The sequence below is a fragment of the Corynebacterium sp. 13CS0277 genome (assembly GCF_002994655.1).
GTDB lineage: Bacteria > Actinomycetota > Actinomycetes > Mycobacteriales > Mycobacteriaceae > Corynebacterium.
This window is the reverse complement of sequence record NZ_PPDL01000026.1, coordinates 1-40,800: the sequence shown is the minus strand read 5'-3', so window position 1 is coordinate 40,800 and position 40,800 is coordinate 1. Positions and strand designations below refer to the sequence as shown.

The following is a 40,800-nucleotide window of genomic DNA, read 5'->3' as shown; positions in this document are numbered from 1 at the left end:
CAACGATGACGACGACGATGACGACTGGTGGGACATCAGCTTCGATGACTCGGTGCTGCCACCGAAGGACTAACCCCACCCGGGGGCATGCCCCGCGACGGCGCCTGCCACACCCACCCCACCTGTGGCCGGTGCCGCCCGGGCGTGCTGGCTGGAGTGCTCGCGGCGGTGGCGGCGGCGTGGCGTGGAAGCCGCCTCGATCCGCGCAGCATGCTCATGACGCCGGCGGGCAAACAGGGCATCGCTACCCGATACGGCTACATCGCGATGGCGACCGTCGCCAGTGCATTCGTCCCGTTCGTTGTCGGCGCGGTCGTGCTCCTGCTGCCGCTTCTGGGGCAGAACTCCCTGCAGTGGCAGTTCATTGTCCCGCCGCTCATCGCGGTCGCGGGCTTTGTGTGCGGTTCCACAGCTGTGGGGCTCGTTGTCTCGGTCGTCGCTCGGAGCGTCCCGCTCATTGCGCGCATCGTCATTTCCGGCGGCATCAGTGTGCTGTGTGGTGTGTATAGCGGAACCTTTGGTTTCTTATGGCCGCTGGGGGTGTGGCGCTATTCAGACTCCGTCGAGTCCCCGCAAAAGCTGTGGGCGGCCGGTCTGTCATTGCTGCTGGGAGTTATCGCTGTGCTTGGTGCTGTGGCGCTCCTCAGCCGCAGCGCAGACCCCTTTTCGTCAGTCGCAGCGTTGAGCGCACTGCCTGTCGGTGCCGCTGTGTGTGGTGTGGCGATTGGTCTCGCAACCTCATCCTTGCCCGTGGAGGAGCCGCAGCTTCTGTGTAACACCACGAATGATCCCAACATCAGCGTGTGTGTGAACAGCGCGCAGCAACCGGCGCTGCAGCACAGCATCGACAGCGCGAATCAGGCGCTGGCGGTGGTGGGCAGTCTGATCCCCGAAGAGAAGGTGGTCTACACACCCATCTTCGGCCAGTTCGGGGAGTCTCAGCGAGAGATCAATTTCCAGCCCTGGCAGCACAACACTGCTCTGGGCAACAACCTCATCGAATCGGTCGTCAGCACGGCCGCCTGCAACGGTGATGAGCGTCCGGACGCTGCATACCTGAATGCCAGCCTCAATGCGCATCTTCTTGCTGCCGCAGGACTGAATCAACGTGTAGGTACGGCTCGTGATGCGTCGGGGCGCAGTCTCAGCGGTGGCGACGCCGAGGGCGGTTCCCTCTATGGGCACAGCGGGGATCCCTTCGCCGACACCCCAATCGACGTCATCACTGCAGCGATTGCCGCCCACAGGGTCGAGATCGCTGAGTGCACTGGCCAGTGGGAGTGGTTTGGGGTGACGCCGCAATGATGCGCGCGTTCATTCCTGCCCCGTGGCGCACCATTGTGCCGCTGCTTGTCAGCGGCGCCCTTATCGTGGCAGTCGTTGGTGGTTTCTCTTTCGGGCTTCCCGGCAGGCAGGGCGAGGTGTACTTCAGCTTCGCTGAGTGGTGGATGTATGCCGCCACCATCGCCGCAGTCGGAGCCTGTGTGCCGCGCGTGCGCAGCGTGGATCTGGGGTGCCGGAGGGCCCGGTTAGCGACCACCATGCAGGGCCTTGTGACTGCTGTGCTTGCCCTGGGGTGCGCGACCGTGGGTGCGCTGGTGATCAATGCTCGCCGTGCGGCACGCGCTGCCAGCTATATCGACAGCGTGATCCCGCCGGGCAGCGAATACATCATTGTCGGCACGCTCACGGCAGCGGGACTCGCTTTTCTTCTGGTGAGCATGTGGGGTGCGGGCCTGGGCAGTGTGCTGAGCGTGCTGGCTCTCGCGGCACTGGCTGTGGCGCACCTGGTGGTCCCGGAAGATTTTCCCCTCCCTCTTCCGAGTCAGCCTTATCAGGGCGTGTGGTGGCAGCCCGGGAGCCTCATCGCATCGCTCGTGATCTTCTTCGTTGGGTTCGCGGTCTGGGCGAAGCTGGGTGGGGCGCGGCTGATGCGCCACGCAGAGAGCTAAAAGTCACCGATGGATGCTGTGTGATGCGGTGACTTAAGGCCCGTTACCGTGAAGCCCACGCGCCGACCCCGGGGATTGTCGGTGGTTACACGGAGTGGCCTTTCGGTTCACCGTGGTGGAACGACCACGTGAATCTCCGGTGTTCCGGCGGACGGACTTCAAGCCCCCGACGGCACCTGCCACCCCCACCCCACCTGTGGCAGGTGCCGCCGCAGTGGGTTAGTAGTCGTAGCCTTCGGGCACGGACGCCCCCAGCATGTAGAAGCCGACCGCGAACACGACGGCCAACACCACGCTGAGGATCATGAAGATCATGGTGGTGCGGTTGTATTGGGCAACACCGCGGGTGTCGCCGATCGTGTGGGCCTGGATGGCGCGCGACGCAAAGTACACGGCCAGTAGCCCGGTCGGGGGGAACATGAGCGCGGTGATCGCGCTGAGGAAGAGGTGGGAACGCATAGTCACTCCGCCTTCGAAACCAACAACGAATGTGGTGCCCACTGTACCTGCCGCCCGGGGCCGGCGGGGTGGTTTCTAGAACCAGGTCGTGGGGCGCACCGAGTTCGCCATGTCCACCAGGGAGTAGCGGTGGCGGGCGAAGGGGGCGCTGCGGGCAAGGGTGCGCAGTGCACCTGCGAGTGCCCGGCGCAGTCCCCGCTGGGTGAAGGGGGCGTCGAAGAGTTCGGCGCGGCTGGCCGCGGACGTGAGGTTGTTGGCGCGCAGCCAGTTGACTCCGGCGGCTAGGACCGCGATTTTGATCTGCATGAGCCGCGGCTCGTTGGTGGGGATTTCTTCGAGGCGGCGGGCTGCCCGCCGGATGCGGGATTCGGACAGTTCCTTCGGGTCGCCGCTGACGAGGTGGAGGATGGTGGTGAGTTTCGCCATGCGGTGGTGGCGGGAGGCCTGCGGTACTCGGTCGAGGGCGTCGATGGCGAGCTCGACGTGTTCTTCGGCGAGAAGTTGGCGGGCCAGGCCGAAGGCACTGGACACGGTGGTGGGGTTGGTGGCCCACACCAGGGCGTAGAGCCGCATGCTGTGGAAGCGGAGGGAGGAGGGTTTGGTGGTGATGTGGGACCAGGTGGCGTCGAGTTCGTCGAGGAGTTCCTCGGGGACTTCTTGGAGGGTTTTGCCGATGCCGCCGAGTGCGGCGGGCACTTCGGGTGCGAGGAGGCTGGTGGTGTCCATGCCGGCTTGCTGAAGGAGAAGCTCATCGGTGGCGGCCAGCGCGAGTTTCGGGGCGGATTCGCCGGGGAGGATCGCGAGGACTTGGGAGAAGTGCTGTTGGGCGTCGGTGTAGTCGTCGAGGAGGAGGGCGGTGACGCCGGAGTACCACTGGTGGCGCCAGTCGTCGCCGAGGCGTGCGCTGAGGCCGGCGAGCCAGGTGCGGGCTTCGTCGACGTAGCCGAGGTCGAGGAGTGCGCGGACGACGGCGAGGGGGATTTCTGCGGATTCTTGGTATTCCTCGTTCGCCATGGCGGCGCGGAGGCTTTCGAGCGCTTCTTGAGGTTCGGCGTAGGAGGAGCCGGACAGCAGCGGGGCGCCGACGTCATCCTGGTCGATGAGCGGCACGGGCAGGGCGGAGAACACCTCGTTGGCGGTGATGGCGACGTGGCGTTCGATGCCGTCGATGAGTTGGTCGGTGCGGAACACGACGTGCTTGGTGCCGAAGGTGGTTCGCTGCGGGGAGAACAGGGAGTGCTGGGCGGGGAATTGTTTCCCGTCGCGGATGGCGAGGAATTCCCGCAGCACCCCGTACAGCTGGGTTTGCATTTCTTTGACGCTGGCGAAGCGCTTCCGCGGGTCCGGGTCGGTGGCGCGCAGCAGGAGCCGGTAGAACGCGAGGTTGCGGCGCAGCAGGGGGCGTTCCGCGGGGGAGGGGATGCCGGGGGCGAATTCCCCGTCGATGACCTCCAGGTCGAGGGTGAGGGCGGCGAGGGTGCGGCCGATGGTGAAAATATCGGAGGCCACCGAGGGGCCTTCGGTGGCGACCTCCGGGGCTTGGAAGCCTTTCGTGCCGTAGATGTAGCCGAAGGCCCCGACACCACTGACGGCCCCCAGGTCGATGAGTTTCACCTGGTCTTCGGTGATGATGATGTTGTCGGGTTTGAAGTCGTTGTACACCACCCCGCGGGAGTGCAGGTACTCCAGTGCCGGCAGGATTTCCAGCATGTAGCCGATGGCGATATCGATGTCGAAGACCCCGGTGTCGAGGTGCCGTTGGCGGGCCAGGAGGCTGGGGCCGCCGACGTACTCCATGACGATGAACCCGCCGTCGACGCGGGGGTCGTCGATGAAGTTGAAGATTTTCACGATGCCGGGGTGGGTGATATCGGCGAGGAATTCCCGCTCCGCCTCCGCGCCGGCCCGGTCGTGGGATTGGGCGTCGCCCATCATGCCTTTGAGGACGACCCACCGGCCGGACACGTGCCGGTCGGTGGCGAGGTACACCCAGCCCATGCCGCCGTGGGCGAGCACGCCCTGGACCTCGTACTGGCCGGCGACGACATCCCCCGGCGCGAGCTGTGGGGCCGCCACCCCGCGGGCGACCTCCTCGGCGGGGTCGATGAGCGACGCCGTCGGGTCGTCGAGGGGCACGAACGGCAGCTCCACCATGCCGTCGGCGACGAGGCGATCTTCCCGCTGCGTGCCGCGGCGCTGCCGGAACTTCTCCAGGGCCTCCTGCCGGGACTTCGCGCCCGGGTCGGAGAGATTGCCGAGGAGGGCGTCGAGTTCCGCGAGGTCCATCTCCGGCTCGTCATCATCGGCGAAGGGGTCGAACGGCACCTCCACCGCGGATGTCGGCAGATACGGCTCGGGTGCGGTGTGGTCGTTCACTGCTTCTCCTCGTAGACGGGTGCGGGCGGGCCCTGGGTGGGCAGGAAGGGGCCCAGCCAGGCGTTGTACAGGCGCCACCAGGTGCCGTCGCGGGTGATGCGCGCCAGCGTGGAATTAATCTGCCGGATCACCCCATCGGAGTCGTGGAGCGGCACAATGACACCGTAGTTCTCCGCGGTGAGTTTCTCACCGACGGTGGTGGCGTAGGGGTCCTGGGCGGCAATGCCGGCGAGGATGGCATCGTCGGCGAGGATCCCATCAACCTGGTGCTGCTGCAGGGCGACGAGGCAGTCCGCCCAGTTACTCACTTTGAGGATGCTGCTGGCGGGGAGCACTTCGCGGGCATTGTTGAGGGCGGTGGACTGGTGCGCCACGCACACCGTTTTATCCCGCATGTGCTCGGCGGTGGTGATCCCCGACTGGCTGAGCACCATGAGCTGCTTCGCACTCGACAGGTAGGGCGCGGAGAACGCCATCCGTTCCTGCCGTTCGGCGGTGATCGACATGCTACGCAGCACCATGTCGACGCGCCCCTGGTCGAGGGCCTGCTGGTAGTCGCCGGCGTCGACGAAGCGGAACTCCACCTTGGTGGGGTCGCCGAAAATATCGCGGGCGATTTCGCGGGCGATATCCACTTCGAAGCCCTGGAGTTCGCCAGTGACGGGGTCGCGGAACGACAGCAGGTTTTGGGACTGGTTGACGCCGACGAGGACGAAGCCGCGCTGCACGATGCGCGGCACCCGCTCCTTCGGGGTGCGCCCATCGGGCGGCAGCGTGCCGTGCGGGGGCGTGGGGGTGCCGGTGCCGGGCCAGACGGTGCCCGCCTGCTCGAGGACGGCGCCGGGCGGCAGCGGCCACCAGGGTGCTTGTGCGCTCGGCGGGCCGGGCGCGGGCTCCGGGGTGCTGCAGCCGACGAGGAGGCCCGCGGCCAGGAGGCAGGCGAGGTGGAATCCGTGGGGTGTGGTGCGCATCAGAGGTACTCCTGCAGGCGGGGGCGGATGCCCAGCCACAGGGCCAGCACCGCCATGATCGACAGCAACACCACCACCATCGGCACGGTGCGGGCCGCCACCACCCCATCCCGCAGGTAGGCCCGCAGGGAGGCGCGGGCATCGCTGATGAGGGCGGCAATATTGTCGTCCAGTTCATTAAACGCGGCCGCCGAGGTGCCCGTATCCCCGGCACCGGTAGCGGTCTGCACGGCCTCCTGGTAGCGGCCCACCGCCAGCAGCGTGGTGAGCGTGTCGTGGGCCGTCGCCCACGACTCCATGGCCTCCCGGGCGCCGGCCACATGGGTGGCGGCCTGGCTGGTGGCCCCCAGGGAGGAGTTCTCCACATCCTCCAACGCCCGCTCGAGGGCAGCCATCGTCTCCGTGAAGCTGGCCTCCGAGTCCTGCACATCCTGCCGGGACACCAACGCCAAGGTCTCATTGGTGTGGGTCTGCTCCGCCCGAATGCGGGCATTCGTCAACGAATTCAGCGGCGCGGCCGCCTCCTCAAAACCCTCCGTGCCGGAGCGCCACGTGACGAAGTTCGCCGACGCCACCCACACCAAGGCGACCACCATGCAGGCGGTGGCGACGACGAAACCCTTGTTGAAGCGGCGGCGCGTTTTCCGCGCCAGCCACCACTGCGCCAAACCCAACATCAATAGTGCGGCCACCAGCCCGGAGATGGGGAACCACTGCGGCGTCGACAGGCGCGCCTGCTGCGACATGACCTCCCCCGTGGTGAGCACAAACAGCTCCGAGGCGGCCGGCAGGATCTCCTCCCGCATGAGGGCGGAGGCCTCCGACAGGTAGGCAGCACCCACCGGGTTGCCCGCCCGATTATTCGCCCGGGCGGTCTCCACGAGACCCACGTACACGCTGAGCTGCTGCTCCACGCGGGTCACCAGTTCCACGGTGCGGGTATCCGACCGCGCCTGCGGGGCCGTCGACATCTGCGCCGCCGTCTCCACGAGGGATTCCCCCGCCCGCGCGATCGCCTCCGTGTAGCGGGCCCGGGTCGCCGCATCCTCCACCCCGGCCTGCACGAACCCCGTCGCCGCCGCCGTGTTCGCGATACTCAGCGACGTGTACACGTTGTGCGCCGAATAACTCATCGGCTCCGCGTTCGTGATGAGCACGTCGAGCTGATTCTGCCTCGACACCGACGACTGTCCCATCGACAGCCCGGCGGCAAGAATGCCGACCGTGATCACCACCGTCACCAGGGTCATCACCCCAGGCGAGGTGGAGAAGAAACTGGCGGCGCGCCGGGCGCGCGCAAAGGAGGCGAACGCGGAGTGTTTCCGCCGCCTCGTGCCCTGGGAGACGGTGTCGACCCACTGGTCGGCAGGTGCGTGGTCGTCCATCCCCCAAGAATAACGCGGTGGTGCAGGCAGGAAAGGTATGCAACACTATTGTCATGATTGAAGTCCACGGACTGACGAAGAAGTACGGCCCGGTCACCGCCGTCGACGACCTCACCTTTGAGGTCAAACCCGGCGTCGTCACCGGGTTCCTCGGCCCCAACGGTGCCGGCAAGTCGACGACGATGCGAATGATTGTGGGCCTGGATAAGCCCACCAGCGGCGAAGCCCTCATCAACGGCACCCCCTATGCGGCGTTGAAGGATCCGCTGCGGCACGTCGGTGCCCTGCTGGATGCGAAGGCGGTGCACCCCAACCGCAGCGCCTACAACCACCTGCTGTGGATGGCGCAGACGCACGGCATCCCGAAGTCGCGGGTCAGTGAGGTGCTCACCATGGTGGGCTTGAACGATGTGGCCCGGAAGAAGGTGGGCGGCTTTTCCCTCGGCATGGGGCAGCGCCTCGGCTTGGCGGCCGCGATGCTCGGCGACCCGGAGGTGCTCCTCCTCGACGAGCCGGTCAACGGCCTCGACCCGGAGGGTATCCGCTGGGTGCGCACCTTCCTGCAGGCGCTCGCCCGGGAGGGCCGCACCGTGCTGGTGTCCTCCCACCTGCTGAGCGAGATGGCGCTCATGGCCGACGACCTGGTGGTCATTGGCCGCGGCAAGCTCATCGCCGCCACCAGCGTGGACGAGTTCACCCACCAGGCGGCGGGCACCGTCACCCGTGTCCGGACCGAAAACCTGGAGGAGCTTGAGTCCGCCCTGGCGAGCGAGGAGTTGTCCTTCACGCGCATCCAGGATGAGCGGGGCCGCGACGCGATCGATGTCGCGGACGTTGATACGGACTTCGTTGGCAAGCTGGCCTACTCCTATGGGGTGCTGGTCACCGAACTGTCCGCCCACGAAACCTCCCTGGAGGACGCCTTCATGGCGCTCACCAGCGATGCGGTCCAGTACCGCGCCCCCGAAGGAGAGGCATAAATGTTCTTCCGACTCATGCTGTCCGAGTGGACGAAGCTGCGCTCCACGAAGTCCTTCTGGTGGATTTCCGCCATCATGGTGGGCCTGTGCGCCCTCATCAACGCCCTCACCGTCATCGGCACCGTGCAGCTCGCCGGCGACACGGGGAACTTCAAACTCAGTGCCTTGGATGCGGTCAACGCGGTGAGCTCCGTCGGGTTCATCGTGCTCATCATCGGCATGCTCATGTCGGTGACGTCCGAGTACCGGCACGACCTGGCCCTGTCGACGTTCCTCGCCACGCCCCGCCGCGTGTGGGTGCTCGTCGCGAAGGCCGTCAACTACGCCATCATTGGTGCGATCCTCACGGAGATCACCCTGTTTGTGTCGATCGTGACGATGAAGCTGTGCGCCGGCGACTACGCCGACTCCGTCACCATTGCGGGTGATGATGCTGTGCAGCGCATCCTGTGGGTGCTGCCGCTGCTGGCGGCTCTGCTCGCACCGTTCTGTGTGGGTGTGGGCGCCCTCATCCGGCAGACCGCGGGCGCGTCGAGCCTGATGATCCTGTGGTTCGCCGTCATGGAGAACCTGGTGATGTTCATCCCGAAGATTGGGGTGAAGGTGGCGCAGTGGCTGCCGTTTATGAACTTCACCGCGTTCATGAATGGCCGCCCGTATAACACGCACTTCGAGTCGGCGACCGCCGGCCTGTGGATTTTTGTGGTGTGGTCGGCGGCCCTGTTCGTGCTGGGCTGCGTGGTGGTCCGCACCCGCGACGTCTAACACGTCACCCGCCCCGCACCCCGCCACAGTGGGTGTGGGGATAAAGAAGAGGAAGAAGAGCTGGGCACCCGGCTCTTCTTCCTTTTTTGTGTGTTTGTGTGCGCCTACTGCAGCGCGGAGGTCAGCCGCATGACGTTGTCGATGTAGCGGCGCCGGAGGGGGCGGGTGTTCCACTCCTCCAGGGTGAGTTCCCGGGAGGCGGCCATGTATTCGCGCCCCAGGGCGCCCAGCTGGTCGGTGAGGACGCCGCGGGCGGTGAAGAGGCTGGACTCGTAGTTGAGGCCGAAGGAGCGCATGTCGAGGTTGCTGGAGCCGACGATGGCGATGGGGTCGTCGCCGTCGGGGTCGGCGACGAGGAACTTGGTGTGGAGGATGTCGGGGGCGGGGTAGAGGTGGATGTGCACCCCGGCTTCCAGCAGCGCGGTGTAGTAGGAGGATTGGGCGTGGCCGACCATGAACTGGTCGGCTTTCTCGTTGACGAGGAGGTCGACGCGGACGTCCCGGTAGCAGGCGGAGGTGACGGCTTCGAGGAGGGATTCGTCGGGGATGAAGTAGGGGGAGCAGATGATGAGGTGCTTCTTGGCGTGGTGCACGGCGGCGTTGAACATCCGCAGGTTGGGTTCGGCTTTGAAGCCGGGCCCGGAGGGCACCAGTTGGAACACGTTGACTTTTTGGGGGTTGTCTTCGCCCCGTTCGGGCAGCTGCGGGTTTTCCAGGTCGCGGAATTCGGTGATGATTTCGTCGGATTCCTGGTACCAGTCGATCGCGAAGACGGTGTTCATGGAGGTGACGACGGGGCCGGTGATTTCCACCATGACGTCCACCCAGTGGCGGCCACAGGCGAGGTTCTTCTTCGACAGGTAGGAGGAGTCGATGAGGTTCTGGGATCCGATGAAGCCGACTTCGCCGTCGATGATGACCATTTTGCGGTGGTTGCGCAGGTCGGGGCGGCGGAAACGCCAGCGCCACGGCGCCAGGGGGAGCATGAGCCGCCAGTCGACGCCGATGGCGTTGAGTTTTTTGCCGAGGTGAATGTAGCCGGGGTACTTCCAGGAGCCGACCTGGTCGACGAGGAGCCGGACGGTCACGCCCCGCTGGCGGGCGCGGGCGAGGGCCTCGAAGACGATGTCGGTGGTGTCGTCCCAGGCGACGATGTAGATCTCCACGTGGACGAAGTCGCGGGCGGAGTCGATGGCGCGGGCGAGCTGCCGGAAGGAGTCCTCGTAGTGGGGGTAGAAGCCCACGAGGGTGCCGGTGAAGGCGGGGAAGCCGGTGAGTTTGCGGTTCATCCGCGCAATGGACAGCAGCTCGGGGGACAGGGTGGCGCCGTGGGGGCAGTCGGGCTGGTTGGCCTGCGCGCCGGAGATGAGGTCGTAGGCTTCCTTCTGGATGCGGTGGCGTCGGCGGTTGATGTACGTCGACCCCATGAGCAGGTAGAGGGGGAACCCGATGACGGGGATCAGCAAAATCGCCAGCAGCCACGCCATGGAGGAGGAGGGGCGGCGGCCTTCGGGCACGAAGCCGATGGCCAGCGCTTTGATGGTGTAGTCGACGGTGAGGCCGATGATTTTCAGGTCCGTGTTGTGCAGCAGCGCCACCAGTGCGTCGATCATCGCAGGTCCTCGTCGCTGGTGGTGGGGTAGCCGTAGGAGACGATGACGGGCAGGTGGTCGGAGGCGCCCTTGCCGGCGCGTTCGCCGATGTCGATGGTGACGGACTGGACGGTGGATGCGAGCCGGGGGCTGGCGAGCTGGAAGTCGATGCGCATCCCTTCCCTCTTGGGGAAGCGGCCGGCGGTGTAGTCGAAGTAGGTGAACTCGCCGGGGGTGTGGGGGCGGGTGACCTCTATGAGGCCGGCATCGAGGAGCGCGTCGAAGGCGGCGCGTTCGGGGAAGGTGACGTGGGTTTTGCCGCGGAAGAATGCCATGGACCACACGTCCTCGTCGCGGGGGGCGATGTTGAAGTCGCCGACGAGCAGCAGCGGCACCTCTGGGGTGGTGCGGTGGTGGTCGGCGACGGCGTGGGCGAGCACGTCCAACCAGCGGAGTTTGTAGTCGTAGTGCCGGTCGGTGATCTCCCGCCCGTTGGGCACGTACAGGCTCATGATGCGCACCCCGTTGCAGGTGGCGGCCACGCAGCGGGGTTCGATGTCCTGGGGTGCTGTGGGGTCTTTGTGGAAGCCGGGCTGCCCGGGGAAGTGGTCGGCAACATCAGCCAACCCCACCCGGGACAGCAGTGCCACCCCGTTCCATTGGCCGGTGCCGACGTGTGCCACCTCGTAGCCGAGGGCCTGGAACTGCTCGGCGGGGAACGTCGCATCCGAGGCTTTCGTTTCCTGCAGGGCGAGCACGTCGAGGTCGTGGCGTTCCAGCAGGCCCACGACTCGGTCCACGCGGGCGCGGACCGAGTTCACGTTGAAGGTGGCAATTTTCATGCCTTACACCTTAAACGCGTAGCGGTGCCTGTGGTGTTCGACGAATCCGAGCCGGTTGTAGAGGGCCCGGCCGGCGGTGTTGGATTCCACGACCTGGAGGTAGGCCTGCCCCGCCCCGTGGGCGGCACCCCAGTCTTGGACGAGGGCGCCGACCTGGGTGCCGAGGCCGCGGCGCCGCCATTCGGGCGCGACTTCGACGGCGGAGTAGCCGAGCCACTGGCGCCCGTCGGGGGATTCGGTGAGGGTGGCGCGGGTGATGGCGACGGTGTCGCCGTGGTGGGTGAGGCGGGCGAAGCCCATGCGGCCGTCGATCTGGTCCCGCAGCAAGTTCAGTGCCTGGCGGGGCAGGGTGGTGCCGCGGAAGTGGTACATCGCCAGCCAGTCCTCGTCCGGCTGGTCGTCGACGGTGAACGCGAATCCCTCCGGCAGGGGTGGGGTGCTGTCCGTGGCGTGCCCGTCGAGGTCGGCGGTGAGGACGAGGATGTCGGGCCCTGTGCGCCAGCCGGGTTGGGCGACGATGCGTTCCGCGGCGCGCCCGATGCGGTCGGGCAGCAGCAGCCGGGTGGGCAGTTGGTGGGCGGCGTAGAACTCCTCGATCTCGGCGATGGGGACGGGGTCGAACAGGGCGCTGGGGCCGAGGGGCGCGGCCGAGTTGGAGCGTTCCGTCACCCCGTCGCCGGCCCGGAGCAGCCAGGACCCCACCCAGGTGTGCTCGATGCCGGGGAAGGAGGCGGCGGTGGCGCATTCGATGGCGCGGATGTCGCTATTGCGGACGGTGCGGGGCGGCAGGACCCGGCAGACGACGATGAGGTTGTCCGGGATGACGATGGGGTCGGCGGTGGACACCATGCCGCCCACCGACTGCGGCCGCACGGTCAGTGGGGCAAGGGCGACGACGTGGCCGATGACGTCGGTGAGGTGCCCGGGCGTGTCGGGGAGCCGGCGGCGGACGATGACCCGGTCGCCGATCGCAGGGGTGGTGGGGCGGGGCATTAGTCGGCGAAAGGATCGGGGTCGACGCCGGGCATCCAGGTGTGGCCGGCCTCCACCCAGCCGTTGCGTTTGATTTCTTTCTTCGCCATGCGCTTCCACCGCCCGAGGAGGGTGTCGGTATAGACGAACCCGTCGAGGTGCCCAGTTTCGTGCTGGAGGCAGCGGGCGAAGAAGCCGTAGCCTTCGACCTCGATGGGGTTGCCGTCGACGTCGACGCCGGTGACTTTGGCCCAGTCGGCGCGGCCGGTGGGGAAGGAGTAGCCGGGGACCGACAGGCAGCCTTCGTCCTCGGAGCCGTCGTCGGCGGGCATCGTTTCCGGGATGGTGGAGGTCTCCAGCACGGGGTTGATGACAACGCCGCGGCGGTTCGGCCCGCCCTGGGCGGCGATCTCGGCCTCGCTCTTGATCTGCCCGTCCGGGCCTTCGACGTCGGGGCAGTCGTAGACGAAGACGCGCAAGCCCGCCCCGATCTGGTTGGCGGCGAGGCCGACGCCGTGGGCGGCGTCCATGGTGTCGTACATGTCGGTGACGAGCTGGCGGAGGTCGTCGTCGAAGCTGGTGACGGGGGCGGTGGGCTGGTGCAATACCGGGTCGCCGTGGACTACAACGGGGCGGATGGTCATGGACGCTAATCTTAGGCCATGAGCACCACCCCCTTATCGCCGGCGGAGATCGCGATCCTCGAGTTCGCGGCCCGCGCGCCCCGCCATGTGGGTGCCCGGGATGAGGCGATTGTGCGGGAGTTGGGGATGAAGCCGACGCGGTATTACCAGAAGCTCAACGCCCTGCTGGATACTCCGGCGGCGTGGGAGCACAGCCCGCAGCTGGTGGCGCGACTCGACAGAATGAGAAAAGCCCAGCTCGGCTGTGACTAGAGTGGCGCGTGTGTCGTGTGGGGCGGTATGCTCTGACGCGTGACTGAACCCAACGACGCCCGCACCACGACGCCCGCAGCCGACGCCGCCCCGCCGGCCGTCCCCCTGCGCGGGCTCGCCATGATCCTCCTTGCCGTCGCCGTCCTCCTCATCGCCTGGGGCGTGTGGTCGCTCACCCGCAGTGACGACACCCCCCAAGCCGCGGCGACCAGCCAGGCACAGCCCGCCGCGCAGCCCGCCGCCGGCCAGCAGCAGCCCGCCCCCGCGGCTCCGGCCGCGGGCGACGCGGACGCGCCCCAGGACGCCGCGGCACCGGCGCCCGCGCCCGCGCGCGGCGCAGCCGCCCCGGCGCAGGACAACCAGGCCCCCGCCGCCGGCGTGCCCACCAACGCGCCCGTCGTTGTGCTCAACAACTCCACTTACCAGGGTCTGGCGGCGGACGTCGCTGACCGTATCCGCGGCACCTTCGCCGTCGCCGAGGTCGGCAACTACGCCGACGGCACCTTCCCGCACAGTGTGGTGCTCTACACCCCGGGCAACGCGGTGGAGGAAGCGACCGCCAAGACCCTGGCCCGCAGCCTCAACATCACCGCCGAGCCCCGCCCCGCCGATCTCGGCGAGGTGCCCGCCGGCGTGCTGCTCATCCTCACCCAGGACATGGCCCGCTAAGCCGCCGCCTCCTTCGCGCCTCGCTGCCCCACCGCCCATCAGGGTCGTGGGGCAGACGTGTGTCATGCGCGTGGGCTGCACAGCTGCTGATCCCCTAACTGCGCAGGGGGAACCGCGCGGGGCGTGGCCGTACAGGTGGCGGCCCGCCGGCGTGCGGGGGTGAGTGATACTTGGGCCACACCACTGGGGTGTTTTAAAGTTCAGCCTGACATCATTTGTGTCGGAGAGAAAAGGTCAATCCCGTGCCGCAGATGTTCACTGGTTCGCCCCGCCCCACCCTCGGCGTGGAGTGGGAACTCGCCCTTGTCGACCCTGCCACAGGCGACCTTGTGCCCCGCGCCGAGGAACTCATCGACACCGTTGCCGCCCAGGGGCTGCCGGTGCGGCTGGAAAAAGAGTTCCTCGCCAACACCATCGAGATCGTCACCGGCGTCTGCGACACTGCCGGCGACGCGGTGCGCGATATCCGCACCGCCCACCGGGCGCTCGAGGAGGAGGCGGCCCGCATGGGGGTCGCGCTGTGGACCTCCGGGTCGCACCCCACGACCGACTTCCGCACCCAGCCTTTATCCACGAAGCCGCACTACGCAGAGATCCTGGAGCGCACCCAGTACTGGGGCAAGCAGATGCTCATCTGGGGCCTGCACGTCCACGTCGGGGTGCGGGACAAGGAGCGCGTGTGGCCGATCATTGATGGGCTGATGACGCTCATGCCGGTGATGCTGGCGTACTCGGCGTCCAGCCCCGCCTGGATGGGCGACGACACGGGCTACGCCTCGAATCGTTCGATGCTGTACCAGCAGCTCCCCACCGCCGGCATTCCCTATGCCTTCGACTCCTGGGCGGACTACGAGTCCTTCATGCGCGACCAGGAGGCCTCCGGGGTGGTGTCCCACACCGGCAGCATGCACTTCGATATTCGCCCCGCCTGCGAGCACGGCACCATCGAGGTGCGGGTCTGTGACGCGCCCACCACCCTGTGGGAGCTCTCAGCCCTCGTGGCGTTCATGCACTGCGCCGTCGTCTACTTCGACCGCCTGCTCGACGCGGGGCGGCGCCCCCCGCAGCTGCCGTACTGGCATCACGTGGAGAACAAGTGGCGGGCAGCCCGCTACGGCGACGAGGCGCTCATCATCACCGACGCCGACACGAACGAAGCCCTCGTGGGTGACGTCCTCGAGGAGTGGGTGGGGCGCCTGGAGCCTGTGGCCCAGGATCTGGGCTGCGTGGAGGAACTGAACCTCATGCGGCGCCTGCGCGAGACCCGCCCCGGGTTCGCCCGCCAGCGGGACCTGCACGCCGCCACCGGCGACTGGGCGGCCGTCGTCCACGCCACGGTCGCTCAGCTGCGCGCCGAGATCGACGGCACCGAGCGCTAAACCCCCGTCACAGACGCGAAACACCCCGCGCCCCACCCGGCACAGTCTGTGCTCGGATGGGGCGCGGGGTGTTCTGTGTGGCCGCGCGTCTGGCTTAGCCGTGCAGGCGCTGCCCGGCGCTCGACAGGGCGGCAGCGGCCGACAGGTCGCGGGTCGGGCCGAAGCCCATCGCCCAGGCGGTGGTGCCGTTGTGCTCCGTGAAGATGAAGGTGACGGTCGCCTGGAACAGGTCGAACTGGTGGAAGGAGAGGATCTCGACGCGGCGGCCAGCGTTCGCCAGCAGGTGGGTGCAAGCGCTGACGGGGCCGGTGGCGACGATCTGCTCGTGGGAGCCGTTGATGTCCGCCTCGAAGCGGAACTTGCCCATCTTCAGGCGGGTGGACTCCAGGTGGCGGATTCCGACGGTCGCGGTGGGGGAGTAGGTGGCGGTAAAGGTGCGCCAATCCATGCCGCGGGCTTCCTCCCGCAGGCCCGGCGGCAACTGCAGGCCGAAGCGGGCGCGGAAAGGATCGTCCGCAAACAGGCGGGGCTCTTCGCGGTGCGGGGTGGTGATCGCCGGGCGGTGCGCATCCCGGTGGTACTCGACGAAGCTGGTGGTCGGCTGGAAGGTGCGGGTGCCGAAGGTGGTGGTGCGCAGAGTGGTCGACATGACAAGTGGTCCTTGGAAAAAAGTATGAAAACGTGCAGCGGGAAATAAAGGGGGGTGACAAAGGCAGCGACGCTCATCTGTGCAGGCACTGGGGTGACATCCGTAATCCCTGGGGCAGGTCCCGCGGGGTGTCTTCCACGCGCGCCCGCCGGGTGTGGCGGAGGGGGAAGGGGCGGGACTTCGAGTGCCGGAGGCCTGGGCCGGGTGGGGCCGCGAAAAGCTGATTCTCCGGGTGCTGCTCCAGGGCGGGGGACACACTGCGTCCGAGGGTGGTGGACTCCCCCCGCGGCGGATGATGCCGAAAGAAGTGATGAGGTTGTTGGTGCTGCCCACATCGGTGACTGTGGGTGAGGACCGACTCCGTGGCGTGGTGGCTAACGACTACTCCCTGAGCGAGGGGTCAGTCCTGGGTTAAGCCTCGCTCAGGTACGTAGCCTTGAGTACTCGCGCCCCGCGGGCCAGAGCACCGGCGGTACCGAGTGCACGGAGAAAAACTGTCATGCCAAGGAACAGTAATGGCCATCACAGCGCTCGCGCAACTATGACGGCCAAAATCGTGAGAAACGGGGGTAAAACGGGTGACCCCCCGGTGTTCTACTTTGTGTAGGTGAGCAGGAACAACGCCTCGGCGACGGTGATACCCGCAATTTCATCAGGAGACACTGATTCGTCGACGGCGTGGATGGTGCACAGCGGCTCCTCCACCCCGTAGAGCGCGATCTCCGCCTCCGGCTGCATCTGCTGCAGCGTCGTGCACAGCGGAATCGACCCGCCCGTGCCCGCCGACAGGGTGGGCTTGCCGTCGAACCCGGCCGACAGGCACGCTGCCAGGTGCGCCAAACCGGGCCCGGAGGTGTCCGCCTGGAAGGGGTCGTTGACGGAGTCCACCACGATGTCGAGGTGCGCGCCCCACGGCACGTGCGCCCGCAGGTGCGCCACGAGCCCGTCGACGACGTCCTGGGCGCGCATCCCCGGCGGGACGCGCAGATTGAGCTGCGCGCTCGCAGTATTCGGCACTGCGTTGACGGCCTCCGCGACGGGCGTCGACGTCAACCCCGTGATGGTGACGGCGGGGCGGGCCCACACCTGGTCCGCGACCGTCGCCTCACCCTCACCCATGAGCGACACGCCCTCAAGTACGGTGGCGTCACCACGGAACGTCTCCGCGTCGTACTGCACGCCCTCCCAGGTGCCGGTGCAGTCCACCCCATCGATGACGACCGCACCGGAGTCGTTCCGCAGGCTATCGAGCAGCCGCACCAGCGCGAACGCCGCATCCGGGGCCGCGCCACCGAAGCTGCCGGAGTGCACCTTGCTGCGCAGCGTCGACACCGTCACCGTCACCTGCGCGCCACCCCGCAGCGTCGTCGTCAGCGTCGGCTCGCCGAGGCTGATATTGCCCGTGTCCGCAATCATGATCGCATCCGCGGTGAACAGCTCCGGGTGGGCGGCGAGGAGGGAATCCAAACCCTCCCCGCCCTGCTCCTCCGAGCCCTCGATGAGGACCGTGATGCCCAGCCCCGACGCGGGGTGCAGTTCCTCCAGGACCCGCAGCGCCGCCAGGTGCATCACGAGGTTGCCCTTGCAGTCCGCCGTGCCGCGGCCATACCAGCGGCCGTCGCGCTCCGTGAGGGTGAACGGATCCGAGGTCCATGCCGCAGGATCGCCCGCGGAGACCACATCGTAGTGGGAGTACAGCAGCACCGTCGGCTGCCCCGGGGCCGCCTCCTTGCGTCCCACCAGCGCCCGCGACCCATCCGCCGTATCGAAGGCCTGCACCTCTAGCCCGCGGTTACTCAGCGCCTGCGCCACCCACTCGGCGGCGGCCACGCACTCCTCGCGGGTTGCCGGATCCAGGGCCACCGAGTTGAACGCCACCAGCTCCGCCAAGTCCTGCCGCAGCTGCGGCCGCAGTGCGTTCACCGCGCCGCGCACACGCTCCACAAGATCGGGGGTCAATTCCAGGGAAGGGGAAGAATTCTGCATGCAACCCACTGTAAACCCGCCACCGAGCGCGCTGCGTCGGGCCCTGCTGACTTTTCCACAGCCGCCGGCCACTGTGGCGAAGCCCAACCCCGGAAGCATCTGCCGTGACACACCACCGCTGGCGCGCCGGGCGACGTGAGCGCACCCGGTGGCGCGGGCGCGGGCGCGCCCAGGGCGGCGCAGACTCCCGACGGCCCACGGTGCCGCGCTCAAAACGGTGCGTGGCCTGGCAGGACGGTGGGGAGTGGACGTGTGCCGCGCGGCGCGCGTCTCCCCGCGGGCGTGGGCGAGTAATACGGGCCGGCGCGCAGCACACTCGTGGGGTGCCTGCGGGTCGCAGGAGTGCAGCAATCGCATAAGCCACGGGTAATTGTTCACAACTACCCCCAAGGCCTATCTCTGCTCGAAGTGGGCCGCTATCATGATTCCTATTGTTTGCGGCACGCCCACCGGCGGTGCCTGCGGACGAGGAACTCATCCCGCGCGGCGCGCGGGAAGAAAGAAGGTACACGATGGCGGATACGACGCGCGGGGGCAGCGGCAGCTGGCCCGGCACCGCGACGACTCCGACTCCGGCGGGGGAGAACTCTCCCGCCGATCAGGCATTCCCCGGCGGCGACACCACCCCTGCCGCCGCGACGCAGGGCTTCCCCGGGGACACCTCACCGGCCGCACCGGCGGCGACGCCGGTGATTCACTCCGCGCCCGCCCACCTGCTGCTGCCCAGCCTCGTGCTGGGCGTGGCGGCGATGGCGGTGTGCGCCTACCTCGACTTCGGCTCCCACACGGCCACCGACCAGGCGTACAAGACGTTCAGCGTCATCGCCTGGTTCATGGCCGGCATCCTCGGCGTCGGCCTCGTGGGCGTCTACTTCATCGCCGACACCCGCCGCCGCGCGGAATCCTTCTACTCCTTCATTGGGTGGAAAACGGCCCTGTACTGGGTGACGTGCGCGGTGATCACGGGCGGCGTCATCTGGTCGGCGATTGATATCGCCCACTGGGTCGGCAAACTCTAGCCACCACTCCCGCCGCACTCCGGCGGCACGGGGCCGCGCGCCGCGGCCAGGCCCGTGTCCCAGGGGTGCGGGCGCGTGCACCTTCGCCCTCGTGGTGGTCCTCCTCCGCCAGGAGTCATTCCTCCTTGCTCTTTTCTCTCGTCTTCACTGCTTCTTTTTCTTCATTCGCTCCTCCTTCGTTCCTCGTTGTCCCCCACCTACTCGTTGAACCCGCTGAACATCCCACCGACGCGTGAGACAGGCACACACATGACTTCCAGAAACACTGCACACCCCCACCGCAGGCCCGCCGCCTCCCCCGCACGCCGGGCGCTGGCCGGCCTGGCCGCCCTCGGCGTGCTGGGCGTCGGGTCCGCCGCAGGCGCGTTCCCCGCGCAGGCGGACGGTAACAACCCGGGCACCCTCGCGGGCCTGGGTGCCTGTGTGGCCGACAAGGGCAAGCTGGATGTGATCCTGCTGATGGATGAGACGGAGTCGCTCATCCACAACGTCAAGGACGGCATCATTCAGCCGACGGTGCCGGGCTCCGACGCGGAGCACAACCGTGTGCCCGCCGCCCAGTCCTTCGTCGACGACCTGCTGAAGAAGGCCGACGATGAGGACTTCACCGCCCGCATCAAGCTCGCCGGTTTCGGGCAGGAGTACCACAGCACCCTGCAGGACCCGGAGGCCTACGGCGACTGGGTGGACCTGGACTCCAGCGGCGCGGAGACGATGAAGAAGCTCATCGATGGGGAACGCGATCGCACGAGCGAGCTATACACCAACTACGCGAACGCCCTGACGGGCGCCTACCAGGACTTTGCGCGCAGCTCCTCCCCGGACGCCTGCAAACTGCTCGTGACCTTCACCGATGGTGCGTTGACGGCCGCCGGTGGCTACAACGCGGCACCCGCCGCCCAGCAGGACATCTGCCGGCCGGGCGGCATTGCCGACCAGTACCGTGCGGGCGGGATCACCAACATTGGTATCGGCCTGTCGGACCCGAAGAACCCGAGCGATTTCTCCCTCTACAAGTCGATTACTCAGGGCGACGGTGGGGTGCAGTGTGGCACCCAGCCCGCCAACGGCGCGTTCTTCCCGGCGGACTCGGTGGGAAGCCTGTTTGGGTCCTTCCACCGGGTGCTGTCGACGGGTGGTGATTTCTCCAAGGAGACCCGCGCCGACGAAGGCTTCACGTTCGTGCTGGACCGCTCGGTGGACTCCGTGCGGTTCACCGCCGTCGCCCAGGACGACCTGGGGGAGGGCGCCTACCTGGTGCTGACCTCCCCGTCGGGCAAGACCCTCGAACTCAAGGGCCAGGGCACCGGCCAGGTGGGCTCCGCGGACGTGACCTGGCAGGCGGCTGCCGCGCCCGTGCACAAGGTCGATGGTGAGATGCGCCTGACCAACGAGGAGGACTGGGAAGGCAAGTGGACGATGGAGTTCACCGGCTTCGATACCGCCTCCCGCGACGGCCGGGTGTTTAACTCGGTGCGCATCCAGCCCGACCTGCAGGTGCAGATCGCGGCCTCCGGGGACGACGCCACCGCCACCGCCCACGGGCTGGCGGTGCGCTCCGACGACGAGGTCACCGTGTCCCTCGTGGGCCGTGACGGGCAGCCCCGCACCCTCGACGGGGACGCCAACGTCACCGTGCAGTTCACCCCCTCGACCGGTGGTGAGGCCGTTGACCTCGTCAAGGACACCCCCATTGGTGCCGGCGACGCCGTCGCCATCCCGCTGGATGGGTTGGGGCAGCTGCCCGCCAACGGCCACCTGGACGCCTCCGTCCAGGTCACCACCAAGGGCGTCGATGACGCGCCGGGCACCGAACTGGAGCCCGTCATCGGGCGCACCGACTTCGCGGTCGCCGACGCGGAAATGCCGCAGGCGCCCGCCGCCGTCGACTTCCAGATGAAGGAGCCGGTGACCACCATTGAGGTGCCCGTGCAGGGCCCTGGCCGCGTGTGGGTGGAGGAGGGCTCCGTCATGGACGCCGCCCTCCTGCCCGAAGGCATCGACGCGGTCACTGTGTCCTCCGAATACGGCTCCAAGGAGACCGCCCTGGAAATCCCCCAGGGGGAGACCAAGATTCTGCCCGTGACGGTCTCCGTGCCGGATTTGAAGGACGGCCTCGTGCAGGGCACCCTGCCGATCCACATGGCGAAGCTGGATGGCACCGGCGACACCACCGCCGCACTGCCCGCCGACGGGCAGATGAGCGTGCCGCTGAACAAGGGTATTTTCGCCGTCGCGCTCGTCACCTCCCTGCTGCTGGCGCTGCTCATCCCGCTGGCGCTCACCTACCTGGTGCGCTACCTCACGGCGAAGATCCCCGCCCAGTACTACGGCGGCCTGCGGATCCCGCTCAAGGTGTCCGGCGACCGGGTGCTCTACAACGGCAAAACCGACCCGCACATCAGCATCGATGAGGCGGCCCGCAACCAGCTGCCCACCGGCGACCAGCGTTCCGCCGTGGTGCGCGGCTACCCCCTGCAGGTCAAGGCCTTCGGCCGCAACCCCCTGCAGAGCCCCTACGTGGAGGTCGACGCGGTGCCCTCCATCGCGGGCGATGGTGCCCAGGTCGGTGGGGCGGCGAAGCTGCCGCTGGCCATCCACAACACCTGGTTCATTGCCACGGACCCCTCCAACAGCAACCACCTCGACCTCGTGGTCATCCCGCGCCTGCCGCTCGACGCGACGACCCGCGACGCGCTCGTCGAGGACATCTCTGCGAATGCCCCCGGCCTCGTGGAGACCCTGCGCAAGCAGGCCGCCGCCCTCGAGGAGCAGGCCCGCGTGGCTGCCACCAGCAGTACCGACGCGGCCGATGCGGGCGCTGCCCCGGAGGTGCCGAACCCCTTCGCCCCCGCCGACGACGCCCCGGCCACCCCGGGCGACGGTGTCGGCACCGGCATGAAGTCCGACGACCGGGTACTCGGTGCGGCGGCTTCCGGCCTGGTGGGCAAACTGGGCGGCAAGACCGCCACCGACACCCCCGCCACCCCGGCGGCGCAGCAGCCGGTGGCCCCGGCCGCCAGCCCCGGCCAGGCCGCCACCCCGGCGCCGAAGCCCACCCGCGACGCCGCCCGCGATGCGGCCCGGCAGACCGCCCGTGATACGGGCGCTGCGGGGAGTACTGCGGCACCGGCGTCCGCGACCCCGGCACCCGGTGCCGCGGGCACCGGCGGTAGCGCATCTGATGCCACACCTGCTACACCTAAGGCGGACGAGGCACCGATCCCCAACCCCTTCGCCGAGGGCGCGGACGAGGACGATGCGTGGAACCCGTACGCCACCGAGCAGAACCCCTTCGGCTCCGGCGGGCTGAACTTCGACCCCGGCCGGGGGGATGACACCTGGGGCGATGAACTGCCCTGGGATCCCACCGCGGATACGAAGAAGTAAACCCGCCGCAGGCCACGCACACGGTGCGGCTGCTGCCCCTTTTCAAGCAGCGCCGTCGCCGTGAGTGGCCTGTGTGTCTTAGGTTCTTTTCCCTTGTCCCCCGTGGCTGGGTTCCCCACCACCACGACCCCACCGCCGCGCCTCGCGCGGCTGGCCGGTGGGTGTGCGTGGCGGTCGGGAAGCGGCCACACCCACTTTGCACATTTATTCCACTCCCACATCTCCCCGTGTGATTGTCCCAGGAGGAAGCCACCATGCATAAAGTTCTCGTCGTCGGCTGCGGCGGTTCCGGAGCGAAAACCCTGGCCTACATGATGGACCAGCTGAAGACGACGCTCGCGGAGCGTCTGCCGGACCGGTACCCCAGCCCGAAGGACGTGAAGCTGCCGCGCGCGTGGCAATTCGTCACGGTCGACGTGCCGACCGCCGCGGAGAAGGCGGGCCCGAACCTGCCGAACGTGTCCGAGGCGGGCGGGCACTACGTGTCCTGCGGGTCGACGGCGTCGTACGAGCGGGTGGATTACGCGGTGAGCCAGAAACTGGCCGCGAAGAAAGAACTCGGCACGATTGCGTCCTGGGCGCACACCGACCCGAAGAGCGAAACCACGCCGGTCAGTGATGGGGCGGGCCAGTTCCGCGCCATCGGCCGCATGCTGGCCCTGTCGAAGTTGGCTGACATGCAGACGGAGCTGCGGAAGGCGTGGGAGGTGCTGCGGAAGGCGGAGACCATCGCGGAGCTCACGGAGCTGCGCCACGCCCTCTACGGGCATGTGGATAACGATGTGGCCCAGGAGCAGCCCCTGGTGTTCGTGGTGAGCTCCATGGCGGGTGGCGCGGGCGCGTCGATGGCGATCGATATTTGCCGCCTGCTCACCTCCCTCGACGGGATGTCGCCGGCGCTGACGTCGCTGTTCATGGTGACCCCGGATATTTTCCACAAGCTTGACGCCGACAGTGTCATGGGGACGAACCCGAACGCGTTGGCCATGTTCGCCGAACTGGTGGCCGCCCAATCGGGTGCCGCCGCCGAGGCCGACGTGCGCCTCTTCGAGGACCTGGGGATTCGGCTCACGGGGAACACGGCGCAGCCGCCGATTGGCCGGATTTTCCCCGTCGGTGTCCGCAGCGGCACCGACGGCGCTCTGCTGGGCGACGGGCACCCCACTACCGTGTACCGGGCGCTGGGCCGCGGTCTCGCGGCGCTCATGGCGGACCGGCATGCGATGCAGGACTTTAAGGCCTACACCCTGACGAACCGGGGCGGCTACCCCATGGACACCAGCGTGTACGGCTGGGGCATCGGGGAGGAGAAGGCCATCCCGTGGGGCTCCTACGGCTACGCCCAGTTGGGGATGGGCCGCGACCGCTACGCCGAGTACGCCGCGCAGCGGCTCGCGCACAGCGCGGTGGGCCGGCTGCTCAAGGGGCACGTGGACGTGTCTAACCCGGCGAGTGCGGACGCGCAGCTCACGGAGAAGCTGACGAACAACTACCGCGGCTACGCGGGCGCGCTCAACGCCCTGCTGCCCGTGGAACAGCACCCCGGTAACTGGATCATGGAGCGCTTCAGCGGCCCCATCCAGGCGTGGGTCAACGTCATGGCCGACAAGGTGCGCACCCGCATCCCGAAGGACCCGGGCGCGAAATCCACCGACTGGGTGCCGGCCGTCGACGCCGCCCTGGCGAGCGTCCTCGCGGAGCTCGACATGGATGAGGATTCCCTGCTGTACAACGGCGTGTACGAGTGGGCCGAGGCAGAGGGCGTGCAGGAAGGCCTGCTCGACATCATCCGGGCCGAAGTCGCGAAGTTCGGTGTGCCCTACGGTTACCGGGTGGTGCGCGCCATTCGGGAACAGCTCGAATCCGGCATCATCACCCGCACGGAGCAGGTGGCGGCGTACCAGCCGACGCTCACCCTGCCGAGCGAAGTGCGGGAGGCCCTGACGAGCCGCAAGCAGTCGATCGCGAACCCGAACGACTACGTCGAGCGCATCGTGCAGGGCGTGACGAAGGAACTGCGTTTCGCCGCCGCGAAGGTCATCGCCACGACCCTGGCGCCGGTTCTCAAGGGGTTCGTGCAGGACTTCCTCAACCCGCTGCAGGAGACGATGCTCACCGGGCACCGCGACCTGGAGGCCTCCATGCAGGTGCGCATCGACCCGAACTTGGGTGTGTCGCAGCTGAAGACGAACGTGCCGAACCTGTGGCCGGACGAGACGCAGACGACCGTGCCGGATCGTTTCCGCCACGCCGCCAACGAAGTCTTCCTCACCGAGGTCGATTCCTTCCCCGCGCAGTTCTCCCACGACATCATCGAATCCTCCCGCAGCTTCGACGAGCAGGCCCGGGTGCCTGACTACGTGTCCTCCCTGGGGGTGGCGGCGAGCTCCGTTATCTCTGGCACGTGGCAGGCCCTGTCCGGCGCGGAGCAGGCCCCCGAGGACCTGCTGGTGCTCAAGGGCGAGTGGATTCCGAAGGACCTGGTGCTCCGCCCCGAGAGGGGCAGCGCCGCCGCGGCCGCGCCGCGTACCCCGGTGGCGGCCCGCTTCGAGTTCAACATTCAGGCCGGCAAGGTGCTCGACCGGGCGCGGCAGTACATCCGCCGGCCCGGCTACAGCTTCAACACGTTCATCTCCACCTCCCTGCGGGAGTACATCCTCACCCCGGGGCTCACCGAGTCGGAGCGCAACGGCCGCCGCACCCAGGTGCTGACGAAGTTCCGGGAGGCGATGAGCTACGCGCTGCCGCTGGCGCAGGTCAACGCCGACCTGGTGCGTGCCCTCTACGGGCGTGAGGTGGAGTACCGGTTCACGTTCTCCTCGATCCCCTTCGGCGGCGATGAGTTGGCGCAGGCCCTGGAGAAGACCGTGCTGGACTTCCCCAACCACACCCCTGCCGACCGCACCCGCCCCCTGGGCACGGCGATGACGAACCAGGGCGAAGAGCGCGCCATCGACATCTTCGGCTCCTACCCGAACTACGCGCCCATCGTCTTCGAGTCCCTGCTGCCGCCCATTGCGGAGCAGTGGCAGAAGATGACGATGCAGCGCGGCTCCTTCTGGGCGCTGCGGCGCACCCGGCCGCTGCCGGCGGCGCTGCCGATGAGCAACGATGAGCGTTTCGCGCTCATCGCCGGCTGGTACATCGGCCGCATGATTGGCCAGATCGTCTACCCCGACACCCTCGATGTGGCGGATGATGCGGCGGTGCAGGTGTGGGATCCGCTGGATAACCAGTGGGTGAACTTCGATGCGCCGATGCTCACCCCCGTCAGCCACCTGCGGCACCAGCTGGACTGGCTGCCGAGCCTGCTGGAGTCGGCCTCCATGGGGTGGGCGCGTGCCGGCCAGCACCCTGTCATGCACAGCGTGAAGCCCTACGTGCTCATGCGGCACCTCTACGACACGGCCGCCAGCCCCTCCCGGGATGGGCGCACCTTGAACGGGCAGGCGCTGCTGCGCGCCTGGATCCACACCGGCGTCCGGGAGGCCGGGGAGACCGGCCAGGTGCCGGGCACCGGCATGGACGCCACCCCGGAGCAGCGACGCGATGCGGCGCTGGCGTGGCTGGGCCGCCACTACCAGATGGCGCAGTCCTTCCTGCCGACGGGCATTGCGACGGCCGGCCAGGTGGCCACCCCTTCGGCGCGCGCCTACGGCGACATCACCGACCGCCGGATTGCGGCGAAGACCCCGGTCATTCACGACCTGGCGGCCGACATTGTCGACGTGACGGAGAAGCTCGCCGCCCTGGTCAAGGCCGCCTACATTGCGGGCCCTCCCGGCAGCAGCCCGGACGTGCCCGCCCGCGACCCCTTCGGCGACGATGATTTCGAAGCCGACCTCATGGAAGACTTCGGAGACCTCTAAATGGAACCCCAGGCGTCACCGGTGACGATTGTCGTCGGCCGTGGTCACACCGCGGCCGGCGTGCGGCAGGTCCTGGAGGACTTCGCCGCGCTCGGAATCGTGCGCAACCTCATCTGGATCGACGCCGATTCCTTCCACCACGCCGACAGCCTCGTCCGGGTCGCCCGCCCCGGCTTCGGCACCCGCACCATCATCGAATCCGTGTCCCTGACGAAGGCACTCGTCGATATTGAGGCCACCAACCCCGGCCGCGGCACCGCCAGCTTCATCCTCGTCAACAACATTGCCGAGGAGGCGGGCCGGCTCGGGCCGGACAATATCGCGCCGGTCACCTTAGCGTTGGACTCGGTGGGCTACAGCAGCCGCCTGCACCGCACGAACCTCATGCTGGCGCCCGCGCACGCGCAGGTCACGCACCCGCTGCCGACGCTGCGGGGGTACGTCAATCTCCTGCTTGCGCCGGAGGATTCCGCCGGCCCTGACCAGCCGGCCGCCACCCTGGATGGGGCGTGCCCCCCGCAGCAGCTGGCGCTGCACTACGCGGCGAGTATTGCCTCGATCTGTGGGGCGTGGACCGGCTCCGGGGATGTGCCCGCCCACCACATGGACACCGGCCAGGGCGACACGTTTCGCCTGGTGCGCACCTACTACCGCCGGATCGACGGCCAGCGGGTGCAAACACTGATCAAATTGGGCGTGTTCGACACGACGGTGAACCCGCAGGCGAAGCTGAGCCGGCCGGGGCAGGCGGTGTACGCCCACTACCCGGTCGACGCGTACGCGTTCGCGGATGCCTGCGCGCAGCAGCTGGTGGGGGAGTACCGGGAGGTCCTCACCGGCGCCCGCTACCAGGCGATCACCCAGTCGCTGGTGCACACCACGGCGGGGCACGCGTTGGCGGATTTCGGCCGCGCCTACGGCCGCAACCTCGTCACCGCGCCCGCCCGTTTCCTGCGGCGGCTGCGCTACGACGTGGCCACCGCCCGGGACTATGCGGTGCAGAAGCACCTGTACGGGGTCACGGGATCCCGGGTGCAGGTCGGCCGTGTGAGCCTCGTCGGCGCCCAGGTCGATGAGGCGGATGCGGTGGCGACGGCCGCCACCCAGGCCCCGACCCGGGAGGAGATTGCCGCCGAACTGGAGCCGCTCTGGCGCTCGTACTCGAACATGGCGTTGACGATGATGGACGCCAGCCCCCGCGCCTTCGGGCAGGTGGCGGGCCCCCGCTACCCGGAGGCCTGCCAGGAGCCGGGGACGAGCAACATTCACGTCGCCCCCGCCGCCGAGTACGTCATCCCGGGGCCGTCGACCCGGTTCGGCCGCCTGCTGCCACCCCAGCTGAAAAACCTCATGGGGGAGCCGATTGCCGGCTACGACGTGGTGGGTGCGGCCGCCTACGAGCGGCAGCTCGCGCAGCTCACCGGCTCCCAGCACCGGGCCATTGGCCGCACCATTGGCGATTTTCGCCAGTGGCGGGAAAAGCACTCCCACAGCTTCGCCGCCCGCATTGGTCTCGGATTGGAGCAGATGCGCCGCGACATCACCGCGGAGCGCGCCCGCTACGAGGCGGACATTGACCGCCTCAGCCGGGAGGAGCAGCCCGCCAGCACCCCGGACGACTCGCCCACGAAGTGGCTGCGTTTCTTCGGCTGGGTGGCGGTGAGCTCCCTGCTGCTGTTCCTGCTGTTGTGGGGTGTGGGCAACATCCACACCTCGGCGGCGTCCGGGCTGCCGGAATGGGTGTGGGTGCGCACCCTCAACGACCTGCCGGCGAGTGGGAAAGCCAGCTACTTCGGCAGCTGGTTCGCCTTCTGGCTTCTCGTGTGGATGACGCAGGTGGCGTTGGAAACCCGCGACGACATCAAGGACGCCAACCGGCGGCGCACCGTGCGCAGCGATATGAACACCGCGCGGGAAAACGCCGCCGCCTGCACGGTCGCCCTCGACCGCATTGAGGTCGCCTACGGGCAGTTCGTGTCCGTCAGCCACATGTTGGGCGCGATCCTGGAGTACCCCTTCGGGCAGGTCACGAAGAACGAGCAGCGGGCCGTCACCCCGACGAACGCGATGCCGCGGCACGTGGTGCTCGCGGAAGCAACCCCGGAGGAAGACACCATCCGCACCACCGTGGAACGCCACCGCATGGGCGTGTACGAGGAAGGCTGGATGGGTCCGCTCGCCGGGGAGGCGCTGGCGCGGGCGGCGGCGACGCTGCGGCAGGAGCAGAACATCACCGTCGACGTGGCGCACGTGCTCGGCCAGCCCGGCGACCACACCGGCAGCGCCCTGGACCGCATCGCCGACATTGCCGCCAGCCCCGACTTCAACCACGCGGACCGCACCGGCGGCCACTGGCTGGGCATTGTCTCCCAGCTGGCGCACGCCGCCAGCGCCTCCGACATTGCGGACATCTCGATCGCGCGGGTCGCCTCCCGGGCGGCCGGGGCGCACACCGCACCGCTGCGGCCGCTGAAAGACCTCGAATTCGCCGGCACCTTCAACGGCCAGTTCCTCACCGAGCACGGGCAGACGATGAGCCGCATCGGCACCATCGACCAGGCCTACTACGCCAAGGGCTCCTCCACCCAGGACGCCATTGGTGGCGGGGAGGTGCTGGTGCAGCTGTCCCGCCCGGCGGTCGCCGCCGACGTGCAGCTCGACTACCGTGCCACCCCGGATGCGCCGACGGTGGACGCGGCGGATAATCCTTTTGCCAGCCCTGACTTCTTCACCCAAGGAGACCTCTAGAAATGCCCACCTTCCCGGAGCGCGTCCTGGAGGCCTACCACCGGTGGCGTGCGCAGGCCGAAGCCCACGGCTTCACCCCCGCCCAGCTGCCCGGCGACGATGCGTTGAAGCTCGCCGCCCAGGACGCCCAGGCGTTGAACAATCCGGCGGCCCCGCAGGCACTCAAGGTGTGGGGCGGCCCCCTGCAGCGCATTCGCCTCATGGTGGCCACGGGTTTTGAGGAGGCGACCCGCCAGCCGCTGGAGCCGGCGATGTTCACCCCGAACCTGCCGGGCGGGGTGTGGCCCACCCCGCAGGGGCAGCAGCCCCCTGCCCAGCAGATACCGCACCCCCAAGCACCCAACCACCAGCCCGCCGCGCCGCAGCCCCCGGCACAGCCGCAGCCGCAGCCGCCCCGCCGGGGCGCGGACACCATGGTGGACGACATTCTGGGCCTGTCGGACAAGCGCCGTGCCGTGGAGCCCACCCCGCTGACCCAGGGGTTGGATGACGGCAGCATGTGGCCGGCGGGCAACCCCCAGGTGGGTACCGCGGGCCCGATTCCGCGCGCCACGCTGCGGGCCACCCCGGCCCCGCAGCCGGTGCTGCCCGCCGATCCGGCCACCCACCCCCTGCCGGAGGCGGCCCAGGTGGCCGCGCCGCAGCCCGCGCAACCGGCGGCCCCGGCGATGCCGGCGCAGCCCACTCAGCCCGCGGCACCGGCGGCACCGGCGATGCCGGTCGCGCCCCCGGAGGCGCTGCCCACGCCCAGCGCTGAGGGCGCTGGTGCTGTGGTGCTGCCGGCGGCGGAAGACCCGGCCGTGGCGGGGCTGGCGCGGCCCATGGACGACGTCATCGTCGACCACGACCTGGTGGCCTCCGCGGCGCCGGCGGAGGAAGACACCGATGTGGTGCGCACCGTCGCCGCCGACCTGCGCGACTATGTGGAGACCGATTTTGCCCGCCTGGTGATGTTTGGGGATTCCGCGCCGAAGCCGCTGGCGGACGCCGTGGTGGAGGCTGTCGTCCAGTCGGATGGCAGCGTGCTGGTGCGGTGGGAAGCACCTGAGCCGGCCGCCGGCGTGGTACGCCTGTACCGGGTGGTCAGCGAGGAAGAGGAATTCGACCGGGACCCCGACTCCGGGGAGCACCGCGCCACCACGGTGGGCACCCACTGGGTGGACGAGGACGAGTTCACCACCGCGCTGCGGTTCTACCAGGTGTGGGCCCATGAGGGCGCGACGGAGGCGCAGGCGCGCACCACCCCGCCCCGCTTTGTCGGGGAGGCGTGGATCATCCGCCCCGTGGAGGACATGACGCTCACCGTCGCGGGCCGCGAAATTAAGGGCCAGTGGTCGCCCCTGGAGGGCACCACCCGGGTGGCGGTGTTCGCCGCGAAGGAACGCGACCGGCGGGTGCACAGCCCCCGCAACGAGATCAGCCTCAACGAGGCCAACCAGCAGGGCTTCATTTTCTCCCCGCCGCAGCGGGGCGTGAACTGGAAGTTCGTTGCCCGCCGCATCGTCAACCTGCGGGGCTTCGACCGCTACTCGCTCATGAGTGACGTCGACATGATTGCCGTGCCCGCCGAGGTGCACGCCGTCGACATTGCGGTCGACACCACCGCCCTGGGCGACGAGACACTCTTCGACGTGAGCTGGGACAATCCTTCCTCCGGGGAGGTGCGGATCTACCGCACGAACGTCGCCCCCGACGATGGGGTCACGGGACGCACGGTCGATGTGCGTTTCCTGGAGGACTTTGGGCTGCCGCAGGAAAACTGGGTCAACGACCTCACCCGGGGTGAGAACTCCTGCCGGGTGAGCTGGCCGGAGGACTGGTACTCTATCTTCCTCACCCCTGTGACGGTGGTGGGCGAGAAGTGCCAGGTGGGTCGGAGTTACTCCTCGGTGCGTGTCGGCGAGGTGACCAATGCCGCCCTGTTTGAGCGCGTCACCCACCAGGTGGCGACCTTCGGGTGGCCGCGCAATGCGCTGGAGGTGGCGGCGTATTTCGTCTCCCAGGACCCGTACACGGGCAGCACCTCGGAGGAGCACCTGACGACGATCGATCGGGAAACCTACGATGCGCGCGGTGGGATGCGGCTGAAGCTCAACGACCGCGGCAAGATCAAGCTGTTGCCCTCGAAGTACTACAACAACGAAAAGATCTTGGGCGAGCCGGCGTTGCTCGACTACCACGGTGTGACGCGGATGAAGTATTCGATCTTTGGCCGCGGTGGGGCGGTGTGTGTGGCGATTGCTGCGCTGCGCCCGGAGCACACGGAGCGGCGCTTCACGCTGCGCATCCAGCGCGGCCGCCTGCCCTTGGAGGCGGGCGACGGGCTGGAGGTCAACGTGCGGCAGATTACCCACGGGGCGCCCCATTCGGAGTTCCTGCCGGGTCTCATTGTGGACCAGTTGGGGCCGGATCAGCCGACCACCTATTGGGAGATTGATCCGCGGATGCTGACGAAGGCGGGGCCGAACGCGTTTCTGCGCCTGTTCCCCCTGGATTTGGAGGACGCCTCCGGGCGGGCGATTGCCTTGGAGGATCCGCCGGTGGCGTACCTGCACCTGCGGCGGCTGCGGGACATTATTGCTGCGAGTGCGCACGCCCAGGCAGGTGAGGACAGTTGAGTCGGAATGAAGTGTCCTCCTCGCCGGTGCGGGGTGTGGCCCGGCACGCCGCGGTGGATGCGGGCCGCTTCGCGCAGGTGACGTTCGCGTCCTTTGCGGCGGGCGCCCACGGTGAGGCGGCCGGGTCCTCCGGCGGCTGGCGAGTGGGACCCACGGTGGACGCGCAGGCCGCGCACACCCAGTGGGTGGCGGCGAATGCGCCGACGCAGCTGCACCCGGTGCAGCCGGTGGATGATTTCCTCTCCCAGGAGGATATTGATTCCCTGCCCCGGCGTTTCGAGTACGTGCCGCCGGCGTTGGGGCCCCAGGGGGCTGCGGCGTACCTGCAGTCGGTGCCGGCAGGCAGTGATGCCACCGGCCGGCCGGGGAACGTGTTCAGCCACGCGTTCATTGACCAGTTGCCGCACCTGCCGGCACCGGTGCCGTACCCGACGGACGCGTACCGGGGCGCGAGTTTCGCGACCCCGTTTCGGAAGACGGCGGTCAATCAGGTGCGCTTGCAGCCGGCGCAGCCGGCGACACCCGTGGAGGATTCCGAGGACGGCTACGCGGTGGCGTGGCTGGTGGTCCGGCAGCTGCTGGGCGATCGTTCGGGCGCGCTGTGGGCGCTGCAGGCGGCGGTGGAGAACCCCGCCACCTTGGCGGTGCTGGTGGTGCGCAACAACCTCGATGCGGGGTATTGGTTGCGGGCGTTGTCGGCGACGACGACGCCGTCGATGGCGTACGCCACGTGGCGGCTGTCGACCTTTGAGCGGGCGCGGACGATGCACGCGGCCCGGCTGCTGCAGGCCGGGTACCGGATTGTGTGCGTGCCGGAGGCCGACCGGCAGGCGTTGGCGGAGGTGCCCCACGCGGAGCTGCTGACGATTATTGACCCGGCGGATCCCGCCACCTACCGGCATCCGGTGGGTGACTGGTCGCAGCTGACACAGGCGGCGCTGACAGACGAGCAGATGGTCGGCACCCTCGTCAACCACCTGGTGGCGGTCAGTGATGCGGCGTGGCCGCTCGTCGACGGCGTGCCGTTGCCGGTGCCGGCCGATGCGGGCACCATTGCCGCCTACGGGCAGGCGCTCGCACTGGCGGTCGTCGCTTTTGAGGCGGATTTCTCCCCGGAGGCGGTGCTTCTTGCGCGCCGCATGCTGGACGGGCCGCCGCATTCGCCGACGGCGGCGCTGGCGGCGCAGGTGCGCCGCCACACCGGGGGCGCGGCGCGCGCCTGGGAGGAGTTGTTGGACGATCCGGTGCCGGTACTGCTGGCGCGGGATGGTCGCGAGGGCGCCGCCTCGGGCCTGCTGGAGGCGAGCCTGGATGCCCGCGGCCTGGAGCGCGCCCAGCGCACCGAGATCCTGGCGCGGCTGGCGCGCGTCATCGACGCCGCCGATACCCGCAGTGATACCCGCGGGCATGCCCGCGCGGAACTCGTGCACCGGCTGCTGGCGCTGGCGGGCAGCAGTGGGCTCATCGACGACGAGGCTGTCGATGTGGGGCTGACTGCTCCCCTCGTGGAGGCGTTGGCGACCTCGGCGGCGTTCGCCGCCCACCTGGGGTCCCACGACGCTTCTGCCGCGCCGGCGGCGCTGGCGCGGGTGGTGCGCGCTGGGTTCATTCGCCGCCACACCCTCGTCGGCACGAGCCTGCCGCACCCCGACTGGGCGAGCCGTGCGGGCACGACGACGACGCCGACGGCGCGGGCCGCCTACGACTTCCCCGCCGAGTGGCTCACCCGCGCCGAGGACACCGCCGGCCAGGTGCTGTCCGGTCGGGCGGTGCCCCGCCCGCAGCTGCAGGAGCTGCTGCAGCTGCTCGCGGAGGCGGACATCGCCGCCATTGATGCGGGCTCCCGCCCGCCCGGCGCGCACAGTAATGATTCGGTGAGCGACATTGTGGCGCTGTTGAAGAGCCGCGGCCATGGGGCGGATGTGGCGGCCAGCCGCATCGAGGACATTCGGCACCAGCGGCGGATTGTGGCCGCGATTCACCCGGATGCGGATCTCGTCGACATCATTGGTGTGTTGCGGGGCCCGCAGGGCCGGGAGGTGGCGGATGTGGTGCGCACGGTGCACCCGGAGGTGGCGCGCACCAGTACCTTTGAGGCCGCGTGTCTGCGGCTGTGGGTGGTGTTGGTGCCGTTTGCGCGCGCCTACCCGCTGCTGGGCCGGGCGGTGGGCCCGGATGAGGTGGCCGCCTTGGCGGAGGCGATCCGTTGGGATGCGGGGACGAGTAGTGCCCACATTCACGAGGTGTATGAGCGGTACCTGCGGGCGGATTTGGCGGATGCGACCGCTGATGAGGAGGTGCTCGCCGCCGCCGGCCAGTGGTTGCGCTATCAGGCGGCGGGTGTGGCCGATCCTGAGTTGGGGTCGGTGGTCGCCACCCTCATCCAGTTGATCGCCGCCGATCAGGTGCTGCCGGAGGCCTACCGTGGTGAGGTGGGTGCCGGATGAGTATGCCTGGATCGACCCGTGTCGTGATCCTTGTGAGCCTGAGCCTGAGCCTGAGTCCTAGTCCTAGTGGAGGTGCCTCGTGCAGCAAGTAACACTCGCCCCCGGGGTGAGTTTCGATACCCGCCTGCCGCGGGACCTGCGGGGCTTTTTCACCATCAGCCTGACAGGCAATCATGCGTTTCATGCGCAGGTTGCTGAGTGCACCTCGAAGCGCAGTGGGCAGAAGCTCATGGTGCGGGACTTCACTGGTCCTGCCGTGGTGCACTTGAGCCCGGCGGGGGTGCGGAATTTTCCGGCCCACACGACCGCGTATGTGAGTTTTACGATCATTGGCCGGACCCGCGCCGACGACATTGTCATGCAGCTGCCGGCGTTTGACGTGTCCAACCTGTCGACGTTCCCCCTGGCAACCCTCGTGGAGCACGAGGGCACGATGCGTATCCAGGTGGCAGATCAGTCGGTGGATGAGCCCTTGTCGCCCGTGGCGGCGGGGGTGCGCAGCGCCCTGCGCAGCAGTATTGGGGTGGATTCCCTCCCGCCGGGGCGGCGCCGCGATATCACCGTCATTTTTGATGTGAGTGCGTCGATGCGGTGGGTGGTGGATGACCGCCTGTGTGAGGCGATGGCGGCGTTCGCGGCCGGCATCGTCAGCGTGGCCGCGCAGGGGCGGCGGATGACGGTGGCAACCTCCCAGTCGCCGGCGGTGGCGGTCGATGCGGGGCCGGATGCGGTGACGAGTTTCGCCGCCCAGGCGCCTGACTACGCCTCCGCGGGGTGGGGGATCGATGCGACTGATATTCACCCGGGTGATGCGGTGCTGGTGCTCAGCGACGATGTGCCGGCCGCGCTGCGGCAGTACCCGGGCACGGTGCACGTGCTCACCCCGGTGCCGCCGGCCCCGGGGTCCCCGGGGACGACGTACACTCTGTTCACGCCGGAGTTGGCTGAGCACGTCTTAGCCGGCGACATTGTGGCGATGGCGCCCGCGGCGCAGCACACACTGTCCGCGTTGGCAGGGAAGGACTAGGTTGTGAGCACACACTTCGAAGGGCGACTGCTGACGCGCTGCCCGTACACCTTTAAACAGATGCCGCCGGATGCCACCGCATCCCCCTTCGTCGACGCCGAGGACTGCCCCCTGCCCGAAGGCTGGCAGGGCAGTGGGGTCATCACGTTCGCGATGGCGGGTGCCCGCGCGAGCGGCAAGTCGCTCTACATTGCGGTGGTCGTCAAGCTCCTGGAGCAGCTGGCCGTCGCCAACGGGGCGATCTTCCGCCCCGCCGACGAATACACGCGGCGCACCTACCGGGAGAAGTACGAAAAGCCCCTGTTTACCCACATGGGGTTGCTGCCGTCGACGCCGTCCTCGGCGTCCGCGGACGCGTACCAGCGCAAGCCGCTCATCTTCGACCTGGGGATGTTCGACCGGAAGGATGAGAATGGCAATCGGAGCCCGCAGAAGATTTTCGTGGTGTTCCGCGACGTCGCCGGCGAGGACCTGAAGGAAGAAAACTTCGAGGCCCGCAAAGACGATCTCACGTTCTTCCGCTACGCGGACCGCATCATCTTCCTCTTCGACCCGATGCGGGTGAGCCAAATCCGCGAACTGCTCCAAGGGGCGGTGCCCCGCCACGAAGTCGGCGACGATGATCCGGCGGTCGTGCTGCAGAACGTGCTGCGGGTGCTGGGGGCGGAAGCCCGGCCCTACATGGCGCTCACGCTGAGCAAGTTCGACACCATGCAGTACCTCGCCAACGTCAACCAGGTCGACCAGTACTACGACGGCAACACCCATGTGAACTGGCAGCGCGTCATGAGTAACTGCGGGGCCGGTTTCCGGCGGGAATCCAGCGACCTGGATGCCCCCTTCCGGATGAAAGACCAAGAGCTGCTCCACTGGGAGGTGCAATCCCTCCTGCAGTGCCTGGGCGCGACGATGATGCTGTCCCAGCTGGCGCAGCCCATGCTGGGGGAGCACCCCTACCCCTACCAGTGCTTCGCCGTGTCCGCGCTGGGCGCCCCGCCGGAAGGAGACCGGGTGAGCCGCTCCGGGATCGCGCCTTTTAGGTGCTTGGACCCGCTGCGCGCCATGTTCGCCACCGTCGGCCTGTTCACCGCCGAGGACACCTAGGACGAGCCTGCACGCTCACACACCCCGCACACCCACACAACCCCACACTGCAAGGAAGGAGGGCCGCCATGGCCGGATGGTTTGACCGGGCGGCAGCCATGTACGCCGCCGACATCCCCGTGGCCGCCGTCGACGCGTGGCAGCTACCCGAACCCGCGCCCGAGGCCCCCAGCGACAGCTTCCCCGCCATCACGGCCACGGCGTCGCCGAGCCGCACCGCGACCCCCGACTGGGGCGGGCGCGCCGGGCAGACGCCTGAGGCCGCGGATCATTTGGCGGCCCGCGCGCAGGTGCAGGCCCGGCAGCCGCAAGTCATCGGCCCCACCCGGGAGAAGAAACCCCGGGGCCGCTGGTTCCGCGGCAAATAGCCGCGCGCAGCTGGTACGAAAAGCCTGCGCGTGATGTTTGTCCCTGTTCTTCCCTTGTCGTTTCTTGTCGTCTTTGGTGTGACTGCCCATGAGTAACAATTTCTCCTTCGACGAGCTCGCCGACCCCTTCGGCGGGTTCACCACGAGCCCCTACCAGGTGCCCCGCGAGCCGGAGACCACCCGCGCGGAACCCGCGGAACCCTTGCGCGCAGAGCAGGCGGACGCCCTCGACGAGGCGCGCGCGAAAGCGGCGGAGGCCACTGCGGTGTCGACGGGGGCGGCGTGGTTCGCGATCGGGGCGGGCATTGTGGCCACCGGTGTGGTGGTGGCATTGATGGTGCTGGGCTGGTCGACGCACGCCCTCGAGCACTTCTTCTCCTAAACCCGCCCCCGGCCGGTGCGGGTCGGCACCCGGGAAGGGATTGGGGGACGTGCCCCGGGGAAGATCCCGGGCAGCGTGCTGTCGGGGGTGGGGTGCTGGTGGTTGTGCGCTATGAGCGAACAGGGCTCAACTTTGTTGCACTCGCTCGGGCGGGGCTGCTACAACGGTGGTTAGCACTTGACACCCTCGAGTGCTAGAAACTGTGGCGGATGCGCCACCGTGACTTGCACGATGCGCACGCATCGACACGAACAAAAAACAACCAGACAGTTGAAGTCAAGGAGAATGCACGCTCATGGCAAAGATTATTGCCTTTGATGAAGAAGCACGCCGCGGCCTGGAGAAGGGTCTGAACACCCTCGCCGACGCCGTCAAGGTCACCCTCGGCCCGAAGGGCCGCAACGTCGTCCTGGAGAAGTCCTGGGGCGCCCCCACCATTACCAACGACGGTGTGTCCATCGCCCGCGAGATCGAGCTCGAGGACCCCTACGAGAAGATCGGCGCCGAGCTGGTCAAGGAAGTCGCCAAGAAGACTGACGACGTCGCCGGCGACGGCACCACCACCGCGACTGTGCTCGCGCAGGCGCTGGTCCGCGAGGGCCTGCGCAACGTGGCCGCTGGCTCCAACCCGATGGGCATCAAGCGCGGCATCGAGCAGGCCGTCACCAAGGTGACCGAGCAGCTGCTGAGCTCCGCGAAGGAGATCGAGACCGAGGAAGAGATCGCCGCCACCGCCGGCATCTCCGCCGCGGACCCGGCCATCGGTAAGAAGATCGCCCAGGCCATGTACGCCGTGGGTGGTGGCAAGCTCAACAAGGAGTCCGTCATCACCGTCGAAGAGTCCAACACCTTCGGTGTGGAGCTCGACGTCACGGAGGGCATGCGCTTCGACAAGGGCTACATTAGCGGCTACTTCGCCACCGACATGGAGCGCCAGGAGGCCGTCCTCGAGGACCCGTACATCCTGCTCGTCTCCTCCAAGATCTCCAACATCAAGGACCTCCTGCCGATCCTGGAGAAGGTCATGCAGACCGGCAAGCCGCTGCTGATCATCGCTGAGGACGTCGAGGGCGAGGCCCTGTCCACCCTCGTGGTCAACAAGATCCGCGGCACCTTCAAGTCCGTCGCTGTCAAGGCCCCGGGCTTCGGCGACCGCCGCAAGGCACAGCTGCAGGACATGGCTATCCTCACCGGCGGCCAGGTCATCTCCGAGGAGGTGGGCCTCTCCCTGGAGACCGCTGACCTGCCGCTGCTGGGCCGCGCCCGCAAGGTCGTTGTCACCAAGGACGACACCACCATCGTGGAGGGCGCTGGCTCCTCCGAGCAGATCGAAGGCCGCGTCAACCAGATCCGCGCCGAGATCGACAACTCCGACTCCGAGTACGACCGCGAGAAGCTCCAGGAGCGCCTCGCGAAGCTCGCCGGCGGCGTCGCCGTCATCAAGGTCGGTGCCGCCACCGAGGTGGAGCTCAAGGAGCGCAAGCACCGCATTGAGGACGCCGTCCGCAACGCCAAGGCTGCCGTCGAAGAAGGCATCGTCGCCGGCGGTGGCGTCGCCCTCCTGCAGGCCGCCCACGTGCTTGACCACGACCTCGACCTCACCGGTGACGAGGCCACCGGCGTGAAGATCGTCCGCGAGTCCCTGTCCGCACCGCTCAAGCAGATCGCCTTCAACGCCGGCTTCGAGCCGGGCGTCGTCGCAGACAAGGTTGCTTCCCTGCCCGCCGGCGAGGGCCTCAACGCCGCCACCGGCGAGTACGTCGACCTCATGGCCGCTGGCATCAACGACCCGGTGAAGGTCACCCGCTCTGCCCTGCAGAACGCTGCCTCCATCGCGGCTCTGTTCCTCACCACCGAGGCTGTCGTCGCCGACAAGCCGCAGCCGGCCGCCCCGGCCATGCCGGGCGCTGACGAGATGGGCGGCATGGGCGGCTTCTAAGCCCCCAGCCACACGCTCACACCGCGCGGCCTGACGCCGCACGGAACCCCAGCCCGCCCCCACCACACCCGGTGGGGGCGGGCTTCGTGCTGTAGTGGGCACAGGCGGTGCTGCCGGATCGTGTGTCGACCGGACTGGGGCGCGTCAGTGGCGGCGCGGTGCGGACGAAGTGTCCAGGAGGTGGTGGAGGTGTCTCTCTGCGAGCGTGCAGCGCTGTGAGCCCCTCTCTGCGGGATTCGGTGCCCGTTGTGTGCGAGGAGTTCCCCACCGCGCGTGTAGACGCCCCCAGCAGGTCGTGTCAACTGGTGGCCTTTGCCGTGAAGTGGGCTCACAGGAATGTGAACGCAGGCATTTGGTCTGGTTGATTTGGGTGAATCAGTGAGGTGCGGGGCGTGCCCGCGGGGGAGTGGTGGCGGTGAAGACACAGCAAAGACACAGGAAAACTACCCCTATGTGGGGGTGAAGAGGGAAAATTTTTGACTTTCCTTTTCTCCCAGCTCAGGGGGTGCGGGCGCGTGGCGAGTGTGGGAAATATCGCGTTGCCTCGACATGGCAGTGGCCCTCTGTGGCGGGGCTGCACATGTGTGACACCTGTGAAACATGCAGGTCAACCGTAGTAATCGGGTGATGCTGCCTGTGTTACAGGTCTCGGCGGGGAAACTGCATGGATTCGCGGTCTGTGTGTGAAATCGGTTGACGGGCAGCGCGGTTGCCGCATAGCGTTAACAACGTGACGTGTGCCTCGTGCGCAAGTCCGTGAAAAACCTCTTGTAAGCCGGCCAATCCTGAGGCTGGCTCCGACCCTAGGAGACAATATGGACATCTCCGTCGTGAAGACCGTCCTCGGCGACTTCGGCTCTTTCGTTGACGCGCTCGTGACCATGGTTGAGAAGTTCCCCAAGATGGTGGAGCAGCTCGCCAAGGTGAGCGGCAAGTTCTCCTCCTAATCGAGGAGCCATCCCGGCTACAGGGCTGGGATCCCACCCCCACCGCTATCTGAGTCTTTAAGGATTCCTCATGGACGCATTCTTCGACATGGTCGTCAACTTCCTGAACGAGCTCGCTGGTTTCTCCGGCGAGGGCTCCTTCCTGAAGAACCTGGCTGACTTCTTCGAGCCCTTCGGCGAGTTCTTCGGCGCTGCCGGCGACATGGCTGACCTGGCCAAGTAAGAGCTTGTAACGGATTGCGCGCCTCGTGCGACAGTCCCAATGAACTTGCCAGGATGCGCATCAGGTGATGTGTGATTCTGGCGCATGCTCCCACCAAGGGGGCTATAATTCCACAGAAGCGACTGTCCTGGACACAGGGCGGCTGCTTTCCTTTCCCGTGGGGTCGAAACCGTCGCCCCGCATCAATCTATTCGAGGAGACCCACCATGGATCTTTCCGTCGTTAAGACCGTTCTCGGCGACTTCGGCACCTTCGTTGCTAACTTCGTCGCTCTGGTCAAGAACGTTCCGGCCGCTATCGGTCAGCTGGCTGGCCTGGAGCGCTTCTCCTCCTAAGGCGAAGCCCTTTCTCCTGGCCTGACGCATTCTGTCGGGCCAGGGCAGCGGCTCGTGCCGCAACACCACCACCCCACATACTGAAAGGATTAATTCCATGATGGAGTTCCTGCAGAACATGGCCACCTTCTCTGAGGCTGGCGGCAAGTCCTTCTCCGGCGAAGGCAAGACCGAGTTCGACTTCAGCACCATTGCTGCTTTCCTCGAGCCCTTCGGCAAGGTCGCTACCGCGATCTCCAAGCTGCTCGGCCTGGTCAAGTAAGACCACTTCGTGCATGACGCGCAGTTGATGCGCGTCGAGCATTCCGACACCGTCGTCCCCTCGCGGGGCGGCGGTGTTTTTGCTGCGCTGGGCAGCTTAGATTCAAGTGGTCGTTGCAACACGGTTAACCGAAAGGTCAATCCGTGCAACCACCTACAATCCCCGGAGTCGCGCAGAGCACGATCCGTACCCTGCGGCGCGCAATCGCTCACGGAGTCAGCGTCCGAGCCGCCGCCAAGGCCCTCGGCG

32 protein-coding genes are annotated in these 40,800 nt (G+C 67.9%); 22 read left to right on the top strand and 10 right to left on the bottom strand.

The window, feature by feature from the left end:
* Window positions 1-210: 210 nt before the first annotated feature.
* Together C1Y63_RS10815 and C1Y63_RS10810 are read left to right on the top strand one after the other, a co-directional pair.
* On the top strand, window positions 211-1,305 hold the full coding sequence (locus C1Y63_RS10815) for a hypothetical protein (RefSeq protein WP_146128944.1): 1,095 nt from the start codon (window positions 211-213) through the stop codon (window positions 1,303-1,305).
* Entirely contained in the window at window positions 1,302-1,952 is a 651-nt protein-coding gene (locus tag C1Y63_RS10810; RefSeq protein ID WP_106016461.1) for a hypothetical protein, read from the top strand. Before C1Y63_RS10815 ends, C1Y63_RS10810 begins: the two co-directional genes overlap by 4 nt.
* Window positions 1,953-2,171: 219 nt before the next feature.
* Here the strand turns inward: C1Y63_RS10810 and C1Y63_RS10805 are convergent, their stop codons facing one another.
* The 4 genes from C1Y63_RS10805 to C1Y63_RS12765 form a co-directional block, all read right to left on the bottom strand.
* Window positions 2,172-2,411: a CD225/dispanin family protein gene (locus C1Y63_RS10805; protein ID WP_106016460.1), complete on the bottom strand. Its 240-nt coding sequence runs from the start codon at window positions 2,409-2,411 to the stop codon at window positions 2,172-2,174.
* A 75-nt stretch (window positions 2,412-2,486) separates the two neighbouring features.
* Entirely contained in the window at window positions 2,487-4,787 is a 2,301-nt protein-coding gene (locus C1Y63_RS10800) for a serine/threonine protein kinase (RefSeq protein ID WP_233195693.1), read from the bottom strand.
* Window positions 4,784-5,758 carry a glutamate ABC transporter substrate-binding protein gene (locus C1Y63_RS10795; RefSeq protein WP_106016459.1) on the bottom strand — a complete coding sequence of 325 codons (975 nt, stop codon included), beginning with the start codon at window positions 5,756-5,758 and terminating at the stop codon, window positions 4,784-4,786. The genes C1Y63_RS10800 and C1Y63_RS10795 overlap by 4 nt, the downstream gene beginning before the upstream one ends.
* Window positions 5,758-7,143, bottom strand: a complete 1,386-nt coding sequence (locus tag C1Y63_RS12765) for a hypothetical protein (RefSeq protein ID WP_158256156.1) — start codon at window positions 7,141-7,143, stop codon at window positions 5,758-5,760. The genes C1Y63_RS10795 and C1Y63_RS12765 overlap by 1 nt, the downstream gene beginning before the upstream one ends.
* Before the next feature lie 53 nt (window positions 7,144-7,196).
* Between C1Y63_RS12765 and C1Y63_RS10780 the strand changes: the two genes are divergently transcribed.
* Both C1Y63_RS10780 and C1Y63_RS10775 read left to right on the top strand, forming a co-directional pair.
* A complete protein-coding gene (locus C1Y63_RS10780; RefSeq protein WP_106016457.1) occupies window positions 7,197-8,123 on the top strand; it encodes an ABC transporter ATP-binding protein in 927 nt (308 codons plus the stop codon).
* Complete coding sequence (locus tag C1Y63_RS10775; protein WP_106016456.1) at window positions 8,124-8,888, top strand: hypothetical protein; 765 nt, start codon at window positions 8,124-8,126, stop codon at window positions 8,886-8,888.
* Window positions 8,889-8,992: 104 nt separating this feature from the next.
* Here C1Y63_RS10775 and cls read toward each other — a convergent pair whose 3' ends face one another.
* Genes cls through C1Y63_RS10755 form a run of 4 tightly spaced genes read right to left on the bottom strand, consistent with a single transcriptional unit; the run spans window position 8,993 to window position 12,938 of the window.
* Entirely contained in the window at window positions 8,993-10,501 is a 1,509-nt protein-coding gene (cls, locus tag C1Y63_RS10770; RefSeq protein WP_106016455.1) for a cardiolipin synthase, read from the bottom strand.
* The gene (locus C1Y63_RS10765; RefSeq protein WP_106016454.1) at window positions 10,498-11,322 is read right to left on the bottom strand and encodes an exodeoxyribonuclease III; all 825 of its coding nucleotides are present in this window, start codon (window positions 11,320-11,322) and stop codon (window positions 10,498-10,500) included. The genes cls and C1Y63_RS10765 overlap by 4 nt, the downstream gene beginning before the upstream one ends.
* 3 nt (window positions 11,323-11,325) lie before the next feature.
* Window positions 11,326-12,315 (bottom strand): GNAT family N-acetyltransferase, encoded by a 990-nt coding sequence (locus C1Y63_RS10760; protein WP_106016453.1) that lies wholly within the window; start codon window positions 12,313-12,315, stop codon window positions 11,326-11,328.
* The gene (locus C1Y63_RS10755) at window positions 12,315-12,938 is read right to left on the bottom strand and encodes a peptide deformylase (protein ID WP_106016452.1); all 624 of its coding nucleotides are present in this window, start codon (window positions 12,936-12,938) and stop codon (window positions 12,315-12,317) included. The genes C1Y63_RS10760 and C1Y63_RS10755 overlap by 1 nt, the downstream gene beginning before the upstream one ends.
* 18 nt (window positions 12,939-12,956) lie before the next feature.
* On the opposite strand from C1Y63_RS10755, the gene C1Y63_RS10750 reads away from it, so the two are divergent.
* The 3 genes from C1Y63_RS10750 (at window position 12,957) to C1Y63_RS10740 (ending at window position 15,238) form a co-directional block, all read left to right on the top strand.
* On the top strand, window positions 12,957-13,190 hold the full coding sequence (locus tag C1Y63_RS10750) for a DUF3263 domain-containing protein (protein WP_106016451.1): 234 nt from the start codon (window positions 12,957-12,959) through the stop codon (window positions 13,188-13,190).
* A gap of 39 nt (window positions 13,191-13,229) precedes the next feature.
* Window positions 13,230-13,859 (top strand): LytR C-terminal domain-containing protein, encoded by a 630-nt coding sequence (locus tag C1Y63_RS10745; protein WP_233195692.1) that lies wholly within the window; start codon window positions 13,230-13,232, stop codon window positions 13,857-13,859.
* Window positions 13,860-14,110: 251 nt separating this feature from the next.
* Window positions 14,111-15,238, top strand: a complete 1,128-nt coding sequence (locus tag C1Y63_RS10740; RefSeq protein WP_106016464.1) for a glutamate--cysteine ligase — start codon at window positions 14,111-14,113, stop codon at window positions 15,236-15,238.
* 94 nt (window positions 15,239-15,332) lie between these two features.
* Here the strand turns inward: C1Y63_RS10740 and C1Y63_RS10735 are convergent, their stop codons facing one another.
* Both C1Y63_RS10735 and C1Y63_RS10725 read right to left on the bottom strand, forming a co-directional pair.
* Window positions 15,333-15,887 carry an acetyl-CoA acetyltransferase gene (locus C1Y63_RS10735; protein WP_106016450.1) on the bottom strand — a complete coding sequence of 185 codons (555 nt, stop codon included), beginning with the start codon at window positions 15,885-15,887 and terminating at the stop codon, window positions 15,333-15,335.
* Between the two features lie 594 nt (window positions 15,888-16,481).
* A complete protein-coding gene (locus C1Y63_RS10725) occupies window positions 16,482-17,873 on the bottom strand; it encodes a dipeptidase (protein ID WP_233195691.1) in 1,392 nt (463 codons plus the stop codon).
* Between the two features lie 431 nt (window positions 17,874-18,304).
* On the opposite strand from C1Y63_RS10725, the gene C1Y63_RS10720 reads away from it, so the two are divergent.
* The 15 genes from C1Y63_RS10720 to C1Y63_RS12750 all read left to right on the top strand — a co-directional run bounded on the left by C1Y63_RS10720 (window position 18,305) and on the right by C1Y63_RS12750 (window position 40,551).
* A complete protein-coding gene (locus tag C1Y63_RS10720; protein ID WP_146128943.1) occupies window positions 18,305-18,892 on the top strand; it encodes a hypothetical protein in 588 nt (195 codons plus the stop codon).
* A 249-nt stretch (window positions 18,893-19,141) separates the two neighbouring features.
* Window positions 19,142-22,282 (top strand): vWA domain-containing protein, encoded by a 3,141-nt coding sequence (locus C1Y63_RS10715; RefSeq protein WP_106016447.1) that lies wholly within the window; start codon window positions 19,142-19,144, stop codon window positions 22,280-22,282.
* Window positions 22,283-22,536: 254 nt separating this feature from the next.
* Complete coding sequence (locus C1Y63_RS10710) at window positions 22,537-26,151, top strand: tubulin-like doman-containing protein (protein ID WP_106016446.1); 3,615 nt, start codon at window positions 22,537-22,539, stop codon at window positions 26,149-26,151.
* Window positions 26,152-28,899: a hypothetical protein gene (locus tag C1Y63_RS10705; RefSeq protein ID WP_106016445.1), complete on the top strand. Its 2,748-nt coding sequence runs from the start codon at window positions 26,152-26,154 to the stop codon at window positions 28,897-28,899. It abuts the gene before it with no gap.
* Window positions 28,900-28,901: 2 nt separating this feature from the next.
* Complete coding sequence (locus C1Y63_RS10700) at window positions 28,902-31,517, top strand: hypothetical protein (RefSeq protein WP_106016444.1); 2,616 nt, start codon at window positions 28,902-28,904, stop codon at window positions 31,515-31,517.
* Window positions 31,514-33,964, top strand: coding sequence for a hypothetical protein (locus C1Y63_RS12760; RefSeq protein WP_158256155.1), 2,451 nt, complete (start codon window positions 31,514-31,516; stop codon window positions 33,962-33,964). Before C1Y63_RS10700 ends, C1Y63_RS12760 begins: the two co-directional genes overlap by 4 nt.
* Window positions 33,965-34,043: 79 nt before the next feature.
* Window positions 34,044-34,991, top strand: a complete 948-nt coding sequence (locus C1Y63_RS10690; protein WP_146128942.1) for a hypothetical protein — start codon at window positions 34,044-34,046, stop codon at window positions 34,989-34,991.
* A 3-nt stretch (window positions 34,992-34,994) separates the two neighbouring features.
* Window positions 34,995-36,095, top strand: a complete 1,101-nt coding sequence (locus tag C1Y63_RS10685) for a hypothetical protein (RefSeq protein ID WP_106016441.1) — start codon at window positions 34,995-34,997, stop codon at window positions 36,093-36,095.
* 68 nt (window positions 36,096-36,163) lie between these two features.
* A complete protein-coding gene (locus tag C1Y63_RS10680; protein WP_106016440.1) occupies window positions 36,164-36,463 on the top strand; it encodes a hypothetical protein in 300 nt (99 codons plus the stop codon).
* A gap of 88 nt (window positions 36,464-36,551) precedes the next feature.
* The gene (locus C1Y63_RS10675) at window positions 36,552-36,845 is read left to right on the top strand and encodes a hypothetical protein (protein WP_106016439.1); all 294 of its coding nucleotides are present in this window, start codon (window positions 36,552-36,554) and stop codon (window positions 36,843-36,845) included.
* Between the two features lie 295 nt (window positions 36,846-37,140).
* A complete protein-coding gene (gene groL, locus C1Y63_RS10670; protein WP_106016438.1) occupies window positions 37,141-38,784 on the top strand; it encodes a chaperonin GroEL in 1,644 nt (547 codons plus the stop codon).
* A gap of 815 nt (window positions 38,785-39,599) precedes the next feature.
* Window positions 39,600-39,731 (top strand): hypothetical protein, encoded by a 132-nt coding sequence (locus C1Y63_RS13200; protein WP_255414096.1) that lies wholly within the window; start codon window positions 39,600-39,602, stop codon window positions 39,729-39,731.
* Between the two features lie 70 nt (window positions 39,732-39,801).
* Entirely contained in the window at window positions 39,802-39,954 is a 153-nt protein-coding gene (locus C1Y63_RS12755; protein ID WP_158256154.1) for a hypothetical protein, read from the top strand.
* A gap of 206 nt (window positions 39,955-40,160) precedes the next feature.
* On the top strand, window positions 40,161-40,289 hold the full coding sequence (locus tag C1Y63_RS13195; RefSeq protein ID WP_255414095.1) for a hypothetical protein: 129 nt from the start codon (window positions 40,161-40,163) through the stop codon (window positions 40,287-40,289).
* Between the two features lie 97 nt (window positions 40,290-40,386).
* Window positions 40,387-40,551, top strand: a complete 165-nt coding sequence (locus tag C1Y63_RS12750; RefSeq protein ID WP_158256153.1) for a hypothetical protein — start codon at window positions 40,387-40,389, stop codon at window positions 40,549-40,551.
* The last annotated feature ends 249 nt before the right edge of the window (window positions 40,552-40,800 follow it).

What these genes read in the sequence shown, in the direction of transcription:
- C1Y63_RS10815 (WP_146128944.1), top strand. Translation starts at nt 211, where the DNA reads ATGCTCATGACGCCGGCGGGCAAACAGGGCATCGCTACCCGATACGGC.
- C1Y63_RS10810 (WP_106016461.1), top strand. Translation starts at nt 1,302, where the DNA reads ATGATGCGCGCGTTCATTCCTGCCCCGTGGCGCACCATTGTGCCGCTG.
- C1Y63_RS10805 (WP_106016460.1), bottom strand. Translation starts at nt 2,411, where the DNA reads ATGCGTTCCCACCTCTTCCTCAGCGCGATCACCGCGCTCATGTTCCCC.
- C1Y63_RS10795 (WP_106016459.1), bottom strand. Translation starts at nt 5,758, where the DNA reads ATGCGCACCACACCCCACGGATTCCACCTCGCCTGCCTCCTGGCCGCG.
- C1Y63_RS12765 (WP_158256156.1), bottom strand. Translation starts at nt 7,143, where the DNA reads ATGGACGACCACGCACCTGCCGACCAGTGGGTCGACACCGTCTCCCAG.
- C1Y63_RS10780 (WP_106016457.1), top strand. Translation starts at nt 7,197, where the DNA reads ATGATTGAAGTCCACGGACTGACGAAGAAGTACGGCCCGGTCACCGCC.
- C1Y63_RS10775 (WP_106016456.1), top strand. Translation starts at nt 8,124, where the DNA reads ATGTTCTTCCGACTCATGCTGTCCGAGTGGACGAAGCTGCGCTCCACG.
- cls (WP_106016455.1), bottom strand. Translation starts at nt 10,501, where the DNA reads ATGATCGACGCACTGGTGGCGCTGCTGCACAACACGGACCTGAAAATC.
- C1Y63_RS10765 (WP_106016454.1), bottom strand. Translation starts at nt 11,322, where the DNA reads ATGAAAATTGCCACCTTCAACGTGAACTCGGTCCGCGCCCGCGTGGAC.
- C1Y63_RS10760 (WP_106016453.1), bottom strand. Translation starts at nt 12,315, where the DNA reads ATGCCCCGCCCCACCACCCCTGCGATCGGCGACCGGGTCATCGTCCGC.
- C1Y63_RS10755 (WP_106016452.1), bottom strand. Translation starts at nt 12,938, where the DNA reads ATGACCATCCGCCCCGTTGTAGTCCACGGCGACCCGGTATTGCACCAG.
- C1Y63_RS10750 (WP_106016451.1), top strand. Translation starts at nt 12,957, where the DNA reads ATGAGCACCACCCCCTTATCGCCGGCGGAGATCGCGATCCTCGAGTTC.
- C1Y63_RS10740 (WP_106016464.1), top strand. Translation starts at nt 14,111, where the DNA reads ATGTTCACTGGTTCGCCCCGCCCCACCCTCGGCGTGGAGTGGGAACTC.
- C1Y63_RS10735 (WP_106016450.1), bottom strand. Translation starts at nt 15,887, where the DNA reads ATGTCGACCACTCTGCGCACCACCACCTTCGGCACCCGCACCTTCCAG.
- C1Y63_RS10725 (WP_233195691.1), bottom strand. Translation starts at nt 17,873, where the DNA reads ATGCAGAATTCTTCCCCTTCCCTGGAATTGACCCCCGATCTTGTGGAG.
- C1Y63_RS10715 (WP_106016447.1), top strand. Translation starts at nt 19,142, where the DNA reads ATGACTTCCAGAAACACTGCACACCCCCACCGCAGGCCCGCCGCCTCC.
- C1Y63_RS10710 (WP_106016446.1), top strand. Translation starts at nt 22,537, where the DNA reads ATGCATAAAGTTCTCGTCGTCGGCTGCGGCGGTTCCGGAGCGAAAACC.
- C1Y63_RS10705 (WP_106016445.1), top strand. Translation starts at nt 26,152, where the DNA reads ATGGAACCCCAGGCGTCACCGGTGACGATTGTCGTCGGCCGTGGTCAC.
- C1Y63_RS10700 (WP_106016444.1), top strand. Translation starts at nt 28,902, where the DNA reads ATGCCCACCTTCCCGGAGCGCGTCCTGGAGGCCTACCACCGGTGGCGT.
- C1Y63_RS10680 (WP_106016440.1), top strand. Translation starts at nt 36,164, where the DNA reads ATGGCCGGATGGTTTGACCGGGCGGCAGCCATGTACGCCGCCGACATC.
- C1Y63_RS10675 (WP_106016439.1), top strand. Translation starts at nt 36,552, where the DNA reads ATGAGTAACAATTTCTCCTTCGACGAGCTCGCCGACCCCTTCGGCGGG.
- groL (WP_106016438.1), top strand. Translation starts at nt 37,141, where the DNA reads ATGGCAAAGATTATTGCCTTTGATGAAGAAGCACGCCGCGGCCTGGAG.
- C1Y63_RS13200 (WP_255414096.1), top strand. Translation starts at nt 39,600, where the DNA reads ATGGACATCTCCGTCGTGAAGACCGTCCTCGGCGACTTCGGCTCTTTC.
- C1Y63_RS12755 (WP_158256154.1), top strand. Translation starts at nt 39,802, where the DNA reads ATGGACGCATTCTTCGACATGGTCGTCAACTTCCTGAACGAGCTCGCT.
- C1Y63_RS13195 (WP_255414095.1), top strand. Translation starts at nt 40,161, where the DNA reads ATGGATCTTTCCGTCGTTAAGACCGTTCTCGGCGACTTCGGCACCTTC.
- C1Y63_RS12750 (WP_158256153.1), top strand. Translation starts at nt 40,387, where the DNA reads ATGATGGAGTTCCTGCAGAACATGGCCACCTTCTCTGAGGCTGGCGGC.